We start from the raw sequence: 57,671 nt of genomic DNA, 5'->3' as shown, positions 1-57,671 counted from the left end.
TTGACACCAAAAACGTGTGCTAACATAGACTCACTCACCACCTCTTTAGGCGTGCCATGAATAACAAGCTCTCCATGATTTAAAACTAACATTGCGTCACAGAGGGCTGAGGCTAAATTTAAGTCATGAAAAGAGGCGAGCACAGTGATCCCTAATGATTTAGCTAGCGCCATAATTTCGATTTGGTACTTCACGTCCAAATGGCTGGTAGGCTCATCCATTAAGAGTAAACTTGGGCGCTGGACAATAGCTCTGGCTATCATCACCCGCTGTTTTTCCCCCCCTGATAGAGACTCATAGGATTGCTTTTGTTTATGTGTTAATCCGACCTTTAATAGCGCTTCTTGGATTGCCTGTTTGTCACGTAGTGACACGCTGGAAAATAAACTTTTATGCGGTGTGAGGCCCATGGCAACAACATCAAAAACAGCGAGATTAAATTGACTTGGGATCTCCTGGAGCACTGCAGCGACTTTTCGAGCATAACTTTGTCTGTCATACTCACTTACATCTTTACCATTAATACTGATAGTACCGGATGTTGGACTTTGAAAACGGTATAAACATCGTAGTAAAGAGGATTTTCCAGCCCCGTTAGGTCCGATGAGACCAACACACTGACCCTCTGCAACTGAAAAGCTGATATTGGATAAAATTGATTTATTATTGATAACTAGATGTAAGCTATCGACTGATATTGGTGTTGCCGCCATAATTCCTCTAGATGGGGCACACATCAAAATACCACTGAATCATAAATATGACTTGGTAAAATGACATGACCCAAGTGCGCCCGCTTAAGTCTTTATTCCAACCTTGGTATCTGGCTTTAAATGAGTAGTCATGCAATCATTTTTACAGTTGCGGGGACAGCTGAGGGTTCACACCTCATTCCCAAGTGATGTCGAAATAATTTTGTGTATTATGAAGTCTAGATGGCTAAAACACAACTTTAGGCCATGCACTCCCCTGTTCATCATAGAAAACTGAAACCTGAATGACCTTGCCATATCCAACTTCAAAGCAGTTTAAATGATTTACCGCGCCTTCAGGCAATGCAAGCCAGTGTGCCAGTAGCTGCTTCATAACCCCACCATGGGTTACAATAACGATTGTGTCATCACTGCTTTGAGATGTGAAAGTACGCCACCAAGCTTTAATACGTGAATTAAAACAGGCCATACTCTCACCTTGCGGCGGTGTTACTGACCAAGGGTTTTGCCAAAAGTCGCCAACACTCGGGGAGCGAGTATGCTGCCAAAGCCACTCATAGCTTTTACCATCCCACTCGCCAAAATGCATTTCTTGTAGTGCATTGACGACTGTAAACTCTACATCCAGCTTTTCTGAAAATGCTTTTGCTACAACCTGACATCGCAGTCTTGGCGAGCTGAGCACACGTTTTGGCTTGGGTAAACTATGGAGTGTTTTGAGTAATTGGTTTTGACTTTGTTCAGTTAAAGGAGGATCGGTTTGCCCTAATAACTTACCGGATAATGTCGTTTCAGTATGACGAACAAAGTAAAGAGTTTGCAGCATATACTTGGAGATAATAAAAACGCAGGCTAGCCTGCGTTTTTATCTAATTATAGAATTTGGTTTTCGCGCCAAGATTGCTCTTTGGCTAAACGCTTTTTACGCTTATCACATGGGTCATCACAATCACAGATTTTATCGATACCCATTGAGCCTAAACCACCACAGCTACTTGCCATTGATTTTTTCTGAACGATTACACCCACAGCCATAGCTGCAGCGATCAAGATAAGTAACCCAAAGGTAAGAATAAATAGTGACATAGGCAAAGGCCCCTCAATAAACTAGCTTGGTCAAGTTCCAAGCAACTGACGGTGTATTGACAATATTATATATCTAAATCCGTCAAAGTTGAATGAATTTACCACACTAAAAGCAATGATATTTAACCGAATCCACTGATTACTTTTTTACATCTAAATACGGCTTAAACGCAGTGCTTGAGAATGTCTCTAGGCCAGCGTCTGTCTTACTGATCAAGTACACTGGTAGGTCATGCTCTTCTGCATAAGCTCTTGCTCGTTGCGTTCCCATCACGGTAAGCGCTGTTGCCAAGCCATCAGCTGTCATTGCTGAAGGATGTAACACCGTCACAGACACCAAGTCATGGCGCACAGGTCTGCCGGTACCCGGGTCAATTAGGTGTGTAAATACCTCGCCATCCATTTCGTAAAAAATACGATAGTCCCCTGACGTGGCAATGGCATTATTGCCCGGCTCTACAACTCGGTGAATTTGACGCTGTCCTGCCGGTGCATCTGGTTTTTCAATCGCTATTCGCCAAGGTGAATCATCTGGCTTATTACCAGAGATACGAAGTTCTCCGCCAATCTCTACCATATAATTAGATAAGCCTTTTTTCTCAATCAACTCTGCAACTTTGTCAATGCCGTAACCTTTCGCCGTCGCTGAAAAAGATAATTCAAGATGTGGCAGTGATTTCGCCAGCCCTTCATCTGTCAGCGCTAACTTATTTACACCGATATTTGCTTGCATGGCTTCAATGTCAGATTGCGAAGGTCTTTTGGTCGGTCTTTTATCTGGACCAAAGCCCCATAAATCAATCAGCGGTCCCATCGTCACATCTAAGGTTTTAGTCGACTCACCTAAGCGAATAGACTCTGCGATCACGGCACGAAAATCGCCACTAATCGGCATTACTGTATTAGCCTCAAGGCGATTAAAGCGATTGATTTCTGAGTCGGGAATGTAGGTAGACATGGATTGGTTAACTGCCACAAGCGCTTCATCCACTTCTTGCTTAAAACGCTGCGCTTCTAAGCTCACCGGACCAGGAAATACTTTAATGTTATAGGTAGTTCCCATGGTTTTGCCGTTAATTTCAACCGGCTTTTGTTGAGTTTGCTGTTGTCCACAAGCGGACAAAAAAAACATCAAAAAAATAACAGAGAATAAATAGCTGAGTTTTTGCATCTACTTTTTAGTCCTTAGAGCATATAAAAAAACCCCTAGGGAATGCCCTAGGGGTTTAATCTTATTAAATACGATTTATCATCATATCTAAGTTCCTAATTAACCACCGAAGTCATCAAGTAGGATGTTTTCGTCTTCAACACCTAGATCTTTCAGCATGTTGATAACAGCCGCGTTCATCATCGGTGGACCACACATGTAGAACTCACAATCTTCAGGCGCTTCATGGTCCTTCAGATAGTTTTCTAATAATACGTTGTGGATGAAGCCTGTATAACCTTCCCAGTTATCCTCTGGTTGAGGATCTGAAAGTGCTACATGCCACTGGAAGTTTTCGTTGTCAGCTGCTAGGCCGTCAAAGTCTTCTACGTAGAACATCTCACGCTTAGAACGTGCACCGTACCAGAAAGACATCTTACGGTCTGAGTTAAGACGCTTAAGCTGGTCGAAGATGTGTGAACGCATTGGTGCCATACCTGCACCACCACCAACGAATACCATTTCTGCATCAGTTTCTTTCGCGAAGAATTCACCGAATGGACCAGAGATAGTGACTTTATCACCTTCTTTTAGTGACCAGATGTACGATGACATCTTACCACAAGGTAGGCTTAGGTTATTTGGCGGCGGAGTCGCAATACGTACGTTAAGCATGATGATGCCAAACTCTTCTGGGTAGTTCGCCATTGAGTATGCACGGATTGTTTCGTCATCAACCTTAGACTCAAGGTTAAAGAAGCCGAAACGCTCCCAGTCGCCACGATACTCGTCAGGAATATCAAAGTCAGCGTATTTAACGTGGTGAGCTGGCGCTTCAATCTGGATATAACCACCTGCACGGAAAGGTACAACCTCACCTTCAGGGATACCAAGCTTAAGCTCTTTAATGAATGTCGCTTTGTTATCGTTTGAGATAACTGTACATTCCCACTTTTTAACACCGAAGATAGACTCTTCTACTTCGATTTCCATGTCAGTTTTAACTGCAACCTGACACGCTAGACGACAACCTTCACGTGCTTCACCTTTAGTAATGTGGTCAAGCTCAGTTGGAAGGATATCACCACCACCAGAATGAACATGTACGCGACACTGGCCACAAGAACCACCACCACCACATGCTGATGAAATGAAGATACCTGCATCAGCTAGTGAGCCTAGTAGCTTACCACCTGGTGCTGAAGTAATTGCTTTATCTGCATCGCCATTGATGCCGATTGTGATGTCACCGCTTGGTACAAGCTTCGATTTCGCTGCGATGATGACTAGCACCAAGATCACAACGATAGCGATGAACATACTTACACCTAATACAATAGTTTCCATCGTATAGTTTCCTCGCTAATTAAAGTGAAATACCAGAGAATGACAAGAAGCCAAAGCCCATAAGACCTACAGTGATAAAGGTAATACCTAAACCACGAAGACCGTCAGGGATATCAGCATACTTCATCTTCTCACGAAGACCTGCTAGCAATACAATTGCAAGCGCCCAACCCACACCAGAACCGACGCCGAATACGACTGATTCTGTTAGGTTGTAGTTACGCTCAACCATGAATGCTACCGCACCGAAAATCGCACAGTTTACTGTGATCAGTGGCAAGAAAATACCAAGTGCGTTGTATAGCGCTGGGAAAAACTTGTCCAAAGTCATTTCAAGGATCTGTACCAGTGCTGCAATTACACCGATGAAAGTCAAGAATTTCAAGAAGCTTAAGTCAGCCTCTGGGAAACCAAGCCACTCTAGTGCACCTGGTGCTAATACTGCGTGATAAACGATGTTGTTTACCGGTACAGCCACACCTAGTACGAAGATAACAGCAACACCAAGACCAAACGAGGTAGTTACTTTCTTAGATACCGCAAGGAATGTACACATACCTAAGAAGAAAGATAGCGCTAAGTTTTCAATGAAAACAGCTTTTACAAATAAGCTAAGATAATGTTCCATCTTTCTCCCCTTATGCCTTCGCTTCTACTTGGTCTTTCTTATAAGTACGAAGTACCCAAATGAAGAAACCAACTAAGAAGAATGAACTGAATGGCATAATTAATAGACCCATTGGCTGGTACCAACCACCGTCAGCAACAAGTGGAAGAATTTCAACACCAAATAGTGCACCTGCACCGAATAGTTCACGTACAAAACCAATTGTAATTAGAACTACTGAGTAACCAAGACCGTTACCGATACCGTCTAAGAAAGACATAAGCGGTGGCGACTTCATTGCATATGCTTCTGCACGACCCATTACGATACAGTTAGTAATGATCAGACCAACGAATACCGTTAGTTCTTTAGCCGTAGCATAGACAAATGCTTGAAGTGTTTGGTCAACAACGATTACCAATGATGCGATAATCGTCATTTGAACGATGATACGTACACTTGACGGAATGTGGTTACGGATCAACGAGATAAATAAGCTTGAGAACGCAGTTACCACAGTCAAAGCAAGTGACATGATAAGTGCATTTTTAAGGCTTGAAGTAACCGCTAGCGCAGAACAAATACCCAGTACTTGCAGAGCAATTGGGTTGTTTGCGAAGACTGGTCCTAACAAGACTTCCTTCATTTCTTTTGCATTAGCCATTAGTTCAATGCCCCTTCACGTACTTTCGCTAGGAATGGACCAAACGCTTTATCGCCTGTCCAGAACTTGAATGTGTTATCAACACCGTTCGAAGTTAGTGTTGCGCCAGATAGACCATCAACTTTGTGAATATCGTTGCCAGCTGTGCCTTTTACAATATCAACAGGTAGTTGCTTGCCTTCCCAAGTAGCTGTCCACTTAGGGTTCTGTATTTCACCACCAAGACCAGCGGTTTCGTTATGCTGATAGAAGTTGATAGCTTTAATCGTTTTCGTATCAAGCTCAAGTGCGATGAAACCATACATGATGCCCCAAAGACCGTAACCTTGCACAGGCAGGATCACAGACTCAACCTGACCGTTGCTGCCTTTAGCAAGGTATACAGGCGATTCGTGCGTCATACGAAGAACACCAGCAAGGTCATCTTCTTTTGGTACTGCGAAGCTGCGCTCTGCATCGAACTTAGTCATTGTGAAATCGAACGAGTTAGGATCTGTGTCAACAAACTCACCAGATTTTAAGTCAACAACGCGTGCATCGATAACTTGGCTGTACTTTTGTGAAACGTTCTCAACGTCTTTAAAACCAGCTGCTGCTAGAATGTTACGCTGAACGTCTTCAATTTTGTTTGCCTGTTGTAAAGGGCGCAATTGAACAGCCGCAAAAGATACGACGATTGCACACACTAAACATAAACCAACAACAACGCCTAACGTTTTGCCGATAGTTTCATTGTTACTAGACACGTGCCAATCTCCTCTTCACATTTGACTGCACTACAAGGTGGTCGAATAGCGGTGCGAATAGGTTAGCAAATAGGATTGCTAACATCATACCTTCTGGGTATGCCGGGTTAACAACACGGATAAGAACTACCATAACACCAATTAATGCACCGTATGCCCATTTACCTTTATCAGTGAAAGACGCAGAAACTGGGTCAGTCGCCATAAAGAACATACCAAATGCAAAACCACCAAGTACTAAGTGCCAATGCCAAGGCATAGCAAATGTCGCGTTCGTGTCAGAACCGATCATGTTCAGTAGCGTAGACATCACAACCATACCTAGGAATGTACCTAGTACGATGCGCCATGACGCGATACGAACATACATCAAGAACAAACCACCAATTGCAAGTGCTAGCGTTGACGTTTCACCCATTGAACCTTGGATAAAGCCGTAGAATGCATCCCACCACAACTGCATGTTGTTGTAATCTAATGAACCGATCGCTGCTTGACCTAGGTATGTAGCACCAGAGAATGAATCTACTGCTGTCCATACTGTGTCACCTGAGATATCACCTGGGTATGCGAAGAAAAGGAACGCACGACCAGCAAGTGCAGGGTTAAGGAAGTTACGGCCTGTACCACCGAATACTTCTTTAGCTACCACAACACCAAACGTGATACCTAGTGCAACTTGCCATAAAGGAATGGTTGCAGGCAGGATCAATGCAAATAATACTGAAGTTACGAAGAAACCTTCGTTTACTTCGTGCTTACGCACTGATGCGAATAATACTTCCCAGAAACCACCTACGATAAACACCGTACCATAAATAGGTAAGAAGAAGCACGCACCATAAAACATTTTCGCTGCCCAGCCAGAATCTGCTGTCAGCTCACCACCTAACGCTTGGAAAATACCAGCTTGCCAAGTAGATGCGATGTCAAAACCACTACCAATCGCTAATGCCGCTTGGTGACCGATGTTGAACATACCAAAGAACATAGCCGGGAACGTCGCCATCCATACCAAAATCATGATACGTTTCAGGTCGATGTTATCACGCACGTGCGTGCCGCCTTTGTTTACATAACCAGGAGTATAGAAAACCGTCGCGATAGCTTCATAAAGCGCATACCACTTCTCGTGTTTTCCACCTGGTTCAAAGTGAGGTTCAATGTCTTCTAAAAATTTCTTTAAGGCCATTTTTAACCTTCCTTCTCGATAGTAGTCAGGCAATCACGTAGGATTAAGCCAAAGTCATACTTGCCTGGACATACGAAGGTACACAATGCTAAATCTTCTTCGTCAAGCTCAAGCGCACCTAAAGAGATAGCGCTATCTAGATCGCCTGCGATCAGATCACGAAGTAATAGCGTTGGTAGGATATCCAGAGGCATAACACGCTCATAGTTGCCGATTGGCACCATTGCACGCTTAGAACCACCAGTAGACGTTGTAAACTTGAACAAACGGCTAGGTGCTAAGTGTGAAATGAATGTACGTGTCACAGAGAATTTTTTACTACCTGGCGCAATCCAACCAAATAGTTCTTTCTCACGACCTTCAAGAAGAACTGAAACCTGTACGTGGTAACGACCTAGGAAACCATGAGGGCCGGCTGCTGTTTTACCAGCTAACACAGAGCCAGAAATGACTCGGTTATCACCGTCTTCAAGTTCACCAGATACTAAATCTGTTAACGACGCACCAACTTGAGTTTTAACTAAACGAGGATTCTTTACGCGAGGACCTGCTAAAGAAACAACTCGATCAGTGTAGATCTCGCCAGTTAGGAACAGCTTACCAAACGCGATAACGTCCTGGTAACCTAAGTGCCAAACTTGCTTGTCTGCACCAACTGCATCTAGATGATGGATATGAGTACCCACTAAGCCTGCTGGGTGAACACCCGCGAACTCATGTACTTCTACTTGTGATAGCGAAGAGCTTGGTACTTTACTACCAGACTGCTTACACACAAATACTTTACCATCAGTTAGACGTGAAACCACAGCAAGACCCGCTTCAAACGCTTCAACGTTTTCAGCAATGATCACTGCAGGATCTGCGGCTAATGGGTTAGTATCTATGGCTGTCACGAAGATTGAGCTCGGCGTTGCACTTGGAACAGCAACACGGCTAAATGGACGTGCACGTAGCGCTGGCCACTGACCAGATTCAATAAGCACTTCTTTAACTTTCTCACGATCTAAGTTGCTTAAATCAGCAGCTGCGACCTTGTCGAAAGTGATTTGCTCATTGCCTTGCACTTCAATCACGACAGACTGAAGAACACGCTTAGCACCACGGTTGATTTCTTTAACTACACCAGAGGCTGGCGCAGTAAACTTGACGCCAGGATTCTTTTTGTCTTCAAAAAGAATTTGGCCTTTTTTGACTTGGTCATCCACACGAACATGCATGGTTGGACGCATACCAATAAACTCTTCACCAAGCACAGCTACGCGTTTGATGGCAGCGCCATCATGAATAGCTTGCTGTGGTGCGCCCTCTATGGGTAAGTCCAGACCTTTTTTTATGTTGATCATACGCACTTGCATTACATTAACGGAAAGAAATTGAAAAATCTTTAGTTATCACGGCCGCTATCTCATCGTGTTTTCAGTATCAAAGAACTCGCCTAATCAAAAGAGACTTGACAAAAGTCAAATCAACCAAAAACAAGCGTCGTGATATATAGTCCTCACATATTTCCGCAATTTTAACATTAATCGCCCTGACTATGCGAGTAGAATTATCAAATTAATACGACTTAACAATGGTTTTAGCTCAGTTCAGCTAATTGCGATTAATTCAATATAGACCAAAGTGGTATTGAATGAGAAAAAGATAGGTGTGTTTAGCGGGATAAATATATGATGGTGAAGCAAGCACGCTTCACCATCCGTTCAATAATTAAACTAAATTATTGATTTCAGCAATAGTATTTACGTCAGCATCATAATCGACACCATCAATACCAAAGCCAAATAATTTTAGGAATTCGTTGTGATAACCTTCGTAGTCAGTCAATGCATCAATCGTATCCGTATCTACTGTATCCCAAATATGCTGAATACGTGCTTGCACACCCTCTTCTAGCTCTTTGTAGTTTTGGAACAGGTGACCACCGTCATCAAAACGCGGGCTATCACTGTACAGACTTTCATTAAATAGACCGTGGATCTGCTCAATAGTCCCTTCATATGTGCCGTCTTCTTTGGTTACTTTAAATAAAGCGGAGATATAAAGTGGCATGATTGGAATTGCAGAGCTCGCTTGTGTCACAACTGCATTTAGAGAAGACACATAAGCTTCACCATTTAGCGCAGCTGTAGATGCTTTAATTGCCGCTGCAGCTCTATCTAAATCTTCTTTCGCTTTACCGATTGTTGCATGACCATAAATTGGCCATGTTAGCTCTTTACCAATATAAGTATAAGCAGTCGTCTTAAAGTTATCTGCTAGCACACCTGCTTGCTTAAGCGCATCTAGCCAAAGCTCCCAGTCTTCACCGCCCATCACTTTAACTGTATTAGCGATTTCTTCTTCATTCGCCGCTTCAACACTCACTTCGTCGATTACGCGCTTAGACGTATTTAAGTTTTTAGTTGTGATTGCTTCGCCAATTGGCTTAAGTACTGAGCTGTGTGTCTCACCTGTTTTAGGATCAGTACGACGCGGCGAAGCTAGGCTGTAAATAATTAAATCAACTTTACCCATATCCGCTTTAATCGCTTCAATGGCTTTTTCTTTTAGTTCAGTTGAAAACGCATCGCCATTAATGTTTTTAGACCAAAGGCCTGCTTTGTCAGCTGCGTTTTGGAAAGCCGCGGTGTTGTACCAACCAGCAGATGCTGTTTTTTTCTCTGTACCTTCTTTCTCAAAAAAGATACCCAGTGTTTTTGCACCAGAACCAAATGCGGCGGTAATACGAGACGCTAGGCCATAGCCAGTAGAAGCACCGATCACAAGTACATTTTTTGGACCATCTTTTAACTCGCCCTGTTGCTTAACATAAGCGATTTGCTCTTCAACATGTGCAGCACAACCTGCTGGATGAGCATTTGTACAGATAAAACCACGGATCTTCGGCTTAATTACCATTATATTTCCTACTAAATTTTGAATTTGTCTCAAGTATTTAGGCCCATCATTTACCACAAACAACTGAGGGGTTAGAAAGATGGTGCCAGAAAAATTGCGTATAGTGTAATCTCTGATGACCTAAATACAGGTCTGATCAGATGTTAGTCGAACTTAGACCCACCTAAACAGTTTGGTGACGCTGGTACTTGCCCAGACTGCTCACTAAATTCTTCAGGTGTATGGGCATGAATAGCCAGCGCATGAATATCATTGGCTAATTCAGACTTTAGTACCTCATTTATGCGCCTGTGGCGAGGCAATAAACGTAAACCAGAAAACTCTTCACTGACAACAATCACTTTAAAGTGCGAATCACTCCCGCGACTGTGCATATGGCTTTCATTGATCACCTCAAGGTGCGTGCAATCAATTGCGTCACTGAGTTTGGTGTGTATTTGTTGCTGCATAGACATGGGCATACTCTTTACTATCATATTGTTAAACATCGCATACTATACGCCCTAAACTAGGATTAACCAACCGTTCTAAATGTCAGATTAATTCGCCCCTGATTGACTTTTGTTTGTTTAGACAGACTGTGCTCATAATCGTGCTGACTGTCTCCTGACATAATCAACATGCTGCCCGTTTCAAGCACAAAAGAAGTGACTTCCCGAGTTTGTCGATGACGTATTTTGAACATTCTTGGTGCCCCCAAAGAAACCGAGGCAATTAATGGCCTATTGCCCAGCTCTTTTTCATCGTCACTGTGCCACCCCATGGTATCCATGCCATCACGATACCAATTAACCAGCAGTGCATTAAAAGCTTTATCATATTGATTTTTTAAGCGCTGGCGCATGGCATCCAATGCGGGCAGCCATGGAACATTATCCAATGACTTACCTGAGTAGCCATAACGTACACCCGGGTCGGCAACGAAACACTGCAACCTCGGAATAAGATGATATTTACCATAGACCTGAATTTTTGGCTGTTGCCAAGGCAAACTCGTACTTAAATGCTCATACAAAGCCAAGCTTTTATCAAAAGAGATAACCTGTGGAAAATACTTAAAGCCTTCAGGCAAACATTCTTTGTTCAGCTGTGACATGATATTATGCACTCACATTGTTAGTGAAAAATATAGACCTATGACAACCGACGCGGTATTGGCTAATCGCCCATTTACTTTACATCGATTTCCTCTAGAACAAAAAAATCGCAGTTTACAGGCTTGGGATGCCGCAGACGAGTATCTACTTGAACACATCAGCGAAGACTACCCAGATGTGCGTAAAATATTAGTGTTAAATGACAGCTTTGGCGCACTTAGTTGCGCACTATCCGTTATTTACCAACATGATGATCAGCTCCCTGCCATTCATTTTGTCAACGACTCTTTTGTGAGCACCGCATCGTGTAAATACAATCTGAGCGAAAACCAGCTACCAGATACCCATATCTCATTTTTAGATAGCTTGGATGCGCTGCCCCATGACATCGATTTAGTGATACTAAAAATACCTAAAAATGCAGGTTATTTACAGCACCAGTTAGCAAAATTGAGTCACTTACCCGCAGACATCCCTGTTGTTGCCGCGGGTAAAGCAAAAGAGATCCATACCTCGACACTAAAGTCGTTTAACCATTTTATCTACGAACCAAAAACCAGTTTGGCCGTTAAAAAGTCTCGATTAATTTTTTCTAAAACAACCAACAAGCCCGTTGCTTGCAAGTTTCCAGTATCTTGGTCATTAGAAAACACAGAGATGACCATCACCAATCACGCCAATGTCTTTTCACGTGATTCCTTAGATATTGGCGCACGGTTTTTCTTTAACTACCTACCTGCAGGTAAAAAGGCACTCAACATCATTGATTTGGGTTGTGGTAATGGCGTGATTGGACTGCAAACATTAAACCGTATGCCCAATGCAAAAGTCACCTTTGTGGATGAGTCTGCGATGGCTGTCGCAAGTGCTCGCCAGAACGTAGCAGACAATCTACCTACCAGACTGAGCGATAGCCAATTTGTACAAAACGACTGTTTAACCGACTTTACTCCGAACAGTGCCGATTTAGTGCTGTGTAATCCGCCATTCCACCAAGCACAAGCCATCACAGACCACATTGCTTGGCAAATGTTTTTACAGGCTAAATATACACTGCGCAATGGCGGCGAGCTCAGGATCATTGGAAATCGTCATTTGGATTATCAAGATAAGTTGCAGCGCCTTTTTGGTAATTGTAAGGTGCTGGGCAATAATAAAAAGTTTACCGTATTAAGCGTAATAAAAAGGAGCTAATCATGGCCAAAATTATCTACTCTCTCGCAACTGCAGGCATGTTGGCTGTATTGTCTGGCTGCACAGCCGCGCCAAAGTCGGTGATCATGAATCCACAATATTCCGAAGGCCAAGTTGTCCAGCTTAACATGCCTATCAATGTCAATGTCAATGTGATGGATTTAAGAACATCCAAGTTTACTGTCAAGGTGCTTAATACAGAGCCCGCGGTGTACTTACCTGATGCAAACTTGCCGGTCACTATTTCTAATGTATTTAAACAGGCCTTAGTGGCGAATAACGCAAACATTACTTCAGAAGCAAAAACAACGATTACACTGGAGATAAATAAGTTCTTAGCGCAAGTGACTGAAACATACAGCAAGCATGAAAGTAATGCCGAAGCTGAATTTAAAGTGACGGTCAATAAACCAAGTGGTACTTTTAGTAAGTCATACACAGGGACTCGCACGCTATCGGGATCTTTAAAGCACGACCAAGCCAAGGTGGAAGGTCAGCTTAATATGCTCGCACAGCAACTTGTTACTCATATAATTAAAGACAAAGAGTTAATTGATTTCATCGCACAACAATAATAAGAGGCAGTCAACATGATCCGCATATTGGTTTTTGCTTTCGTAATTTTAACAGCAAGCTTTGCACAAGCAGCTAATAAAGAAGGACGCTTCGTCCAAAAAGACAATCTGTTCCCTAAAGTTCAGATCAATACATCGCTGGGTAAAATCACCGTGGAGCTAGACCGCTCACGCGCACCATTGACGGTAAATAACTTTTTAACCTATGTTGTCAATGGTGATTATAAAGGCTCTGTTTTTCATCGAGTTGAACGTGATGAAGCCAACGAAAAAGACTTTGTGATCCAAGGTGGCGGCTACGACAAAGACTACGATGGCATGTTCGAGCGCAAACCCATTTTCAATGAAAGTGGTAACGGACTAAAAAATGAAATGTATTCGGTCGCGATGGCCTACCAAGACAGTAAGCCGCATTCGGGTACTCGTCAGTTCTTCTTTAATATGGATGACAATGACCACTTAAACCCAGGTAGAGGTTGGGGATTTGCGGTATTTGGTAACGTCACTGATGGTTATGAAACTTTGGACAAGATAATGCAAGTGGAAACTGGCTACAATCAAAAGCTAGGTTACTCATTTATCCCAAAGACTGCGGTTATCATTCATAGCGTCGATATCTTGCCAGCTGAAGAGTTTTAACTAAACAATGATGACATCAGCCAGTATTTCCCAATACCTGAGTTATTATAAAGACAAACGACTGCTGACTGTATTTGCATTTGGTATGAGCCAGGGTTTCCCTTGGGTGCTGATCGGCTCAGTCATGTCTGCGTGGTTAAAAGATGAAGGCCTTAGCCGCAGCCTCATTGGATTGTTTGGTATTGTTTTTAGCGCCTATACCATCAATTTTCTGTGGTCTCCCTTGGTCGATAGACTAAAGCTCCCCGTGCTTGGTAGCATGCTGGGTCAGCGTAGGAGTTGGATTTTACTCGGGCAAGTCGTTATTACGGCAAGCGCCGTATGTTTAGCATTTATTGATTTAAAAACGAGTTTGTTTTATGCGGCTCTACTGTGCTTTTTAATTGCTTTATTCGCTGCGACACACGATATTGCCATCGATGGTTATCGTATTGATGTGCTGCCCCAATCAGAAAGTGAAAAGTCTACGGCAGCGGCTGCAATGGCAACATCAGGTTGGTGGAGCGGCTATGCCCTCCTTGGTGCCATTCCTTTTTTCGCAGCCGATCTGCCAAATATATCTTGGTCTGATGTTTATTTGCTACTCGCCGTGATAATGGCATTACTTTGTGTTGTTACCTTGATAGCAAAAGAGCCAGAGTCTCATCGTGATACAGCACAAGCGCAAATACAAAAAGCATACGAAGAAAAACTCTCTCAACTTGGCCACTCCAAAGCCAATAAGTTACTCGCTTGGTTGGGTGTTACGCTGGTCGCGCCCTTTGTCAGCTTTTTTAATAAAAATGGCGTCAAAACAGCACTTGCGCTCTTAACCTTTATCTTTTTATTTAAGATTGGCGAAGCGTTTTTAGCACGCATGTCCATCGTATTTTATAAAGAAATTGGATTTACAAATACGCAAATAGCACAGTACTCAAAGCTAGGCACCGGGCTCATTACCATTGTATTTGCTTTCCTTGGCAGCATTTTCAACCACAAATATGGCATAGTCAAAGGCCTGTTTATCAGTGGTGTCGCAATGGCAGCCTCTAATTTGATTTTTTCTTGGATAGCAGTTGCGGGACCAAAAGAGTCACTTTATGCTCTGGCCATTGTTGTTGATGGCTTTACTCAGGCATGGTCATTGGTTGCTATGGTCGCTTTCATTTCTATGCTCTGCGATAGAACCTTTAGCGCAACACATTATGCACTACTGGCATCATTGGGCAGTTTAGGTAGAACTGTGTTATCTAGTTACAGTGGTGTAGTCATTGACGACTGGTTAGGTGGCAATTGGGCAGTATTTTTTGTCATCACTGCGTTGATGGTGCTCCCTTCCTTGCTATTTCTCTATTTCATTCGCCATAAGCTCTATGCGATAGAGGCGGACTATAAGAAACAAGACTAAGGTGCACTTCCCTGCACCTTGTATTCTTAATCCCGTAAAGGGTTATAGCTCTTCTTTATTAATTAAAGATAGGCCTTCATACGGGTCAACTTCTAGCGCTTCACAATAGCGCAAAAACTCGATCACATCTAAACGGCGCTCTTGGTTTTCAATCTTTCCGATGAAAGAATGCGGCGTACCTAAAACTTGAGCAAGGCTACGCATTGTATGACCTTTCTCATGACGCTTTGATTTCAACCATTTTGTTAACTTTCCGTTTTCTTCCGAAGAAACCGTTTTACCCATCATAAATAAACATCTCCTACTTGATGATTAATCTCAACTGGCCTCGTGAAATTTGCCCGTCTCACTCAGCTGGCTATTGTATTTAAAAAAATAATACCTCTGTAGGCCCTATAGGCCTTGCACATTTCCTGTATCAACAACAGGTGTGTTCCTATGTACCCAATTAGGTATAGACTATCTTACCGCTAAAACCTAATAAATTTTTGAAAAACTATATTCGTTTTTTTCATGTAGGGTACATACTACACTTTAACAAAAATTTTATATCTTGTACCAGTATTTGAAATAATTTATTTTTCTTTTAAAAATAAGCATTTACAGCTAATCTTAAAATTAACTTAAAAAAAGGGCTCAAAAATGTTCCGGATTTTATTTTTATTACCACTGATTTTGTGCGCTGGATGGTATTACTTTTTACGCGTAAACAATGTACCTATCAAACAAGGAAAGCGCGGTTTCATCTATATTCTTCTGTTTTCCGCATTGGTTTTAGGCTTTTTTGTTTTAATGATGCATGTGACTAACCCGGCATAAAAAAGCCATGCGATTGCATGGCTCTTTTACAGTGATTTGAGACCACTTCGATTACACGCTGAAACTTGCACCACACCCGCATGTAGTCGTCGCATTTGGGTTATTGACGAAGAAACGTGCGCCTTCAAGCCCTTCAGTGTAATCAACAATGCCGTCCATTAAGTACTGAATACTCATTGGGTCAACCACCATAATCACACCATTTTTTTCTATTTCCAAGTCGCCTGGGTTTACCTTTTCATCAAACGTAAATCCATATTGAAACCCAGAGCATCCTCCACCAGTTACGTATACACGAAGCTTTAGTTCAGGATTTTCCTCTTCGGAAATCAATTCTTTTACGCGCGCAGCAGCTGCATCGCTAAACTTAATCGGTAACTCTTCTGACATGTGCATTCGACCCTTGTACATTAATTAACGGAATTATCTAATACCCGACTATTTTAATCAAGTATGGTCGTGTACCTGAATTATGCGCAAACCAACCTGTACCTGTAATGAATAAACACCTCAGAAATACGCACAAAGCTAGGTTATGTCAGGGACTTAATATTATTCTTTTGGTAAAATATAACTGTACTTCCACTCTCAAGCTTTGAACTATGACTCTTGACCAAGTTAGGCGACGCCTTGCACAACCGCGAACTTCAGCACAGCTCTGTTTACTGGGCGTATGCGCTGGATTGATTGCGGCTATTTTAATCATTCTTTTTCGATTAATGATAGAGCTTGTTCAATCAACTTTTCTCGACAGTCACGACGACTTCACATCTTTAGCGGAGCACCAAAGGTTATTACTGCCTGTTGGGGCAGCATTGATTATCGCCTTATTTGCCAACTTAACTGGCTTTAAGCATTATCGACTCGGCATTCCATTTGTGATTAACCGGATCAAGCATCATTATGGACATATGCCCATTTGGAATTCAGTCAATCAATTTTTTGGTGGCGGTATCGCCCTTATCTGTGGTTTTTCAGTAGGTCGTGAAGGGCCATCTGTGCATATGGGCGCGACAGGCGCCAGTGTCCTCACTGAAAGGCTACATTTGCCACATAATGCTGCTAGAACACTTGCCGGGTGCGGTGTTGCAGCAGGGATAGCAGCTTCATTCAACACGCCTTTAGCCGCTGTTATTTTCGTGATGGAAGTCGTGCTTAGGGAATACAAGATCCATATCTTTGTTCCCATCATGTTGGCAGCCGTTACTGGCGCTTTAGCAACACAGTTTGTATTTGGTAATGTCTCAGAGCTTTCATTGATCCAGATAGAAATGCTCAGTTTTTGGCACTACCCCTATCTCATCATATGCGGATTTGCACTGGGAGCCGTCGCCTTTGCATTCAATCAAAACTTGATGTTAATTATCAAAACCTTTAAACCAATTAGCATGTTCCCACGTTTATTACTTGCAGGTTTAATTGCTGGACTGATTGGGTATATGGTGCCTGAAGCTATGGGATCTGGCATGAGCGCTATTAAACTTGCCGTTGAAACCCCAGACAATATGCAATTACTCACGACTATTTTCATCGCAAAGCTCCTTGCAACCTTGTTTGCTATCGGACTCGGAATCCCTGGTGGTTTAATAGGACCAGTTATAGGGCTTGGCGTTATCATGGGCACTCTCATGGCATTTTTCGCACAATTTATTTCACCAGAAGTCAATGTTGCTGGCACCTATGGAGTACTTGGTATGGCAGGCCTCTTAGCGGCGACTTTGCATGCCCCATTAGCTGCGTTGACGGCAGTCATGGAGCTGACCTCGAATCCACAAATCGTCGTACCTGCCATGTTGGTGATCTCTACCGCCTATGTGACCGCACTACAAGTTTTTGGTAATCGCTCTATTTTTATTCAACAACTCGATTTTCAAGGGTTGCCTTATCAAGTCTCGCCCGCCAAAGAAGCACTACAAAAAGTCGGGGTCGTCGAAGAAATGGAAGAAGATTTCAAATTACTGTACTCAAATGATCCAGAGCAAATCAAAGCAACACTCGGTGCAGTGGATAGCCAAACCCCCTTGATCACCTATGATGAAGAAAATGGCTACCGTCTGGCAGAGTATGATTTAACCTTAGTATCAGATGACAGTGCCACCATTAAGTATGTGCCTCTGCAAGGTCTCAGTACCCAAGCAACGCTTGCTGAAGCATTTGAAATCTTAAAAGATAAGCGCTCTGGCGCAGTCTATGTTTACAACCAAAAAGACAGCTTACAAATAATGGGGGTGGTGCGCTGGGACAAATTACGCCACATACTCACAATGAGAAACAGTTTACTTTAATCAATAACAATAAGGGGCATTATGAGCGCTTTGCTGATTTATAAGGCTTTGCACATATTTTTTATGGTCGCATGGTTCGCTGGTATTTTTTATTTGCCAAGATTATTCATCTATCACACTATGACAGAAGAAAAAGCCTGCACAGCCATGCTAAAAATTATGGAGCGAAGACTGCTCTACTTTGTCACGCCATTTGCGGTTTTAACCACTGTCTTTGGCGTACTGACTATCATGGAATACGGCAGAGAGTGGTTCAAGTACAATATGTGGCTGCACTATAAACTCGTATTTGTGATTATTCTTTACATCTATCATGCATATTGCTTCAAGCTCCTCGCCGATTTCAAACATGATAGAAATATTCGCAGCACTCGATTTTATCGCTTCTTCAATGAGTTCCCTGTGTTCTTATTACTGCCGATCATCTTACTCGCAGTCTTAAAGCCACTTTTTTAATATAAATATGACGGTATCCTGCCGTCATGCTCTCCTGTTAGCGTGCAATTATGCTATCATATCGTTCCAGTAACCTGCGTTGCCAAGGTTATCTCGGTTAGGAGCGCACCCAGCCTCCTGTTGTCAATCTGTGATTAGGAATCGCCGCATGCTAAGTTTCCAAGGTGAAAACATCCTTTCTGTCAATCAACTCGATAGAGAAGCCATTGAATTAATTTTTGACGTTGCTAAGCGCATGGAGCCTTATGCTAAAAAGCATAAGCGCACGCAAGTGCTAGAAGGTGCTGTACTGGCAAATTTATTCTTTGAACCAAGCACTCGTACTCGTGTCAGTTTTGGTACTGCATTTAACTTATTAGGTGGTTTAGTAAGAGAAACCACAGGTATGCAAAGTTCTGCATTGGCTAAGGGCGAGTCTTTGTATGATACAGCGCGTGTTATTTCTGCTTATGCTGATGCTGTTGCTATGCGCCACCCAGATGCTGGCAGTGTGGCTGAGTTTGCAACAGGTTCAGATGTGCCTGTTTTGAACGGTGGTGATGGGCCAAACGAGCACCCAACTCAAGCACTGTTAGATTTATTAACGATTGACCGAGAGCTTAGCCGCTTCGATCGTACTGTTGATGGCATGCATATCGCGTTAGTGGGCGATCTAAAGTACGGCAGAACCGTGCATTCGCTCTCAAAGCTTCTTTGTCATTATAAAAATATCAAGTTTTCAATGGTGGCACCAGGCGGCTTGCAAATGCCGGATTATGTCTTAGATGCAGTCTCAAATGCTGGACACCAAATCGAGCTCGTATCACAAATGGAAGGTAATCTAGCTGCTGATATCGTTTACCAAACGCGTATTCAAGAAGAGCGCTTCCCGTCTCAAGAAGAAGCAAACAAGTACCGCGGCGGCTTCAGAATAAGCCAAGCAATCTACGACGCACACTGTAAGCCTGAATCAGTATTAATGCACCCACTCCCTAGAGATAGCCGCAGTGATGCGAATGAACTAGACAACGATTTAAATAGTAATGATAACTTGGCAATCTTCAGACAAGTGCAAAACGGTGTATTGATCCGTATGGCGCTTTTCGCACTGACGCTCGGTGTAGAAAACAAAGTACAGCAATACGAAACCAACGTACCTTGGTTCAGCAGAAAGCGCCAAAGTTAATCAAAAAGGATACATTATGACAATTAGCCAAGACTTATTTGAGCGTGCACAAACCTCTATCCCGGGAGGCGTTAACTCGCCAGTAAGGGCATTTAATGGTGTGGGTGGCACACCGTTATTCATCACAAAAGCAGAAGGTCCATTTACCTTTGACGCTGACAATAATCGTTACATCGACTATGTTGGCTCTTGGGGACCGATGATCCTTGGCCACAACCACCCAGAAATTAAACAAGCGGTATTAGGCGCTGTGGAGAACGGCCTAAGCTACGGTGCGCCTACCGAAACTGAAATATTAATGGCAGAAAAAGTTAAAGCACTTGTTCCGTCGATTGAAAAAGTTCGTATGGTGAGCTCTGGTACCGAAGCGACAATGAGTGCAATCCGCCTTGCCCGAGGCTACACTGGCAGAGATAAGATTTTAAAATTCGAAGGCTGCTACCATGGTCATGCCGACTCTCTACTGGTAAAAGCGGGCTCTGGTGCATTAACAATGGGCGTACCAAACTCTCCGGGCATTCCTGCTGATTTTGCAAAACACACACTTACGGTGTCATTTAATAATTTAGATGAAGTCAAAGCGATTTTTGAAGAATATAAAGACGAAATCGCCTGTATCATCGTTGAACCCGTTGCAGGCAATATGAACTGCATCCCGCCTGTTAAAGGCTTTTTAGAGGGTCTTCGTGCGGTATGTGATGAGCACAAATCAGTACTTATCTTCGATGAAGTGATGACTGGCTTCCGTGTCGCCCTTGGTGGTGCACAAGCTTATTACAATATCGAGCCAGATCTGACTTGCTTAGGCAAAGTGATCGGTGGCGGTATGCCAGTTGGTGCCTTTGGTGGTAAGCGTGAAATCATGGATTACATCGCACCGGTAGGACCTGTTTATCAAGCTGGTACACTCTCTGGTAACCCAATTGCGATGGCAGCCGGCCTTAAAGCACTTGAATTACTTTCTAAGCCGAATTTACATGACGACCTAGAAGCAAAGAGCCAAGCACTATGTACTGGTTTTCAGGCTGCAGCGGATAAACACGGTATTCCACTGACGACTAACTTTGCCGGTGGCATGTTTGGCTTCTTTTTCACTTCGGCCGAGCGCGTTGACACCTACCAACAGGCGACTGAATGTGACCTAGAAAGGTTTAAGCGCTTCTTCCATTTGATGCTAGAAGAAGGTGTGTACCTTGCACCATCTGCATTTGAAGCCGGGTTTGTCAGCACCATGCACAGCGATGAGGACATCAACAATACCATCGCAGCAGCTGACCGCGCTTTTGCTAAATTAATTGCTTAATCTAAAGCTCATTATTTAGCATATAGCTATTTTGAAATAAAAAAGGCACCTTTCGGTGCCTTTCATTATTTAACCTGCCCAGGGATAGGACCTTGAGGCACTTCGACATGCGGGTTTTGTCCACGCTGTCTAAGTAGGTGATCCATAATTGTAATGGCCATCATTGCTTCCGCTATTGGGATTGCACGAATGCCCACGCATGGGTCGTGACGTCCTTTAGTAACCATCTCTACCGACTCATTAGCAGTATTAATGCTCTGTCCAGGTACTGTAATGCTTGAAGTTGGTTTCAACGCGATCGACGCGATAATATCTTGTCCTGTAGAGATCCCGGCAAGTACGCCACCAGCATGATTGCTAACAAACCCATTGGGTGTTAACTCGTCTCTATGCTCTGAGCCCTTCTGCTCAACCACATCAAAGCCATCACCAATCTCAACGCCTTTCACTGCATTGATGCTCATCAGAGAGTGCGCAAGCTCAGCATCGAGTCTATCAAATACTGGCTCACCTAAACCCACAGGCACGTTTTTAGCGACTACTTTCACTTTGGCGCCAATTGAGTCACCTTGCTTTTTAAGGTCTCTCATATACTCATCCAAAGCGTCTAATTTACTTTCATCTGGGAAGAAAAATGCATTTTTCTCCACCGCATCCCAGTTGAACACCTCAGCTCTAATTGGCCCAAGCTGCGATAGACAAGCGCGAACGTCAATACCATGGACTTGCTTGAGATATTTTTTAGCGATGCCACCGGCTGCAACACGAATGGCGGTTTCGCGTGCAGATGAACGTCCGCCACCACGATAGTCACGATGACCATATTTATGCCAATAGGTATAGTCACCGTGCCCTGGACGAAAAACGTCCATAATTTTACTGTAATCTTTAGAGCGTTGATCGGTATTTTCAATCAGCAACCCAATACTTGTACCGGTCGTTTTGCCTTCAAATACACCTGATAAAATCTTAATTTCATCCCCTTCACGACGCTGTGTCGTGTAGCGGCTTTGACCTGGCTTTCTTCTATCTAGGTCTACCTGTAAGTCAGCCTCGCTGATTTCAAGCCCTGCCGGAACACCATCTACAACACCACCCAGTGCTGTACCATGGCTTTCACCGAAGGTTGTCACTCGAAACAGCTGGCCTATGCTATTGCCTGCCATTAACTTTCCTCATTCCTCGTTACGGTTTTGGCTTAAAGCCTCAATGGGGCTATGCCCCAAGTTGTGACAATGTTCACCACTGTCATACTTTGCCGTATCAAGCTGCCAATGAATAGGTTTCATTTGCAGGCAATATACAGCAAAGCTTAATCGTTAAAGTATGCTACCAATTCTTTTTTACTGATCATGAACACACCTAAACCGCCGTGCTCAAACTCAAGCCAAGTAAATGGCGCACCTGGATACAATGCATCCATATGTACCATAGAATTACCCACCTCGACAAATAGAATACCGTTCTCTGTGAGATGCTCCGCCGCATCTTGAAGCAGTACTCGAGTCACATCTAAGCCATCGTCACCAGACGCGAGGCCTAATTCAGGCTCATGATGAAACTCATCAGGCAGATCGGCCATATCTTCAGCATCAACATAAGGTGGATTTGCGACGATTAAATCGTACTTTTGACCCGGCACACCACTAAAGACGTCTGACTGAATCGCAAATACACGTTCGTCCATCATATAGTCGTGAATATTCATTTCGGCTACGGCCAAAGCATCAAATGAAATATCCACGGCATCCACTTGTGCATTTTCAAAATGCTTAGCCAGTGCAATCGCAATACATGCAGAGCCCGTACACATATCTAAAATACGAGTCACTTCTTCTGGCGCTTGAACCCAAGGCTGAAACTGTTGGGTGATCAACTCTGCAAATGGAGAGCGCGGCACCAATACGCGTTCATCAACATAAAAAGGCATACCTGCAAACCACGCTTGATTAGTAAGGTAAGGCACAGGCATACGCTGCTCAATACGCAGCTTGATAACTTCAATTAAACGCTTTTTTTCTGTCCTAGTCAGCCTAGCTTGCATTAAGTCTTTTGGCGCATCTATCGGTAGGTTTAGCGTTGGCAAGAGTAAATTTACCGCCTCATCCCAAGGGTTGTCGGTACCATGGCCATAAAAAAGCCCATTTGCAACAAACTGACTTGTCGTCCAACGCAGCCAATCTTGCATGGTTACCAGATCTTCATAAGCCTCTTGGGCGATTTCATTGGTTATTGCTAATTCACTCATGATTATTCTCACACTTTGTAGATAGCCGCATTGTAGCGGTTTTTAGACTAGGTTTTTATGCTTTTTTTATTTAAAATGCACGAATGACTAGAGAATACCCTGAAGTAGCTATGGCCTCTGATGACTTTGATTTATTCCGTGATGCAATTTCCGGAACACAGCCCCTTAAGCAAGATACTGTGGTGCACGAACGTAAAGCCACCCGCTTCAAAGGCGAAGTGATTGCTGAGCAAAAGAAACAACATCAAGCTGAGTTTTATTTTTCAGATGAATACGTACCAGATATTGATACTCATGGCACCATCAACTTTGTCAGACCGGGTGCCGATAAATACCTTGCAAAGCAGTTAAGGCGCGGTGACTATGCACCAGAGCTGATTTTAGATATGCATGGTATGAATAAAGAAACGGCCAAAGATGAGCTTGCTGCGCTTATTCACGCCTGTAAAAAACAGCATATAAGTTGCGCATGCATCGTACATGGTATTGGTGAACGTATTTTGAAGCACAAGGTGCCCCATTACTTAGTACAACACCCTGATATTCTTGCTATGCACCAAGCGCCTCTTGAGTATGGTGGTAAAGGCGCCATTTTGATATTGGTTGATTTACCCCAAAACCCTGAGTTTCGCAGATAAAAGTTAACAAGCATTAACGCAACCATTATCCAAACTAGCCTGCCGTTTACAAATACGCTATATTAGCCTGAATCATGCGCAGCCAGTTGATGAAAAAAGCCTACGTTAGGTAAATAAATTGTACTGGCTGAAGACATTTAGCTTCTGTTTCTATCCTCAGGTTTAAAATGAACGATTTACTCAGTACGGATCTGACGATTTTACTCGTCGAACCCTCAGTGACCCAACGTAAGATTATCGCCAAAGAGCTCAAAGATGAAGGCGTGCAAAATATTGACTTTGCCGATTCAGTCAGTAGCGCCATAGATGCACTCAATCAGAATTTACCGGATCTCATAATCTGTACTCTTTACTTGGCAGATGGAGATGCACTTGCTCTATTGGACCATGTTCACGAGCACTTCAGTGAACATCAATTACCCTTTATGCTAGTCTCCAGTGAAACTCGCCGGCAACAGCTTGAAGCTTATAAGCAATCAGGGGTTGTTGCGATTTTGCCAAAGCCATTTACCAAAGAGCACTTAGGCAAAGCCATTAACGCCACCTTGGATTTACTGTCGCCACAAGAGCTTGAGCTTGATTTATACGACATTCAAGATTTGCGAATTTTGGTCGTTGACGACTCCATGCTGGCCCGTAACCACATTCAACGTGTTCTGCAAAATCTTGGCGCAACACGTATCAGTGAAGCTGAAAATGGCGCTCAGGCTTTAAGCATATTAAATGAGAGCATGTTCGATTTAATCGTCACCGATTTCAACATGCCAGAAGTCAACGGACAAGAACTAACAGAAGCAATTCGTCGCTCAGATGAACATGCCCATGTGCCGGTATTAATGGTAACGTCTGAGGCCAATGAAACACATTTAGCAAATGTTGCGCAATCAGGTGTCAATGCAATGTGTGATAAACCGTTTGAACCCAATATCGTAAAACAGCTCATCTATCAAATGTTAGAGCAAAATTAACCATAAATTAGTTAATTAAACGATTAACCTTGGCCAAATCGACCACCCCTCTGTTTTGGCCAACTTCCCAAAAATAAAAAAATCATAAATATCAATACCTTAAAAATATAATCTAAGCTGGCACAACCTTTGTAATAGTTATTACGTCTAAACATTCAAAGGGAACAACAGCATGAACTTATTTACTAAAGTACTTACAACTAGCCTTTTTATTGGTCTGTCAGCTTCAGCTAACGCGAATACGATTAGCAGTGATTTGTTAAGTGATGTGCAAAGTCGAGTGAGTGAAAACATTCAATCGAGTTTAGTGGAATTAAAAATAAACACTAAAAAGGCACTAGTAGATAGTTTGATCCGTACCAATAAGGACATCGAAATCGACCAACCTGAAACAACACAGGCTAAAAAGGATAACTAATATGTTTAGTGAAGTAACATTGATTAGCTTATTAGCGATGCCAGTAGTGAGCTTATTGCTGGCATATTTTTCGATAGAAACCATCAAGATGATCAGTCAAAAGTGGTTTGAAGAGAGTACCTCATGATGTGGCGATTTATGACAATAAAAAACCCGCACAAGGCGGGTTTTTAAAACAAGTCGAAGCTGCTAATTATAGCTCGCCTTCGTTTTCAGATAGGAACTTAGCAACACCTTCTGGGCTTGCGTCCATACCTGATTTACCTTCAGTCCAACCTGCTGGACATACTTCACCGTGCTCTTCGTGGAACGCTAGTGCGTCAACCATGCGAAGCATTTCGTCGATGTTACGACCTAGAGGTAGATCGTTAACTACTTGGTGACGTACGTTACCTTCAGAATCGATTAGGAAAGAACCACGGAAAGCAACGCCAGCTTCTGGGTGCTCAACGTCGTATGCTTGACAGATTTCGTGTTTAACGTCAGCAACTAGGTCATATTTAACTGGACCGATACCGCCTTCGTTAACTGGCGTGTTACGCCATGCATTGTGTGAGAATTGAGAATCGATAGAAACACCGATCACTTCAACGCCACGCTTTTGGAATTCTTCGAAACGCTTGTCAAAAGCGATAAGCTCTGAAGGACAAACAAAAGTGAAGTCTAGTGGGTAAAAGAATACAACTGCTTTTTTACCTTTGATACGCTCATGTAGATTATAGCTATCTACGATTTCACCATTACCTAGTACTGCTGCTGCTGTAAAGTCAGGAGCCTGACGGCCAACTAATACACCCATTGTTTTCTCCAAATAGTTAGGTTTAGTTCCAATATACAAATCGTTTTGTAATTTGATTCTAATTATTGAGGCGCTGTTTACGAAAAACAACCCCTTGAAAAAATTTGCCTAAGTTTATTCAGCTCTGAGGAAAAATAACAATCGAATTAACCGATAGGTACAATCTAAAAATTCGATGGGGCCAATATTTAGACACAAAAAAGCCCCTTACGGGGCTCATTTAAATTATTAATCCATAATGTCATTTGGCATGTCGGCACGAATACCCTGCCATAGCTCGCTTGACTGATGACCATATTTACGGATAAGCGCAATCGCTCTGTCGAAGTCGCCTTGCTCAGCCAATGCCGTTAAATCACGGTAGAATTCTCTGGTCAATTTACGAATTTTCGGCTCAGAGAAGTAATGGCAGCCGATTTTCGAATAAAGGCCTCTAAAGCCATTTAAAATCAATACGTAAATTTTATTGCCACCTGCAATGGCAAGCTGATGATGTACTTGATAATCATAATCTGCAAATGCTTCAGCCGTATCAGGTAGCTCCTGGTATTGCGCCAGAATCTCAATCACTTTTTCAGCGTTTAACTTAATCGCAGCACGAGTATAAATTGCACTAATATTTGTTCTTGCAGACAATAATTGATCTGTTAGTTCAGGGACTTTATCTTCATCAAGACGCGCAAGTGCTTCTAAAATATTTAGACCCGATGTCTCCCAGAAATTGTTCACACGTGTCGGCTTGCCATGCTGAATAGTTAACCATCCATCACGCGCTAATCTCTGTAATACTTCCCTTAAGGTTGTACGAGTCACACCGATAAGTTCTGACAGTTCACGCTCAGCTGGCAATATCGACCCCGGCGGAAACTCTCCATTCCAAATCGATTCTACTATATATTCCTCAGCAAATCCCGCTGGGCTCTTGGCTTTAAAAATTCTCATTTTGCACCACTTAAATTACAACCAAAGGCAAGATACATTCAGCGCAAGCAACACTCGGTAGCAGGCGCAGCATGATACTGCAACTCGTTAATCTACTGATTGTACCAGATGGATATAAAGTAACAAGCGCAACAGTGATATGAAGACAGAGTAATTCGTGTTTAGATAGCATATAGGAACAAATTGCTTAGTTTCCTTCATAGCAGAGTGCAATTTGCTTAATACATCAAACCAACAATCTTGTGGATAGCCTCACTTAATCTTAGATAGTCACTAGCAGGTGGCAACAACCGAACAATAGAGTACAAAGTGGGAACTAAATGAAAAACGAATAGACTAACAATCTGTTTACTAAACGAATTGATAACTTACAAAGCATGATAAAAGTAATTTACTCTCTTTAATGTGACCTACATTAAGGTGCAAATAGCTTGATGCATTGACACTAGATAGCCATAATAGCGGGCAAAAAAGGAGACAGACATGTTTGATAGACTCGCGAGTTTTTCTCGTACCACCACAGCTTGGGGCTTATTGTTTTTAAGTGCGCTTACTTTCGAAATCGTTGCACTATACTTTCAGTACGCCATGGGTCTAGAGCCCTGTGTGATGTGTATCTATCAACGTACAGCAATGTTAGGGGTTTTAATCGCAGCCTTTGTCGGGCTTTGCGGTAAGAATAATTACCTTGTTCGATTAATTGCAACTGCTGGATGGGGTGTATCAGCTATATGGGGGTGGCTACTTGCGCGTCAGCACCTTGATATGCAAACCACTACAGATCCTTTTGCTTTTACCTGTTCTTTTGAACCTAACTTCCCTGTTCCTTTGCATGAATGGATCCCATCTTTTTTTGCCGTAACAGGTAGCTGCTCAAACATAGACTGGTCATTTGCAGGACTATCTATGCCAGGCTGGATGGAAGTAATTTTTGCAATTTATGCCATTGGCTTTTTGATTTTTGCGCCTATGGTTATTTTTAAGAAGTAAATTAGAGAGATATATGATTTTTAGACTAAGCCAAATTCCTGCACTTGCGTCGCTATCTTTACGTGAAAAGCAGCAAGTTAAAGCAATAGCGATCTCCATGCTATCGGCAAAAAGTAAGGTCATATTGGCTGTATGCAAACTCGCTCTGTTGACCCCCTTATTCATGGCACTTGCCTACTTTGAAGGCTGGTCACTTTTACCTGTGTTGCTTATCACTGGTATTGCATATCCGCTTTTAACAGCGCCCATTGAAGTACAGTTTGCTTTAAAAAACTTAGATAAAGCTTTGTCTGAATTTAAGCAGAGCCAAAATTAGGCTCTGCTTTCTCTATTTATTCCAATACGACATGGGCTTCTATTTTATCTATTAGCCCTGTCCCTATACCTTTCACTCTTGCCAGCTCTTGTATATTAAAAAATAATCCTTCTCGCTCCCTTGAGTCCACAATTGCTTGCGCCTTTGATTTGCCTATGCCAGGTAATTTCATTAGCTCATCAACTGCAGCTGTATTCACATTGACCTGTAGGGTCGACGTTTCAATATTCTCTACCGCTTGCGCCAGAACCACATTGTTAAAAGTTAGCAAAAGTACTAAAAAACCAATATTCCATAATTGCCTTAACATTTAATTTCTCCTTAAACAGTTTGTGAGTTTCATCATGCTTAAAAAAGTGATTAAGCAATCTAACCATAGGATTTATCACTGACTTTTGTAAAATGCCTAAGAATATTTTCATTGTGTTTTTTTCATATGGATCGTCTAATTGGCAGCGATTGAGTTGCAAAAAAATCAAATACAGTTTACTGTATAAAAAAACAGTGTTTTATGGAGGGTGATCATGGCTGTTATAGTAAAGTATGTGGTTGAAAGAAATGGAGTAGAGCGAATGACATTTACTAGCAAAAAAGAGGCAGATGCCTACGATAAAATGCTGGATGTGGCAGAGGCGCTTGAAGGGATGCTAGATAAGGTAGATGTGCCACTGAGCGAGCAACAAGTAGAGTCTCTTGCGCTAGAAATGGCAAAATACAAAGATGACTTTATCTCTGTACTAAAAGGCAGTAAGCCAACAGTAGAAAAAGAGCCGAAAAAAACGACTAAAAAAGCCGACGTTGAAGATGATAAGGTGACTGCTATTAAACAAGCATAATACTGCCTTAAGCTATACTTGCTTATTCGTTCCAAAAACGCAAAAACGCCGACCTATCAATATAGCTCGGCGTTTTAATATACTTGAAATATCTTGTGAGATTACTTCAATACTGACGCTACAGCATCTGCAAAGTAATCAATATTACTGTGGCTAATACCAGCAACATTTACACGGCTAGAACCCACAATGTAAATTGAATACTCTTCACGAAGACGATCGATTTGCGCTTTATTAATACCTAAGAAAGAGAACATACCGTGCTGACGCTCAATGAATGAGAAGTCATGTCCTGTATTTCTTTGCTCAAGACTGTCTTTAACCAAGCTGCGAAGGCCATTAATTCTGTCACGCATTTCAGCCAGTTCTTGATGCCATTGCTGTGTTAATTCGTCGCTCGATAAAATCGTATTTACAATATCAGCACCGTGTGCTGGCGGCATTGAATAAATGCTACGAACAACGCTTAACAATACTGAATTTGCAACATCCGCATTCGCCGCGTCTTTTGAAATGATTGAACATGCGCCAATTCGCTCGCGATACAGGCCAAAGTTTTTAGAGCAAGAAGAACAGATAATCATTTCTTCTACTGTCTGAGCTAATAAACGAAGACCGTTTGCATCTTCATCTAAGCTAGTGCCGAAGCCCTGATATGCAATATCAACTAATGGCGTGAAACCTACTTCTTTAGCAAGATCTGCAAAAATTTGCCATTGCTCTGCATTTAAGTCCATACCACTTGGGTTATGACAACACGCGTGCACTAAAACAACATCACCTTTTGGTACTTGCTTAAGCGTGTCGATCATCTCGTCAAAAAGCAGACCTTTGTTTTCATAATCGTAGTACGGATACTCTTTTACCGTTAAGCCAGCCGCTTCAAACAAGCTAATGTGGTTTGCCCATGTTGGCGTAGTTACCCATACTGTCGCATCTTTGTTACAACGCTTGATGAACTCAGCTGCAACACGTAATGAACCTGTACCACCTGGTGTTTGTGCGGTACGAACGCGATTGGCAAGTAAAGTTGTATGGCTATCGCTTAATAGCAATTGTTCCATCTTTGTACAGAAATCTAAATTACCTGCTAATCCAATATACGATTTAGTTGTTTCGTTTTCTAAACGAAATGCTTCTGCTTTTTTAACCGCTTTTAAAACTGGTGTAGCACCCTGCTCATCTTTGTATACACCAACACCTAAATCGATCTTGTTAGGGTTATCGTCTTGCTTATAAGCTGCCATTAGGCCCAAAATAGGATCTGTTGGTAATGGTTTTAGTTCTGAAAACATGTGTATTTTATTCCTATTAAAACTGATACGCACAAAATTCAAAAGAGACGAAAAATCGCTCACACCTTTGCAAGCTCGCCTCTATTTATATAAGTATTTAACTCGATATTACGTAACAATTGTGGGGGTTATAGTTGCCATAATACTACCACAATTTAACAAGAACACGAGCCTTGTTACTTTGGAAGGTAATGCGTTATTTTCATGCAAGCCGCGACAAGTACAGATAAATTGTCAGCAGTAAAAAAGTCTTTACTAAAAGCCTCTGCGTCGATGATCCCGATACAATCAAGCTTGTCATTTAACAGCGGTAGGCAAACCTCCGCCTGTACTTTTGGGTCACAGGTATAATACTCGCCACCCTGCGCAATATATTCAGGAATATTATTGATAATGCGAGACTTTTCAGAAAGTACTGTTTGGATATTATTGGATGTTGCTGCAAACTGCTCATTGATAGGAAATAGTGGTCGGCTTGGTGCACCATTATACGCGAGCTTAAGTAATTGTTGCTCATCGTCAACTTGTCTTGACTGATAAATACCGAACCACTCTACGCCAGTTTTTTTAGTCACAAACTCGACGATTGTTTGAAGCTTAGACAATAAAACGTCATTTTCTTGCGTTCGCTCTATGATCGTTTCCAATTCAAATGGCGCTTCTTGTAAGTGACCAAACAAACTACAACTTCCCCCCTCACCGAGTTCTGGTATTTGAAAAGACCAGATCGTTTGAGTTTGATGTGACGCCAAATAAGCATCCAGTGCATCAAGCTCTGATTGGACAAGTGTATGGTCAAGGGAAGTTTGTGTTTTATCTAAGTATGCAGAAATCATTTAGCCATCCAAACATCTATATATCTAAACGCAATTTAACACGCAAATGCGCCTTTGCCTATAGGCACAAGCATGTTTTTTATCATTGGGAGTAAAAAGAAAGGGGATATCGTAAAAAAATTTCAATTCTAATAAATAGATAGGTGGAGCTGCTTAATCCAACGAATAGACCAATTTAACTTCATTTCCAATTCGATTGTAACTGACACTATCAGCAATTTCTGAGAGTAACTGAACCCCCCTTCCATGCTCATTGGATAATGTACTATCGCTTGGTAATTCAGGTTGAGAAAAGCCTCTGCCTGAGTCTTTGATATCAAAAGTGACTGACCTTTTTTCGGGGCTATAAGAAGCTGCAATTTCAATAGTAGCTTCGGTGAGCTTAGAAAGCGCATCAGCGCGTTGTGTGTAGTACTCTAAAAATCCATCTTCTTGGTTTTTTAACTCTGAACTGATCCCCAAAACCCCGTGATCCAAAGAATTATTATATGCCTCAGACAATAGCAAGAATATGTTCGAACGGTGTGCATCCACACCTTCAACATTACTAAGCACATTAACCACTTCCAATACAGGATCAGTCACTTTCATTTGCTCAGCATCCAAGGAGACATTAACCTCAAAAGGCAGTGATGAATAATGCGTTTCACCTGAATGCTCTAATTCCGCTGGCAAACAATTGATAATCGCAATGCTCAAATCATCTTGCTGCTCAGCATGCTGCGCATAGTTACGTACTTTATCAATGACCTCTTGTGTGGTGATTGCGGGCGTACTTTGCAACGTATCTATGAAACGCCCTTCTCCAAACATCTCTCCATCAGGCCCTTCACTCTCAATAATGCCGTCAGTTGCCATAACGAGCCGAGTTCCCTTATCGACTTCAAAGTGCAGTATGGTCCTCTCGAATTCATCATCGTCGAGTATCCCTAACGCCATATGTTGAGATTCAACCGTTTTTAAAACACGACCTTGTTCATTGACTAGGTAAACGTCGGGTAACCCGCCAAGCCACGCTGAGATATTTTTACCTGAACTACTGAGCTCAATAATTGCAGCTGCACAAAACATATGGCCGGGTAATAGGGTATATAATGAGCTGTTTAACTCTGTGGCGATGTCACCCACTGCCATCCCTTTTTGCACCATAGTGTAAAAAATGCGTGAGGCTGGCAAAGCACCAACAGCCGCAGCTAAGCCGTGACCAGTAAAGTCCCCTAATAGACAGTAAAACCCGCCAATTGGACTTTTTGCCATAAGGAACATATCTCCGTTAAACATGGATGCGGGAGAGAGGTGAAAATCACACAAACTATCAAACTTCTCTTGCCCTGATAGCGCATTGCGAAAAATGTGCTCTACGATTTCATGTTCGCGTTCGGTCTGATTGTAGTGATACTCCAGTAATTTTTTCTGCTCGTTCGCTTCTTTACTGAGTTTTCTGGTGCGCGCATGCGCTCTAATCTTGGCGGACAGAATAATTCTATCAAACGGCTTGTGAATGAAGTCATCTCCGCCAACTCGGAGGCACTTCTCAAAGCTAGCATGATCTTCAAGTGCGGTAATAAAAATGATAGGGAGGTACACATCTCCTGCGTATTCTTTTATTTTTGGCGCTGTCTCAAAACCATTCATCACTGGCATCATGACATCCAACAGCACAATATCAACTTCGTGTTGATGTAACAAAGTCAAAGCCTCTTGACCGTTATTCGCTACCAGAACGTCATAATGCTGCTGCTCAAGCATAGCTGTGAGCAGTCTACAGTTAAGGGGTTGATCATCAACCACTAAAATAAGCATGCTAAATTAAGCTCTGCTAGTCTATTTCAAACTTTTTATCGAATCTTGAAATTTGCAATATCTTTTTTAACTGTGGTCGGCAATTGCTGATCTGAATACTACCAACTGAATCACCGAGCGTTTTTTTCATATTTAACAACATGCCCAATGCTGAACTATCCATGTAGTCTGTATCTCGCAAATCAACAACGACTTTTTCAGTTTCATCGTTCACTTCGGCATATGCTTGGCGAAATGATTGCACTAAATTAAAGTCAAACTTCCCTTTAATCTGAATTGTTAAGGTCTTTCCGTCAGCTGAAGCATTTTTGCTCAGGCTCATTGCAAGCTCCTACTCTAAATTTGGTTTTGTTATCCATCTTTATGTTTTAAATATAATCGTATTACGTAATTTCGCCAAAAAAATATAACGACACAAAACACTTTTTGTTAGTATCCAAAATAAGATAACTAGTTTGGAGTAAGCAATGTCAGATGGTCGTTTAGTATATTCTACCGAGCTGGGTCGAATTAAACCAGAAGACGAGCAGCCACAACAAGACGTTAAGCTGTTTAAAGATGGTCATATTCGTATCGAGCGTCAAACCAAAGGACGAAAGGGTAAAGGTGTTATGTTAGTCGTCGGCATAGACCCAAGCGAACATGACTTGAAAAAGCTGGCTAAATCATTAAAAAGTAAAATGGGACAAGGCGGTGCCGTCAAAGAAGGCATTATTGAAATTCAGGGTGACGACAGAGAAAAGCTTAAAGGCTTACTGGTTGCACAAGGGTTTAAAGTAAAAATAGCAGGGGGTTAATTCCCTGCTACCTTCATTATATCTGGGTTTTGCGCAAATACCCCCTGCTCTGTCAGTGGCGCACTATAGTAGTAACCTTGCACAATGTGGCAATTATTACGCTGCAAAAAAGCGACCTGCTCAGCAGTTTCCACACCTTCGGCTACGACTTTCATACTGAGCTTCTGCGCCATCGCAATGATAGCCGCTGTAATTTCCATATCATTCGTATCCTGCGGTATATCTTTCACAAATGACCTGTCCACTTTAAGCACATCAACAGGGAAACGTTTTAAATAACTCAATGAGGAATAACCCGTCCCAAAATCATCTATGGACAAGGATACACCTAGCTTTTTCATTTCTTTCAATTGCTCGATTGCAGCTTCTACATCCCCCATGAGCATACTTTCAGTTAGCTCTAAGTGCAGCATTGACGGAGGAAGACCCACTTCGCTTAAAGTTTGAGAAATAGTCTCTATTAAGTTTGAATCTTTAAATTGTCGAGCAGACAGGTTAATTGAAATATCTGCCGTATAGCCTTTGGACTTGAGTACCGCGGAAAAGCGACATGCTTCTTTTAGCACCCATGTGCCAATTTCAACAATCAAACCAGTTGCCTCAGCTATAGGGATAAACTTCGTAGGTGGAATATTGCCTTCAGTGGGATGGTTCCATCTGATCAACGCTTCATAGCCCACTATTTTTCCTGTACGGCTGTCAATTTGAGGCTGGTATTGCAGCGAAAACTGCTGACTTTTTATGGCTTGTCGGAGCTCGTTTTCTATATGTAGACGTTCGTTTGCCGCCGCATTCAACTCCTTCGAGTAGAAGTGGAACGTATTTCGTCCTTTAGCTTTTGCTTCATACATAGCCAAATCTGCATGTTTCAACAGCTGCTCTTCTTCTTGACTATCAAATGGTGCAAGCGTAATACCGATACTCGCACTCACTATCACCTCATTATTACCCAGTAATATTGGCTGACCTAACGTCTTTTGGATAGTGTGGGCAACATCCATTGCATTATCTCGCGTGCTTATTCCGCTGAGTAAAACAGCAAACTCGTCACCGCCTAGACGGGCAATGGTATCTTCCGCTCTGAGCCGTTGCTTCAGTCTGTCTGCAACTTCTACTAACAACCTATCTCCAGCATCATGGCCCAGTGTATCGTTAATGCGTTTGAACTCGTCCAAATCAAAGTAAAACAGCGCAAATGCATAATGTCCGCGAGACGCCAGCGCCATAGACTTTCGCAATTGCATACGGAAAAAGGTGCGATTAGCGAGTCCAGTCAACGTATCAAAATAAGCCAGCTCCTCCATTTTTCTTTGGCTTTCTTTGACAAAAGAGATATCTTGCGCCGATGCAACATAGCTTGAAATACGTCCCCCATTTTCTCTGATTGGAGAAATACTCAAACTGACCCAAATTTGCTCATTGTCACTGCTTTGCAACAGCGTATCACCGCGCCAGTAATTTCGACTTTTCAAATCAAAGTCGATGTCATCGATTAAAATCGCCATTTCATTGGAAATGATACCAAGCAGTGGCGAGTCCAAAAAGTGAGACTCAGGAAACCCTGTCATCTCTACCATTTTTGGATTCACATATTCGATTTTAAAACGTTCATTGGTTATCACCACACCTGTTCCAGAGAAAGCAACCGCTTTAGAGAGACGATTTGCAGCTTTTTCAGCAATTTCTTTTTCACTAATACGTTGGTTTAACCCATTTACTAATTTTTTAATGTCATCACTCATATCATTGAATGACGCATTAAGGAGTCCAATCTCATCATCACTATCTGTGAGTTTAGGGTGGTCCCACTGACCGCGACCAAAGCTGATCAACACCTTAACGAGCTGGTTTATGCGCTTCAAAATCAGGTGGTAAATTACTTGATGTAGCAACATAGCGACAAAGGCGGCATATAAAACAAATAACCCAAAAAACTTAACCTTTAGCTCTTCAAGTGCATATAAAGCAGTATCTCTGCGCTTATACATACCAACGTACCAATCTAGCTCGCCAAGATGCATTACATTAGCGATATGACCAGCCTTATCATGAATAAATTCATCTTGATAGCTTGGCAACCTCACCTTAAGCGCTGTATCAATGACCCGTTGGATCGCTTTTGGCAACGCTTCTTTTGTCTGTAATTCAGGGTTGTCTGTGGCATCAATTAAATTAGGTGCAGAGACAATTCGCCCCTGTTTATCAAAAATTATATAACTTTGATCTGAAGTTGGCTTTGGCAAGTGAGAGAGTAATGTTTCAAGCTCTAAATCGCTGCCTGTAAACCCTCTATACTCATCGCCTTCATAAAGTGGTACCAAAATGCTCACAACCCATTTATTCCAAACAGGATCATGATGTACGTCAGACCACACAGCCTCTCTAGTAGGGTTTAATTCTTCGCGTAAAAGCGGCTGGGCGTGAATATTCGCTTGCCGATTCTGTGCACTGTCCAATAGCACGGAGTTGGGTGGTGCTATGCGAACAAAGTCTTCTGTGGTGTAAATATAAAAGTTGAAAAAGTCTTGCAGCAATATCGGAGACAACGTATTCCAAAGCGTTTCGGATTTTTGAAACAACGCTTTGTCAGTATCGGATAGTGTTTCTTTTAATATGTACGCAGCAGACATGCCATTTGCAGCAACACTGTGTACCTTGCCATCAAGAGTGTTGACTGGCACTTCAACATCAATGGGCAAACTGGTAACGGGGAGCAACTTTTTTGTCACAACGACATTTGTTTGCTGAGCCAAGTTTTTTTTAAGCTCTAAGTACTGCACAAATTGTTGCAGCATTTGCTCGCTTAAATCATGCAGTTGGACAAACTCAGCCTCTATCAGGTGCTTCTCTTCAGACTTTAACATCAAAGCAGCAGCAAATACCCCCGCTATAACACATACGGCGGAAATCAAAATTGATAATTTCACACTTAGAGAATTAGCACCAAAACGCGAAGGAGGACGACGGTTGCCCACGATAAACTCTTTACCTAGTTATGTTTTTTTTCATATATTGTCTTGAATATATCAGATCACACAAACCGTAGCCAATGCATTTCTGGTATAATTTAAAATACCTTGTTGTAATTGCCTTAATATCTGTGTTAATAATAATGATAACACTGTAAATATGAAAACGAACAAATTATGAACTATTTTACGCGCCGCTATTTTTTCTTTTTTAGCTTCTTTAGGTGAAGAGGCTTAACTGTTTGCGCGTGAAAACGAATAGCTAAGCCTCCCAACATCTGGGAGGCTTTTTTTTTGGCAAAATGGGAGTGAGGACCATGACGCAAGATACATTAAATGCATTGAGAACAGAGATTAACGAAATAGACTCTGAGCTATTAGTGCTGCTGGCTAAGCGCAGAAGAATAAGCCACGGAGTGCTGGAGTATAAGATTAACAACAATAAGCCAATTCGAGATGAAGAGCGAGAGCTGGCACTACTTGAAAAGCTCATCAGTTACGGAAAGTCTTTAGGTCTTGACCCTTTTTATATCAACAACGTTTTCCAAGTTATCTTAGAAGATTCGGTTCTTAATCAGCAGGCACTATTACAAAAGAGTTTAAACCCAGATGCAGTCAATGATACCCACCGCGTAGCTTATCTCGGTGGACAGGGCTCTTATAGCCAGCTGGCATGCCACAAGTATTTTAGTCGTCGCCCAGGTAAAGTCGTCGAACTTGGTTGCCAATCTTTTGAAGAGATCACCTCCTCTGTTGAACATGGTAAAGCTGACTTCGGTATATTACCAATTGAAAATACCAGCTCAGGCAGTATCAACGAAGTCTTTGATCTAATGCAGCACGCACAAGTATCTATCGTTGGAGAAGTGACACACAGCGTAGAGCATTGCCTGCTCGCACAACCAGGCACTGAGCTTAAAGATGTGAAAAAAATATTTGCTCACCCTCAGCCATTTGCCCAGTGCAGTCGATTCCTTCAAAGCTTGGCGGATGTCATTCATGAAACCTGTGATTCAACCTCTAGTGCTATTAAATTTGCTGGAGAATGCGAGCAAAGCGCCGCAATTGGTTCTGCACAGTCTGGTCGAGCCCAAGGTTTAGAAGTCATTAAAAGCGAATTGGCTAACCAAGCTGAAAATCATAGTCGCTTTATTGTTGTGGCGAGAAAACCACTACAAGTTTCTACCCAAATACCTACTAAAACAAGCCTTATTATGGCAACCAAACAGCATGTGGGCTCACTGGCCGATGCATTGATGGTGTTTAAAGAGAATAGTATCAACATGACGAAACTTGAATCTCGCCCAGTACCAGGCAACCCTTGGGAAGAAGTTTTTTATGTTGACCTTCAAGCAAACATTGCTGATCCAATTGTACAAAAAGCACTTGAAGCCCTTAAAGCACACACACAAACGGTAAGAATACTCGGCTGTTATCAAAGTGAGTCGCTCAAAGCGGTAGACCCAATTTAATCATCAACCGTAGGTTTTTGTGAACGGGTAATAGAATAAAACAGTGGAAAAAGCGCTATATACATAGCGCTTTTTTAATTTAAGAAGCAAGCTCATCTAACACTTTCGCATCATTGGCTTTATTTAAAATCCCGCGACTTTGCGCTAAAAAGGTATGCGCACTGTCTGAGAAATAAGTTTGTGCTTTGTCAAAGCCATCAATCAAGGCTTGCTTATCACCTTGTTTTAACCTCTGAAGTGTTTGTTCAAAGGTGTCTTGATAACTTGCAAGTAGCCCTTCGACATCTTCAAACTGGGCTAGCATAATATCCGCATACAATTCAGGAGATTGCGCAAATAATCGACCAACCATCATCAGCTCTAATTGATAAATAGGTGAGGAACAACTGCGCAGCTCCTCTAACGTATGACATTGCTTCGCTAAAAACTGTCCATATACAAATGTTGTTAAGTGGCGCATAACCTGAATAATCTGCATTGCTTGATCGTGCTTTTTCGCTTCCATTGGCACAATATGGCATCCCCATATTTGCAGCTGTTTTAATAATCCACTGCATGCGTTCTCATCACGGCCATGACAAGCAACAACTGTCTGTTTAACCCAATGTGAAATATCAGGTCCAAACATAGGGTGTAACCCAACCACTGGGCCTGCGTGTTTATTGAGTAAACTTTTTAAAGGGCTTTGCTTAACAGAGGTAATATCTGCCAAAATGCATTCAGGATCTAATGGCGGCAGGTCCGCTATCACTTGATCTAAACTATTTATCGGCACACTCACCAGCACGAGTTTAGCGCCTGCTAACACTGAGCTGGCATCCGCTTGTTGCGATTTATCGAGTATCTTTACCTCATATCCTGAACGTTTAAACTGTTTTGCAAACAGTTGGCCCATCGCACCTTGACCACCGACAATAACAATAGGTGAAAGTTGTGGCGCTGCACATGCCAATTTACTCTGTTGGTTTTCATAAGCTTCACGCATCATACGACGCAAAATATCTTCTACCAACTCCGGGTTGACACCTTTCTCTTCAGCTTGCTGACGGCGAGCAGCGATCAATGCCGCCTCTCGGTCTGGAGCATGTAACGCAGCGCCCTTTTGTTGTTTGATCTGACCTACCTGTTCGGTCAGCCTTCTTCGCTCAGCAAGTAAGCTCACCAGTTCACTGTCACAACGGTCTATCTGTATGCGCAGCTCATCTAGGCTTAAGTTCTCTCTCATTCCCATACCGTAAACCTTAATTTACACCAGTAAATAATAAATTACACCCAGTCTAACAGGACGAATTTTATTAAGAAAGCGTCAATTTGTTTCTTCATACTATTGTAGGGTACAAACGCAGGAGTTTTATACTAAGTAGAAAATAAGAAAGTGTTTTGAAGTGAGTTTGGTGGCTAATATTGAAAAAGTGAGAGCCTGAAACCAAACAGACCGCATAAAGCGGTCTGTTTGTTAAGCATAGGTAGTATGCGCGTATTAGTTAAGTTTCTCTTTAATACGTGCAGATTTACCAGAACGCTCGCGTAAGTAGTAAAGCTTAGCACGACGAACCGCACCACGACGCTTAACTGTAACGCTATCAACCACTGGGCTGTGTGTTTGGAAAACACGCTCAACACCTTCACCGCTTGAAATCTTACGAACAGTGAAAGATGAATGAAGGCCACGGTTGCGCTTAGCGATTACAACACCTTCAAAGGCCTGTAGACGCTCTTTGTTACCTTCTTTTACACGTACCTGTACAACTACTGTATCACCAGCGCCGAACACTGGTACGTCTTTTTTAAGCTGCTCTTCTTCAAGCGCTTTAATAATATTTTGGTTTACTTTTGCCATTTTATTTCTCACATTCCTAGGAGTAACTGTCTTCTAGCCACAAGCTTCATGTTCTTGCTGAAATTCAGCGAGAAGCCTTGCTTGCTCCTCAGTCAGAGCTAGGTTACGCAACAAGTCCGGACGGCGTAGCCAAGTCCTGCCTAATGACTGCTTTAAGCGCCATTTTGCAATTTCTTTATGGTTCCCACTGAGTAATACAGCAGGGACCTGCTTTCCATCCAATGTTTCAGGCCGAGTATAGTGAGGGCAATCTAACAGGCCATCCGAAAATGAATCCTGCTCAGCAGACTGATTGTGACCAAGCACACCTGGCACTAATCGCGCAACTGCGTCAATAAGTGTCATGGCGGGCAATTCGCCACCACTGAGAATAAAATCACCGATGGACCACTCTTCGTCTACATGAGACTCGATGATCCGTTCATCTATACCTTCATATCGACCCGCAACTAAAATCAACTTTTCAGACGTTGCCAATTCAGCAGCGCCTTGTTGGTCTAGTTTGCGCCCTTGTGGAGACATGTAAATTACTTTTGCACCATGACCAGCTGCAGCTTTTGCATCTAGAATGGCTTTTTCAAGCGGCTCTACCATCATCAACATACCTGGACCACCGCCATAAGGGCGATCATCTACAGTACGATGCTTGTCAGTCGCATACTCTCTTGGGTTCCAACAACTGAACTCAATCAAACCGTTTTTCACAGCTCGACCAGTTACACCTTGCTGAGTAACTGCATCAAACATTTCAGGGAACAACGAGACAACGCCGACCCAAAGTTTTTGCTGTTCACTCATTAAAATGCTGGATCCCAATCAACCGTAATTTCACGTTCTTCATGCTTAATTTCAACAATGACAGAATCTGTCAAAAATGGAATTAAGCGTTCAGCCTGACCAAATGCATCTTTTTTGTTTGCTTTCACAACCAAAACGTCATTTGAGCCAGTCTCCATAAGGTCATCGACATGACCTAAGTTATAACCTTTATTGGTTACAACCGTCATACCAATTAAGTCTCGCCAATAAAACTCCCCTTCAGGTAATTCAGGAAGCTGCTCACTATTAACGGCGATTTCAGCATTGGTATAAGCCATTGCTTCATCTCGGTCGTTAATGTTCGCAAATTTAGCGATGAAACCCTTGTTGTGGCGACGCCAGTCGCTCACTTCAAGTGCTTGCCATTTACCTTGTTGCCCTATCAACCATGGGCTGAAATCGAAGATCCCTTGGGGATCATCAGTAAATGAATGCACCTTAAGCCAACCCTTAATACCATAAGGGGCACCTAATTTGCCGACAACAAGTGTCGAGGTGTTATCTTGACTCATGGTTACACTTACGCCTATTAAGCCGCTTTACGAGCGTCTTTAACTAACTTAGCTACGCGATCTGAAAGAGATGCGCCCTGACCTACCCAGTGATCAACACGAGCAAGATCTAGACGAATTTTTTCTTCCTGACCAGAAGCGATTGGGTTAAAGAAACCTACTTTCTCGATGAAACGACCGTCACGCGAGAAACGGCTATCCGCAACCACGATTTGATAGAATGGACGCTTTTTAGCGCCGCCACGTTGCAAACGAATAGTTACCATACCGTCCTCTACATAGATTGACTGTTTTCATTAATAAGATATAACTTCCCACTACGGGAAGCTGGGGAATTGTACGAGTTTTTCTCAACAATGCAAGTATGTTTTAGATTTAATTCTCAATCTTGACATACCTAATTTATTTTAGGCCTAAGCCCATGCCATTTAACTACATGATTCATGCCGTAAATAACATAAAAAAGGGCATAACTAGGTTACACCCTTTTTAAACAATGCCACTCAGGATCAACCCACATGGCATCAGGGAGAGTGTTTACGTTTAAAAAGTAAATCGAGCGTTGGCTGCAAAATAACGACCTGATTGAGTATACTCAGACAGATCTGTGGTATTTTTTAGTCCCGCAACACTTTCATAAGGTATATATTCCTTATCTAGCAAATTAAAAATACCGGCATTAAGTTTCCATTTACCTAAATCATAATCAGCAAATATATCAACAGTGCCCCAACCAGACGTCTTGGCACTTGTCTCATTCGGTACCTTTGTCATTCGCTTAGCCGCTTTAAATGCGGTTGTGACAGACCAAGTATCCGCCTCATAGCGCGCCTTTATAAAGCCATTAAGCGGACTAATCGAAGATTCATACTCATTAGTCTCTTTATTTTTGCCTTGAATATAAGTCAAACCAGTATCAAAAGAGAGGTTGTCATTTATCCAAACTGATAAGTTAGTCTCAAACCCCTTAAGCTCTACCTCAGCCACATTCTGATATTGCATAATAGGCACAGGTCGCGAGGTAGGGCTTGGGCCCGGCTCCATTCGAACGACAGTAGTACCTATAAAGTCGTCGATCACAGACTGGAAGAACGTTGCAGAAAACTGCTTGTCTTCAAAGTGCCCTTTCATACCAAATTCAAAGCTGTCACTGGTTTCAGATTCTAGATCTGCATTAGGTATAATCTGATATCGTGTAGGTACACCATGACTTTGGTAGGCCAAGTCATGCGGTGGGATCTTAAAACCACGCGCATATTGCGCAACAAGGTTTAGGTTATCATTAAAGGAGTAAATTAGACCCAGTTTTGGTGATAATGCAGATTCACTGTAATCGCCAAACTCACTGCCTTGATATAAATCATCATGCTTGGCCTTCATATCATAATTATCAAATCTTAATCCAGCATTCAGAGTCAAAGCATCTGGGATCAGAGTAATATTATCCTGTAAAAAGATACCTAGCATTGTGGTGTCTGCACCAGGAAATGTCGGCTTAAACACATCAGCGCTGATAATATTGCCTTGCAAGTCTTTAACCGTGCTTACTCGAGGCCTTGCAGTTTCGTAGCTATCATAGTCAATGCCATATACTATTTGATGTGCAATATTACCTGTTTGTAATTGCTTATCTAAAACTAATCGAGTGCCAAAAATTGTCTGCTCGAAACCATAATCATTGTGAGATACTGACGTGCCTGTATAGCCCATTCTTATTTGGTCGCTCTGCTGATCAAAGTCACTCACATATAATTGTGCATTCAAATTATCATAAAATGCGGTACCAGCATTGGTATCAAATTGAAGTGAAAAAGAGACATTTTCATTATTATCTACCGTTTCATACATACTTGGTGTGATCACTTGCTTATACTCTTGTTCAAACAAGTCAATCGTAGCTAACAAAGATGAAGTATCTGATAACGTGAACTCTGATTTTATAATCGCCGCGTTAGATAAGTATTCATAAGCATCTAATGAATCATTGAAGTTTTGGACTTCTTCACCATCTCGGCGAGTGATCTGTATTGAAGAAGCATTATTTTCGCTTAATTGAGCTGCAAAAGTTCCGCTCAAACTCGTTTCATCACTTACGCCATTAAAACCAAGCCCGACTTGAGCAAAGGTATTCTCACCAGCTAAATAATCAGATGGGTTTTTAGTCGTTATGACAATAATACCGCCCAGCGCATCCGAGCCATATAGAGATGAGGCTGCACCTTTGGCAACTTCAATTTGTTTTACATTGTCGACGTCTAAATACCCTCGACCAACAATTAGACTACCACCACCAGAATAAGCATCATTCAAGCGGCGTCCGTCTTTGACGTAAACAACACGATTTCCACCAATACCACGAATATTGAGCGCTTGGGCTTCACCAGTTGAGCCCGTAGTTGTGATCCCTGTTTGATACTTAAATGCACTATTTAAGTCCACTGCTAACTCACGTTCAATTTCTTGTTCGGTGACAACATTCACAGAGCCCGCAACATCCTCAAGCTTTTGCTCAATACGTGACCCTGATACTACGATAACCTCGCTGTCTTTCTCAAATTGCTCCGCAACTGAACTTGGCGCAGTAAAGACCGCAGCTGCAATACTTAGCGAAATAGTAGTTTGTTTAAACATTATCTTTTAACCTCAAACAGGAAGAACGAATAAATTTCGCTGTGCACTATAAAGGTATTTTTAAACTATCGCAAACGATAATTATTTGCATTTCTATAATCATGTAGATTTTAGTTCCTTGAGAATGTATTATTACCGTCATTGGATACACAGACTCATAAGGGATTTATTAGTCGCTCAAACTGCCCTTCAAACGTGCAGTAACGAGTCAAAAACTCAAGTAATTAACACGTGAGAGAACAATGAAACATACCCTTTATATTGGTATTTTACTGATGCTGAGTAGCTTCGCTGCAAACGCAGAACGCTTGGTCGTCGCAGGTGGCACCATTACAGATATCGTCTATGCGCTCAATGCAGGTGAATCTGTCGTTGCAGTAGACACCTCAAGTACATGGCCACCAAAAGCAACAACCCTGCCAAAGGTTGGCTATTATCGTGATTTGGCCGCAGAAGGTATTTTATCGCAAAAGCCAACTATGATTTTGACCCTAGAAGGCGCTGGCCGCCCTGAAGTACTCACGCAAATTAAAAGCACTGGAGTGCCACTCAAGTTGTATGAAAAGCCAAAGCATGTTCAAGGGCTTTTTTCTCTTATCACCGAAGTTGCAACCGATCTCAACAAAAAGCCTCAAGCAGAACAGCTAATCAACTCTTTAAAAAAGCAATTGCCAAGTAAATCTAAACGCTCAGGTACGAAGGCATTATTTATTCTCTCTGCTGGTGAAAGAGGTGTGATGGTCGCAGGAAAAGAGACTGTACCAGATGTCTTATTTGATTATACAGGCATTGAAAATATCGCGGTACATAATGGTTTTAAGCCCTTTAACCGTGAATCTCTATTAGTCAGCAACCCTGACTTTATCGTCGCCCCCAGTCATGTTGTCTATGGTGCAGGCGGCCCAGAAAAGTTTTGTCAGCAAGCATCCCTTGCTTTAATCCCAGCTGCGAAGGAATGTCGTCTATTAGTTATGGATTCTCTAATGGCACTCGGTATGACTACACGATTACCTGAAGCCATTGCCAAACTAGACGCATTTCATCGTAAGCAGGCATTATGAGCAACACCGCACTTCCCCTTTTAAACTCAAATCAACATTTAAAGTGGTATTGGTTGAGCGGCTTATTGCTGTTTGGCCTTGCTTGGCTCTCTCTCAGTAGCGGTCCTGTTGGGTGGGATTGGAAAATGCCCATCGCTTGGTTATTACCCGATGCCATGACAATGGATATTAATGAGCTGCAAATGAGTGTCGTATCACAAATTAGGTTACCTCGATTGCTACTCGCCATTTTAGTTGGCTCCGTGCTCGCTTGCAGCGGCGCTGCAACGCAGGCGCTATGTCGCAACCCGCTAGCCGACCCCAGTTTAATGGGCGTCACAGGTGGCGCAGCGGTCGCTGCCATTGCCGTTATCGCACTCGCGCCCAAAGTCAGCTTTATTAATGAAGCAATGGTTGCACCTGCCGCATTTGTAGGTGCATTAACCATCACTTCTGTCATTTACCGTCTAGCCAATCATCAAGGTCAGGTTCAAATCACGACATTATTATTGGCAGGCGTCGCCATTAATGCAATTGCCATGGCCATAATCGGCTTATTCAGCTTTTTTGCTGACGACAGTTCATTGCGTTTGATGACTTATTGGCAGATGGGATCTTTAGGCGGCGCGAGTTGGTCAGCAATGATTTACGGCGCTCCTCTTATCATCATCAGCACCATCATGTTGATTTTGAAGAAACGCCAAATAAACGCACTGATGCTTGGCGAAAGAGATGCAAGACATCTAGGTGTGAATGTGAAACGCCTAAAAACCGAAGTTGTCTTTCTCGTTGCGCTCGGTGTCGGTGGTGCCGTTGCTATGGCGGGTATGATTGGCTTTGTTGGATTGGTTGTTCCCCATATCGCGCGCTTATTAGTGGGTCCAGATCTAAGAAAAATGCTCCCTCTGAGCATGCTTTTAGGGTGCTTATTAATGTTACTTGCTGATTGGATAGCACGCCTGATTGTCGCCCCCTCTGAGTTACCGATAGGTATTGTCACAGCGCTATTTGGCGCGCCATTTTTTATCTATCAATTAGTGAAGCAAAAGCGAGGTGCTCATGCTTGAGTGCAACAATATCTCGATTACGCGCGGCAACAAGCGCATTATTCACGACGTGTCTTTTACTGCGCAGCAAGGTCAATTTATTGTCTTACTTGGAGAGAATGGCGCGGGTAAATCGACCTTATTGAGCGCAATATGTGATGATCTGACCTACTCAGGTGATGTGTTATTCCACGGTCAGCGGATCCATCAACTTGACCCACAGCAACTGGCGACCAAACGCGCCATGCTGCTGCAAAACAACCGCGTCAATTTTGCTTTTAGTGCTGCAGAATTGATTGCAATGGGGCGCTACCCCTATCACGAGACTAGATCAGCACAGGCTAAAGTGGTCAATGAGGTTATCCTGCAAATGTCTCTAGAAGCGTTAGCTGACAGAGATGTTACCGTACTATCAGGCGGTGAGTTTCAACGTGTGCAATTTGCACGTTGCATTGCGCAGCTTGATGCACATAAACCAGGAACATCAGGTAAGTTGATGTTACTGGACGAACCAACCTCGGCATTGGATCTGCATCATCAACATATGGCCTTAAGCAAAGCGAAATCGTTTGCAGAGCAAGGTAATACCGTCATTGCTGTATTACACGACTTAAACTTAGCATCATTATATGCTGACAGAATTTTACTGCTACACCATGGCGTCATCTATCACGACGGCAAGCCACAGGATGTCTTACGCCCTGAGGTGTTGCAACCAATATACCGTGCTGGCATGCAAATTAACTTGCACCCCAGCTTTGAAATCCCTATGATTTTTTCAGAACCGCTAACAGGAGCCTCCAATGCGTGAACAAGCCGCTTTTGAAGCACGCACCTTAGTAAGACAGTCATCTGTCTGTGTGATCTCAACTATTTCTAAAAACCTACAGGGCTACCCTTTTGGATCTGTGTCTCCTTTTATGACGGACAATCAAGGTAGGCTGATTTTTTATATTGCAGGGATAGCACAACATTCAAGAAACCTTACTGAAGATAGCCGCATGTGTGCGACCGTATTCGATGCTGCTGATCAAGGTGACCAAAATGCACACGCACGAGTCACTGTCGTTGGCGATGCAGCGCCGGTGCCAGCTGAAGAGTCAGAAGCATTACTTGAGCGCTATGAGCGTCAATACCCTGAAGCCATATCTTACCGCCAAGCCCATGACTTTCAGTTATGGCGCATGGAAGTAAAACGCGTTCGTTATATCGGTGGATTTGGTCATATTTTTTGGATAGAAGAAAACGAATGGCATGCACAAGCGCCAGAATGGACACTAGAAGATGAAAAGCGCATGGTTGAGCATATGAATGATGACCATGCTGATGCCAACCAACTTATGCTGAATCTGATCCACCAAGTACAAGCTGACGATGTCACCATGACAACCATTGTCCCTGATGGATGCTATCTTCGCGCCAACGACAAAAACTACTATGTTCAGTTTGAAAACGTGTGTATGGATAGTAAAGCAGTGAGAATGGAACTTGTTAGACTGACCAAGGCAGCACGCAAAGCGCTTAGCTCTGAGGCTGAGCAAGATTAGGGCCTGATAAAGTAAAAAGGGAAATGACATCACTTCCCTTTTTTGATTCAGTTAATTAAAACTTAGGACCGCCGCCGCCAAACATACCTGGAGGCATCATGCCTTTCATGCCGCGCATCATTTTCATCATGCCGCCCTTGCCTTTCATCTTCTTCATCATCTTCTGCATTTGAGTAAATTGCTTAAGCAGCTTATTGATATCTTGTACTTGAGTACCAGAACCAGCAGCAATACGCTTCTTGCGAGAACCTTTGATGATTTCAGGACGCGCACGCTCTTTTGGTGTCATTGAGCTGATAATCGCTTCCATCTGATTAAAGGTTTTATCATTGACTTGACCTTTCACAGCATCAGGTAGGTTATTCATACCAGGCAACTTTTCTAACATAGACATCATGCCGCCCATGTTTTTCATTTGCTTTAATTGCTCAGCAAAATCTTCTAGCGTGAAGCCGTCACCTTTAAAGACTTTTTCCGCCACTTTTGCAGCTTTGTCTTTGTCAACTTTTGCTTCTACTTCTTCGATAAGTGATAACACATCACCCATGCCAAGAATACGCGAAGCGATACGATCTGGGTGGAATGGTTCAAGGGCATCTGTTCGCTCACCCACACCCATAAATTTAATCGGCTTACCTGTGATATGGCGGATAGATAACGCTGCACCACCACGTGCATCACCATCTGTTTTCGTTAAAATTACACCAGTTAAAGGCAAAGCCTCATCGAATGCTTTTGCCGTATTGGCGGCATCCTGACCTGTCATTGAGTCAACAACAAATAGCGTTTCAATCGGCTTGATCGCTGCGTTTAACTCCTTGATCTCGTCCATCATGTCACTGTCAACATGAAGACGACCCGCGGTATCCACCAGCACTACGTCAATGAATTTCTTTTTCGCATGACTAACAGCGTTATTGGCAATATCAACTGGTTTTTGAGAAATGTCACTTGGGAAGAATTCAACATCTACTTCCTGTGCTAACGTTTCAAGCTGCTTGATTGCCGCCGGACGATATACGTCGGCACTCACAACCAAAACAGATTTTTTCTTTTTCTCTTTTAAGAATTTTGCAAGTTTACCCACACTGGTCGTTTTACCAGCACCTTGCAAACCCGCCATCATCACAACAGCTGGAGGCTGAGCGTTAAGGTTTAGCTCTTCATTCGCTTCACCCATCGCCTTTTCAAGTTCTTCACGAACAATTTTAATGAAAACCTGACCAGGACTTAGACTCTTGGTGACTTCAACACCAACAGCACGCTCTTTCACTTTTTTTACAAACTCACGCACTACAGGCAGTGCAACGTCTGCTTCAAGCAAGGCCATGCGCACTTCGCGCAGTGTTTCTTTAATATTATCTTCGGTCAGTCGGCCCCTGCCGCTGATGTTTTTAAGCGTTTTTCCTAAGCGTTCTTGGAGGTTCTCAAACATGTATCGCTTCCACTATCTCGTAATTACGCAACATTATACTGATATGCGCGCAACTAATACAGTATTCAAGTTATACAAAGATTCTTTTTACAAAGTCTATGCAAGCGGCGAGGCTTAAAATACAATAGCCTATAAAAGGACCACGAAAGTAGACACAAAGTTCATGATCATCATTTTGTCATTATTGGCGAGCCTGTTTTACATACTAGCAACTGGACACGTGCTTTCACGTTTATTCCATAGAGAAGGCCCAAGTCAAAAGTTGACCGTTATTTTAAGTACGGTGGCGATATTGAGCCATATGCTGGTATTGGTGAACTCAGTGTTTACTCAGTACGGTCAAGACTTGAGTACCATTAATATTGCTCTGTTGACTTGCTGGGTTATTGTCGTCTCTGTTACAACGGTCTCATTAAAATTCCCTGCAACTTTATTGTTACCCGTGGTTTATGGGTTTGCAGCGATTTTGCTTATTGCCAGTTTATTTATCCCCCACCATATTATTATGGATGACATCAATGTAGATATTGGCTTAGTCACACATATCTCGTTATCACTGCTGGCTTACTGTATTCTAATTATCGCTACTTTGTACGCTGTGCAGTTTTACTTTATTGATAAGCGTTTAAAAAGCAAAGATCTTGCAATCATGAATAGTCATTTGCCTCCGCTGATGCAAGTGGAATCTCAGTTATATCAGCTCCTCACCGTCGGCACCGGACTACTCACATTAGCACTCATTGCTGGGTTTGTATTTTTAGATGGTATGTTCGATAAAGCCTCTATCCACAAAACAGTATTATCCCTCATAGCTTGGACGATTTTTTCATCCGTGACATTGGGCCACCACCAATTTGGTTGGCGTGGAAAACCTGTCGTTTTTGCCATTATCGGCGCATCCGGCATTGTTACCTTGGCTTATTTTGGCAGCCGATTTATCCAAGAAGTCATCTTAGACAAATTTTAATACAAAAAAATGAGCGTCACGCTTGACTCTATCCGTGTGCTGACGCTTAATAACCTTTCGAAAGTAAAAAAGGGATCCTCTGTTGGACGACATATCTACCAGCGCCTTGTTTATCATACTTGGCGTACTGATACTTATATCAGGTTATTTCTCAAGCTCTGAGACTGGCATCATGTCCATTAATCGCTATAGGCTCAGACATTTAGTTAAAGAGAATAACAAATCTGCCAAACGCGTTGATAAACTACTCAAAAGGCCAGATCGCCTTATTGGACTTATTCTTATCGGTAACAACCTCGTTAATATCGCTGCCTCAGCGGTTGCCACCGTAATTGGTATGAGATTATTAGGTGATGCAGGTATAGTTGTCGCGACATTTGCACTGACCTTGGTTATTTTGATTTTTGCTGAAGTCACGCCTAAAACACTTGCTGCACTGTACCCTGAAAAAGTAGCTTTCCCAAGCTCTGTGATACTTAAAATACTCTTAAAAGTATTATTCCCTGTCGTGGTTACCGTCAACTGGATCACCAATGGCATGCTCAAGCTTTTTGGTGTATCACCAGAGCAAATAGAAGAACATAGCTTAAGTAAAGAAGAACTCAAGACGGTCGTAAATGAATCCAGTGCTATGCTACCCACCAATCATGGTAATATGCTGACCTCAATTTTAGACCTAGAGCAGGTCACCGTTGAAGATATCATGATCCCCCGCAATGAGATCAATGCCATTGATATTAACGATGACTGGAAAGATATTTCTCGTCGGCTAACAAATGCTCAGCACACTCGAGTGCTGCTATACCGTGATCAAATCGATGACGCTGTTGGCTTTATTCATTCAAGAGATGCACTGCGCTTATTAACTAAAGAGCAGTTTGATAAGCCTTCATTACTGCGTGCTGTAAGAGAAATATACTTTATTCCTGAAGGCACATCACTAAACACCCAGCTTCTTAAGTTTCAACAAAACAAAGAGCGTATTGGCTTGGTAGTTGATGAATACGGTGACATTCAGGGCTTGGTGACGCTAGAAGATATTTTAGAAGAAGTGGTCGGTGACTTTACGACAACCCAAACACCAACACCAAGCGATGAAGTGACAGTGCAAAGTGACGGCTCCGTTTTAGTTGATGGCAGTGCTAACATCAGAGACTTAAATAAAGAAATGGGCTGGGAGCTCCCCACTGAAGGGCCTAAAACACTCAGCGGCTTAATTGTTGAGTACCTTGAAGATATTCCAGAGAGTCAACTAAGCTTAAAAATCGCTAACTATCCAATGGAAGTCATGGAAGTCAAAGAAAACATGATTAAAATAGTGAAGATTTTTCCACTGCAACAAGCACAAAAACAAGCTTAAAAAAAGGGTTAGCACATGCTAACCCTTTTTTCTTTTCATTCGGTCTAAGCTCGTTTACTCGACACAGATTGCTACGAAAACAGCCTCTCAAACCAGTTTTTATCCAGATCATCCTCACATCGTTTCAGCTGTGCACCGTAACGAGATGCTCTGTGCTTAACCTTATTAGCAACTTTCATCAGCCATTTTTTCTGTTTATAAGTGCCACGGCGGTATCCACCCCAGCCTTCATGATAGTTTAGGTACTGCGCATAGGCATCCCACTTTGAAACACCATTTACCTTATGTGTTTTATAAACAAACCAGCCCATAAAGTCTATCGCATCTTCAAAGTCATCTCTATCGGCCCCTGAATTGCCAGTCTCGCGAATATAATCACTCCAAGTCATTGTTTTTGCTTGGGAGTAACCATATGCTGAACTTGCACGACCAATTGGAATAAAGCCTAAGAAGTACTCCATCGGCGGCGCGGCATCATGCCTAAATGAACTTTCTTGATACATCATGCTCATCAGCACATGTTTTGGCGAACCCCACTTTTCCTGTGCATCACGCGCGTCGTAATACCAGTCCTCTTTCTCCTGAAAAATCTTACAAATATCATTAGGTTGCTTCGGAGGGGCTGTTGCACAACCAGTCAGAGTTAGAAGTAGAGGTAAAAATATTATTTTTTTTCTCATTTTTTTTGAACTCACCTGAACTTTTCTATTTTGCTAGGGTCATACTACTTGAATGCAGCAGTTTAGCATTGTTTCATCCCTGATATATTTTGACGCAGCCTCATGGGCTGCGTTTTTTTATGCCTTTTCGAAATACTCTTGTAAAAATGCAGTCAGTGATAACTCATCTGCATCACACACCTTTTTTTCATCCGCAAATGACTGCGCTGTTTTAGCATCCAACTCTGACTCATTATAAAACTGATAGTCACTTTGCAAATGAGATTGCTTATATTGACTGGCCAGCTCCAAAGCCTGCACAGCAGAATCGGTACTATTTTCTTTTAAAGCACTCACTAATTGACCTGAAAACGTCTCATCCGGGTTATCTACCCAGGTAGCTAAGCTTGCGATCGTGTCTGAGTAAGTCTGATCACCATGCGCGTCATCAAACAGCTTGGCAACTTTCGTCAAGTCATGGAAAATAGATTCAGCCCACGCCGCAATAGAAACTTGCGTATCGCCTTGCTGTAAATACGTTTCTGTATCTCGGCCTGTGCTGATCACACTTTGTAAGTTTCTGTCTGAAACCTGCTGCTCATCCCAGTCCATCTCTGGTGAGTCTTTTAACAAACAGTAAGTTAAAAACACGTCTAAGAATCTGATTTGCTCTAAGCTAATGCCTGTACCTGAGAATGGGTTAACATCTAAGGCACGGATCTCAATATACTCGATACCACCGCGTGCTAATGCCTGTGTTGGTGTCTCTTGCGAATTGGCATTGCGCTTTGGTCGGATTGGTGAGTAGAACTCGTTCTCTATCTGAAGAATATTCTTGTTCAGCTGCTTAGGCACATTCGCGTGATAATCGTCAATATTTTCGTATAAATCAGAACGACAGCGGATTGCTGTTTGCAAGCCTTTCACATATTCAGGCAAGCTGTTGTACATCACTTTAAGTGAAGACTGAGCACTGTTGGTATACCCTAAATCGCCCAAACGTAACGCTGTACCTTTATCTAAATACAAAGTCCCTTTACCTGACTCTTGAAATGGCAAATCGCTTTGCTTACCTTGTAAAAACGAGCGACATAACGCAGGGGAAGCGCCAAACAAATAGCTTATCAGCCATAGTTCACGTTTAAAATTGCGAATTAGGCCAAGGTATTTATCAGAAATAAAATCTTGTACTGACCCTGTATTTTGCTCGCTCGCCTTTAATGCGCTCCAGAAGTCATTTGGGAATGACATATTAAAATGCACACCAGCAATAGCCTGCATCATGCTGCCATAGCGATTTTTTAACCCTTCGCGATACAGGGTTTTCATTTTCCCAATATTTGACTCACCAAATTGTGCCAGAACAATATCGTCTTGATCTTCGATAAAGCACGGCATGCTCATAGGCCAAAGCATTTCATCGCCCATATTCGCTAAAGTATATTTTTGTAGGTCTCTAAGCTGAGATAACGTTTGTTCTGCAGAGGTGCTAACAGGGGTAATAAACTCAAGCAGTGACTCTGAAAAGTCAGTTGTAATTGAGTTATGTGTCAATGGGTGTCCAACACCTGCTGGATGAGGTGTTTTAGCGATTTTGCCGGATGGCTGGATCCGTAAAGCTTCTCGTTCAATACCGCGCTGAATACCCGCTAATGAAGAGATAAGCGCAGTGTTGGCAAGTGTTTCTAACTTGCTATCTAAATTCGTGTGTTTCAAAAAAATACCTCGAGGCCCGGATCAAGCTTAAGTTATGCCCCTTCAATGGGGGCTAATTTAAAATACTCAAGCCACAATAATAACTTTGCCAAAGTGCTCGCCTTGCTCAACATATTTGTGAGCCAAAGCAACCTCATCTAGCTTAAATTTTTTACTTGCAACAAGCTTTACTCGCTGTGTCGCGACAGCTTTATACAGTTCATTTAGGTGTTTTGGATTAGCTTGGACTAAAATTCCATCTCCTTGAGCGCCAAAAGAGGCACCGTGTTCAATGACTGCGTCTTTGGTAATTGAAGGCACAGTCACAAACGAAGTACCAGCTCCCATGTTTGACAGCATTTTACAAGCAAGCTCGCCACCGACCAAATCCAAAAGCTGACCCGACTGGGGTTGGTCAAAAAACTCCTCATAAGACATAGTCGCCACATCAAAGTTCAATGACTCAATTAATGCCTTACGTGTTGTTACGGCAACCACATCAAATCCGTTAAGTACCGCTAGCTGTATAGCTAAATGGCCAACACCACCTGTCGGTGCGTTAATAAACAAGGTCCCTGCGTTCGCATTTAATTTATCTAACGATTGTAGCGCAGTGAGTCCTGCTAAACTCAGACCCGCTAATTCGTCAGAAACTTTCGAGTCAACAACAATAAGTTCTTCACTTTCAACAATGGCATGGGACGCATAGCATCCAGGCGTCGAGGGAAAGCCCACCATACCCAATACAGTGTCACCGACTGTTACGTTATTAACGCCTTCACTTACCTCTTCAACGATGCCTAATACATCGTAGCCTAAAGGTAAAAATGCACCATCCTGCTTTGACTGTGCAACATAGCCTAAACCTGCGCGCGTTTTAACATCAATGGGATTTATCGAAGATGAGGTAATACGAATAAAAACTTGACCCCGTTCAAGTGTTGGCTGTGGAAGGCTTCGTATCTGAAGTCTATCTGCGGTGCCAAAATTTACGACTCCTGCCTGTTTGTAATTTTTATTCATGTTATGTCATCAAGCCAGACTAAATAGTCGTTAAATTTACCATATAAAAGCAAAACCCCCCAAATAACTTCATCGTGATCTTTAGGGGGTTCATAACAAATATTTTTAATTATATTTGAGCTGTAGTACGAGATTACTCGCCACTAAACAATATATTGCCTTCGTCAACATCTACCTTAATGCGTGCGTACCCATTAAAGTCACCTTGCAACAAACTTTGCGCCAATGGGTTTTCAATATATTGCTGTATAGCACGCTTAAGTGGTCGCGCCCCAAACACTGGGTCAAAACCGCTCTGTGCGATTTTCTCAAGTGCGCCTTCGCTCACTTCGAACCCATAACCATTATCTTTAAGACGACTTGACAGCTTATCAAGTTGGATCCTTGCAATTTGCTTGATGTGTTCGGTGACCAGTGGATGGAATACCACAGTTTCATCGATACGGTTTATAAACTCAGGTCTAAACTGAGTCGTCAGTACGTCCATCAGTTTATTTTTCAGGCCTGTATAATCATTACTGCTCGCCTGCTCTTGAATAACGTCTGACCCTAAATTTGATGTCATGATGATAACAGTATTTTTAAAATCAACCGTTCGACCTTGGCCATCGGTTAAACGGCCATCATCTAACACCTGTAGAAGAATATTAAAGACATCCGGGTGCGCTTTTTCTACTTCATCCAGCAACACAACAGAATAAGGTCTGCGACGTACCGCTTCCGTTAAATAGCCACCTTCTTCATAGCCGACATAACCGGGAGGGGCGCCGACTAAACGAGCGACTGAGTGCTTTTCCATGAATTCAGACATGTCGATCCGCACCATGGCATCTTCAGTATCAAACATAAAATTAGCCAGCGCTTTTGTCAGCTCCGTTTTACCCACCCCAGTAGGCCCTAAAAATAAGAAGGAGCCAATTGGGCGATTAGGATCCGCAAGCCCTGCGCGCGAGCGACGGATAGCGTTAGCTATCGCATTAACCGCTTCGTCCTGCCCGATGACTTTCTGATGTAACTCATCTTCCATATGTAAGAGCTTTTCACGCTCCCCTTGCAGCATTTTCGCCACAGGAATACCTGTCCAACGAGAAAGGATCTCCGCTATTTCATCTTCAGACACTTGGTTTTTAAGCAAGCTCATTTCTTGCATTTCAGCTTGAGATGCCAAGTCTAGTTTTCGCTCAAGCGCAGGAATACGGCCATATTGCAATTCAGACATGCGCTGCAAATCACTTGCTCTTCGAGCCACTTCAAGGTCAAGGCGCGCTTGTTCAAGCTCAGCTTTAATTACTTGCGTGCCCTGTAAAGAGGCTTTTTCAGCATTCCAAACTTCATCTAATTCTGTGTATTCAGTCTCTAACTGTGCGATCAGTGATTGCATTTCAGTGCGGCGTTTTTGACTGGCTTCGTCTTTTTCTTTCGCCAAAGCATTGTCTTCTAATTTCAGCTGAATAATGCGCCTTTCGAGCTTGTCTAGTTGCTCTGGCTTAGAGTCGATTTGCAAACGAATAGATGAGCCAGCCTCATCAATTAAGTCAATGGCTTTATCGGGTAGTTGACGGTCACTAATATAACGATGTGATAAATTTGCCGCAGCAACAATGGCAGGATCAGTAATGTCTACAGAATGGTGCAATTCGTAGCGTTCTTTTAAGCCACGTAAAATCGCAATGGTATCTTCAACTGTAGGCTCTGAGACAAAGACTTTTTGAAAACGCCTTTCAAGTGCAGCGTCTTTCTCAATATATTGACGATACTCATCCAGTGTCGTTGCACCAACGCAATGCAACTCACCGCGTGCGAGAGCAGGTTTAAGCATATTCCCCGCATCCATCGCACCATCGGTTTTGCCTGCACCAACCATAGTATGGATCTCATCAATGAATAAGATCACACTGCCTTCTTCTTTGGCTAGCTCATTTAACACAGATTTTAAGCGCTCTTCGAATTCGCCTCGATACTTAGCGCCCGCAACAAGTGCCCCTAAATCTAGGGACAAAACACGTTTATGCTTGAGCCCTTCAGGTACTTCTCCGTTGATAATACGCTGCGCTAACCCCTCGACAATCGCTGTCTTTCCGACCCCAGGTTCACCGATCAGCACCGGATTATTTTTAGTTCGACGCTGCAGGACCTGAATCGTGCGCCTAATTTCATCATCGCGACCTATCACAGGGTCTAATTTTCCCTGCTCAGCACGCTCAGTTAAATCTATTGTAAATTTTTCAAGCGCCTGACGTGTTTCTTCGGCATTAGGATCATCTACTTTTTGTCCGCCTCGAATGGCTTTGATGGCCTTTTCAACCTTGTCTTGGGTAATATTGAGGGCGCGAAAAATATCTCCTAGCTCGCCTTTATCCTCACATGCTGAGAACACAAACACTTCGCTAGAAATATATTTATCTTTGCGCTTTTGCGCATATTTATCACAGAGATTGATA

59 protein-coding genes and 1 riboswitch (2 of these 60 running past the window's edge) are annotated in these 57,671 nt (G+C 42.6%); of the genes, 23 read left to right on the top strand and 36 right to left on the bottom strand.

All coding sequences use genetic code 11. The features are described from left to right. From L1077_RS02670 to L1077_RS02610, 13 genes are all read right to left on the bottom strand, one after another. A protein-coding gene (locus tag L1077_RS02670) for an ABC transporter ATP-binding protein (protein WP_237135480.1) crosses the window boundary here: on the bottom strand, window positions 1–713 show its 5' portion. Its footprint begins 112 nt before the window's first position; the window shows 713 of its 825 coding nt (coding positions 1–713); its start codon is at window positions 711–713; the stop codon falls past the left edge of the window. An 84-nt stretch (window positions 714–797) separates the two neighbouring features. Then, window positions 798–922: riboswitch (cobalamin riboswitch) on the bottom strand. Window positions 923–939: 17 nt separating this feature from the next. Beyond that, window positions 940–1,539 (bottom strand): histidine phosphatase family protein, encoded by a 600-nt coding sequence (locus L1077_RS02665; RefSeq protein WP_237135479.1) that lies wholly within the window; start codon window positions 1,537–1,539, stop codon window positions 940–942. 47 nt (window positions 1,540–1,586) lie between these two features. Continuing rightward, a complete protein-coding gene (gene nqrM / locus L1077_RS02660; RefSeq protein WP_039611686.1) occupies window positions 1,587–1,799 on the bottom strand; it encodes a (Na+)-NQR maturation NqrM in 213 nt (70 codons plus the stop codon). A gap of 139 nt (window positions 1,800–1,938) precedes the next feature. After that, window positions 1,939–2,970 carry an FAD:protein FMN transferase gene (locus L1077_RS02655; protein ID WP_237135478.1) on the bottom strand — a complete coding sequence of 344 codons (1,032 nt, stop codon included), beginning with the start codon at window positions 2,968–2,970 and terminating at the stop codon, window positions 1,939–1,941. Between the two features lie 99 nt (window positions 2,971–3,069). Continuing rightward, the gene (gene nqrF, locus L1077_RS02650; RefSeq protein ID WP_046354406.1) at window positions 3,070–4,296 is read right to left on the bottom strand and encodes an NADH:ubiquinone reductase (Na(+)-transporting) subunit F; all 1,227 of its coding nucleotides are present in this window, start codon (window positions 4,294–4,296) and stop codon (window positions 3,070–3,072) included. Between the two features lie 19 nt (window positions 4,297–4,315). Continuing rightward, on the bottom strand, window positions 4,316–4,924 hold the full coding sequence (gene nqrE, locus L1077_RS02645; protein ID WP_039611689.1) for an NADH:ubiquinone reductase (Na(+)-transporting) subunit E: 609 nt from the start codon (window positions 4,922–4,924) through the stop codon (window positions 4,316–4,318). 10 nt (window positions 4,925–4,934) lie between these two features. Next, window positions 4,935–5,567 (bottom strand): NADH:ubiquinone reductase (Na(+)-transporting) subunit D, encoded by a 633-nt coding sequence (locus tag L1077_RS02640; RefSeq protein WP_039611690.1) that lies wholly within the window; start codon window positions 5,565–5,567, stop codon window positions 4,935–4,937. Beyond that, window positions 5,567–6,313, bottom strand: coding sequence for a Na(+)-translocating NADH-quinone reductase subunit C (locus L1077_RS02635; RefSeq protein ID WP_237135477.1), 747 nt, complete (start codon window positions 6,311–6,313; stop codon window positions 5,567–5,569). Before L1077_RS02635 ends, L1077_RS02640 begins: the two co-directional genes overlap by 1 nt. After that, window positions 6,306–7,505, bottom strand: a complete 1,200-nt coding sequence (locus L1077_RS02630; protein WP_039611692.1) for an NADH:ubiquinone reductase (Na(+)-transporting) subunit B — start codon at window positions 7,503–7,505, stop codon at window positions 6,306–6,308. Before L1077_RS02630 ends, L1077_RS02635 begins: the two co-directional genes overlap by 8 nt. 2 nt (window positions 7,506–7,507) lie before the next feature. Next, the gene (locus tag L1077_RS02625) at window positions 7,508–8,851 is read right to left on the bottom strand and encodes a Na(+)-translocating NADH-quinone reductase subunit A (protein WP_063360311.1); all 1,344 of its coding nucleotides are present in this window, start codon (window positions 8,849–8,851) and stop codon (window positions 7,508–7,510) included. A 367-nt stretch (window positions 8,852–9,218) separates the two neighbouring features. After that, the gene (fabV, locus tag L1077_RS02620) at window positions 9,219–10,409 is read right to left on the bottom strand and encodes an enoyl-ACP reductase FabV (RefSeq protein ID WP_237135476.1); all 1,191 of its coding nucleotides are present in this window, start codon (window positions 10,407–10,409) and stop codon (window positions 9,219–9,221) included. Window positions 10,410–10,552: 143 nt separating this feature from the next. Further along, on the bottom strand, window positions 10,553–10,864 hold the full coding sequence (locus L1077_RS02615) for a BolA family protein (RefSeq protein WP_063369092.1): 312 nt from the start codon (window positions 10,862–10,864) through the stop codon (window positions 10,553–10,555). Between the two features lie 59 nt (window positions 10,865–10,923). Then, window positions 10,924–11,505, bottom strand: coding sequence for an alpha-ketoglutarate-dependent dioxygenase AlkB family protein (locus L1077_RS02610; RefSeq protein ID WP_237135475.1), 582 nt, complete (start codon window positions 11,503–11,505; stop codon window positions 10,924–10,926). Between the two features lie 40 nt (window positions 11,506–11,545). Between L1077_RS02610 and L1077_RS02605 the strand changes: the two genes are divergently transcribed. Genes L1077_RS02605 through L1077_RS02590 form a run of 4 tightly spaced genes read left to right on the top strand, consistent with a single transcriptional unit; the run spans window position 11,546 to window position 15,301 of the window. After that, window positions 11,546–12,700: a methyltransferase gene (locus L1077_RS02605; RefSeq protein WP_237135474.1), complete on the top strand. Its 1,155-nt coding sequence runs from the start codon at window positions 11,546–11,548 to the stop codon at window positions 12,698–12,700. A 2-nt stretch (window positions 12,701–12,702) separates the two neighbouring features. After that, complete coding sequence (locus L1077_RS02600) at window positions 12,703–13,275, top strand: YajG family lipoprotein (protein WP_237135473.1); 573 nt, start codon at window positions 12,703–12,705, stop codon at window positions 13,273–13,275. A 15-nt stretch (window positions 13,276–13,290) separates the two neighbouring features. Next, window positions 13,291–13,914, top strand: a complete 624-nt coding sequence (locus L1077_RS02595; RefSeq protein WP_237135472.1) for a peptidylprolyl isomerase — start codon at window positions 13,291–13,293, stop codon at window positions 13,912–13,914. A gap of 7 nt (window positions 13,915–13,921) precedes the next feature. After that, window positions 13,922–15,301 carry an AmpG family muropeptide MFS transporter gene (locus L1077_RS02590; RefSeq protein WP_237135471.1) on the top strand — a complete coding sequence of 460 codons (1,380 nt, stop codon included), beginning with the start codon at window positions 13,922–13,924 and terminating at the stop codon, window positions 15,299–15,301. 42 nt (window positions 15,302–15,343) lie between these two features. Here the strand turns inward: L1077_RS02590 and L1077_RS02585 are convergent, their stop codons facing one another. Next, complete coding sequence (locus L1077_RS02585; protein ID WP_023399554.1) at window positions 15,344–15,589, bottom strand: helix-turn-helix domain-containing protein; 246 nt, start codon at window positions 15,587–15,589, stop codon at window positions 15,344–15,346. A 582-nt stretch (window positions 15,590–16,171) separates the two neighbouring features. Then, window positions 16,172–16,510, bottom strand: a complete 339-nt coding sequence (erpA, locus tag L1077_RS02580; RefSeq protein ID WP_237135470.1) for an iron-sulfur cluster insertion protein ErpA — start codon at window positions 16,508–16,510, stop codon at window positions 16,172–16,174. Between the two features lie 212 nt (window positions 16,511–16,722). Between erpA and L1077_RS02575 the strand changes: the two genes are divergently transcribed. The 4 genes from L1077_RS02575 to hemL all read left to right on the top strand — a co-directional run bounded on the left by L1077_RS02575 (window position 16,723) and on the right by hemL (window position 21,329). After that, the gene (locus L1077_RS02575) at window positions 16,723–18,405 is read left to right on the top strand and encodes a chloride channel protein (protein ID WP_237135469.1); all 1,683 of its coding nucleotides are present in this window, start codon (window positions 16,723–16,725) and stop codon (window positions 18,403–18,405) included. A 21-nt stretch (window positions 18,406–18,426) separates the two neighbouring features. Beyond that, window positions 18,427–18,861, top strand: a complete 435-nt coding sequence (locus L1077_RS02570; protein ID WP_063360209.1) for a CopD family protein — start codon at window positions 18,427–18,429, stop codon at window positions 18,859–18,861. 148 nt (window positions 18,862–19,009) lie between these two features. After that, window positions 19,010–20,026, top strand: coding sequence for an aspartate carbamoyltransferase (locus L1077_RS02565; protein WP_237135468.1), 1,017 nt, complete (start codon window positions 19,010–19,012; stop codon window positions 20,024–20,026). A 16-nt stretch (window positions 20,027–20,042) separates the two neighbouring features. Next, the gene (gene hemL / locus L1077_RS02560; RefSeq protein ID WP_237135467.1) at window positions 20,043–21,329 is read left to right on the top strand and encodes a glutamate-1-semialdehyde 2,1-aminomutase; all 1,287 of its coding nucleotides are present in this window, start codon (window positions 20,043–20,045) and stop codon (window positions 21,327–21,329) included. Between the two features lie 65 nt (window positions 21,330–21,394). On the opposite strand, the gene aroC is transcribed toward hemL, so the two are convergent. Continuing rightward, on the bottom strand, window positions 21,395–22,495 hold the full coding sequence (gene aroC, locus L1077_RS02555; RefSeq protein ID WP_237135466.1) for a chorismate synthase: 1,101 nt from the start codon (window positions 22,493–22,495) through the stop codon (window positions 21,395–21,397). Between the two features lie 146 nt (window positions 22,496–22,641). Beyond that, the gene (gene prmB / locus L1077_RS02550; protein ID WP_237135465.1) at window positions 22,642–23,577 is read right to left on the bottom strand and encodes a 50S ribosomal protein L3 N(5)-glutamine methyltransferase; all 936 of its coding nucleotides are present in this window, start codon (window positions 23,575–23,577) and stop codon (window positions 22,642–22,644) included. A gap of 83 nt (window positions 23,578–23,660) precedes the next feature. Here prmB and smrB point away from each other — a divergent pair, with 83 nt between their 5' ends. The 4 genes from smrB (at window position 23,661) to L1077_RS27415 (ending at window position 25,728) form a co-directional block, all read left to right on the top strand. Further along, window positions 23,661–24,215 (top strand): endonuclease SmrB, encoded by a 555-nt coding sequence (gene smrB / locus L1077_RS02545; RefSeq protein WP_237135464.1) that lies wholly within the window; start codon window positions 23,661–23,663, stop codon window positions 24,213–24,215. Window positions 24,216–24,382: 167 nt separating this feature from the next. Then, window positions 24,383–25,183, top strand: coding sequence for a response regulator (locus L1077_RS02540; protein WP_063360214.1), 801 nt, complete (start codon window positions 24,383–24,385; stop codon window positions 25,181–25,183). A gap of 172 nt (window positions 25,184–25,355) precedes the next feature. Further along, window positions 25,356–25,601 carry a hypothetical protein gene (locus L1077_RS02535; protein WP_237135463.1) on the top strand — a complete coding sequence of 82 codons (246 nt, stop codon included), beginning with the start codon at window positions 25,356–25,358 and terminating at the stop codon, window positions 25,599–25,601. 1 nt (window position 25,602) lies between these two features. Continuing rightward, complete coding sequence (locus L1077_RS27415) at window positions 25,603–25,728, top strand: hypothetical protein (protein WP_269199990.1); 126 nt, start codon at window positions 25,603–25,605, stop codon at window positions 25,726–25,728. Window positions 25,729–25,794: 66 nt separating this feature from the next. Here L1077_RS27415 and L1077_RS02530 read toward each other — a convergent pair whose 3' ends face one another. Together L1077_RS02530 and fadR are read right to left on the bottom strand one after the other, a co-directional pair. Continuing rightward, the gene (locus L1077_RS02530; RefSeq protein WP_023398641.1) at window positions 25,795–26,400 is read right to left on the bottom strand and encodes a peroxiredoxin C; all 606 of its coding nucleotides are present in this window, start codon (window positions 26,398–26,400) and stop codon (window positions 25,795–25,797) included. Between the two features lie 228 nt (window positions 26,401–26,628). Beyond that, window positions 26,629–27,342: a fatty acid metabolism transcriptional regulator FadR gene (gene fadR / locus L1077_RS02525; protein ID WP_063360216.1), complete on the bottom strand. Its 714-nt coding sequence runs from the start codon at window positions 27,340–27,342 to the stop codon at window positions 26,629–26,631. 483 nt (window positions 27,343–27,825) lie between these two features. Here fadR and dsbB point away from each other — a divergent pair, with 483 nt between their 5' ends. Beyond that, on the top strand, window positions 27,826–28,332 hold the full coding sequence (gene dsbB, locus L1077_RS02520) for a disulfide bond formation protein DsbB (RefSeq protein ID WP_237135462.1): 507 nt from the start codon (window positions 27,826–27,828) through the stop codon (window positions 28,330–28,332). 13 nt (window positions 28,333–28,345) lie between these two features. Beyond that, window positions 28,346–28,648, top strand: a complete 303-nt coding sequence (locus L1077_RS02515) for a hypothetical protein (protein ID WP_063360218.1) — start codon at window positions 28,346–28,348, stop codon at window positions 28,646–28,648. Between the two features lie 16 nt (window positions 28,649–28,664). Here L1077_RS02515 and L1077_RS02510 read toward each other — a convergent pair whose 3' ends face one another. Next, window positions 28,665–28,958: a ComEA family DNA-binding protein gene (locus L1077_RS02510; protein WP_237135461.1), complete on the bottom strand. Its 294-nt coding sequence runs from the start codon at window positions 28,956–28,958 to the stop codon at window positions 28,665–28,667. 214 nt (window positions 28,959–29,172) lie between these two features. Between L1077_RS02510 and L1077_RS02505 the strand changes: the two genes are divergently transcribed. Continuing rightward, the gene (locus L1077_RS02505; protein ID WP_237135460.1) at window positions 29,173–29,484 is read left to right on the top strand and encodes a YebG family protein; all 312 of its coding nucleotides are present in this window, start codon (window positions 29,173–29,175) and stop codon (window positions 29,482–29,484) included. Between the two features lie 101 nt (window positions 29,485–29,585). Here the strand turns inward: L1077_RS02505 and L1077_RS02500 are convergent, their stop codons facing one another. The 4 genes from L1077_RS02500 to L1077_RS02485 form a co-directional block, all read right to left on the bottom strand. Beyond that, on the bottom strand, window positions 29,586–30,779 hold the full coding sequence (locus L1077_RS02500) for an amino acid aminotransferase (RefSeq protein ID WP_063360221.1): 1,194 nt from the start codon (window positions 30,777–30,779) through the stop codon (window positions 29,586–29,588). A 176-nt stretch (window positions 30,780–30,955) separates the two neighbouring features. Next, a complete protein-coding gene (locus L1077_RS02495; protein WP_237135459.1) occupies window positions 30,956–31,615 on the bottom strand; it encodes a GAF domain-containing protein in 660 nt (219 codons plus the stop codon). A gap of 153 nt (window positions 31,616–31,768) precedes the next feature. Further along, on the bottom strand, window positions 31,769–33,418 hold the full coding sequence (locus L1077_RS02490) for a SpoIIE family protein phosphatase (RefSeq protein ID WP_237135458.1): 1,650 nt from the start codon (window positions 33,416–33,418) through the stop codon (window positions 31,769–31,771). Between the two features lie 16 nt (window positions 33,419–33,434). Next, window positions 33,435–33,740, bottom strand: coding sequence for an STAS domain-containing protein (locus L1077_RS02485; RefSeq protein ID WP_039608683.1), 306 nt, complete (start codon window positions 33,738–33,740; stop codon window positions 33,435–33,437). A gap of 145 nt (window positions 33,741–33,885) precedes the next feature. On the opposite strand from L1077_RS02485, the gene yciH reads away from it, so the two are divergent. Then, window positions 33,886–34,215, top strand: coding sequence for a stress response translation initiation inhibitor YciH (gene yciH / locus L1077_RS02480; protein WP_237135457.1), 330 nt, complete (start codon window positions 33,886–33,888; stop codon window positions 34,213–34,215). On the opposite strand, the gene L1077_RS02475 is transcribed toward yciH, so the two are convergent. Beyond that, window positions 34,212–37,190: a bifunctional diguanylate cyclase/phosphodiesterase gene (locus tag L1077_RS02475; RefSeq protein ID WP_237135456.1), complete on the bottom strand. Its 2,979-nt coding sequence runs from the start codon at window positions 37,188–37,190 to the stop codon at window positions 34,212–34,214. The two genes, yciH and L1077_RS02475, sit on opposite strands and share 4 nt — an antisense overlap. A gap of 311 nt (window positions 37,191–37,501) precedes the next feature. On the opposite strand from L1077_RS02475, the gene L1077_RS02470 reads away from it, so the two are divergent. Next, entirely contained in the window at window positions 37,502–38,656 is a 1,155-nt protein-coding gene (locus L1077_RS02470) for a chorismate mutase (protein WP_237135455.1), read from the top strand. A gap of 79 nt (window positions 38,657–38,735) precedes the next feature. On the opposite strand, the gene tyrA is transcribed toward L1077_RS02470, so the two are convergent. The 6 genes from tyrA to L1077_RS02440 form a co-directional block, all read right to left on the bottom strand. Further along, entirely contained in the window at window positions 38,736–39,881 is a 1,146-nt protein-coding gene (tyrA, locus tag L1077_RS02465; protein WP_237135454.1) for a bifunctional chorismate mutase/prephenate dehydrogenase, read from the bottom strand. Between the two features lie 255 nt (window positions 39,882–40,136). After that, the gene (gene rplS / locus L1077_RS02460; protein ID WP_039608679.1) at window positions 40,137–40,496 is read right to left on the bottom strand and encodes a 50S ribosomal protein L19; all 360 of its coding nucleotides are present in this window, start codon (window positions 40,494–40,496) and stop codon (window positions 40,137–40,139) included. A gap of 33 nt (window positions 40,497–40,529) precedes the next feature. Beyond that, entirely contained in the window at window positions 40,530–41,294 is a 765-nt protein-coding gene (trmD, locus tag L1077_RS02455; protein ID WP_237135453.1) for a tRNA (guanosine(37)-N1)-methyltransferase TrmD, read from the bottom strand. Beyond that, the gene (rimM, locus tag L1077_RS02450; RefSeq protein WP_237135452.1) at window positions 41,294–41,827 is read right to left on the bottom strand and encodes a ribosome maturation factor RimM; all 534 of its coding nucleotides are present in this window, start codon (window positions 41,825–41,827) and stop codon (window positions 41,294–41,296) included. Before rimM ends, trmD begins: the two co-directional genes overlap by 1 nt. 17 nt (window positions 41,828–41,844) lie before the next feature. Further along, on the bottom strand, window positions 41,845–42,093 hold the full coding sequence (gene rpsP, locus L1077_RS02445; protein ID WP_023398624.1) for a 30S ribosomal protein S16: 249 nt from the start codon (window positions 42,091–42,093) through the stop codon (window positions 41,845–41,847). A gap of 277 nt (window positions 42,094–42,370) precedes the next feature. After that, complete coding sequence (locus L1077_RS02440) at window positions 42,371–44,458, bottom strand: TonB-dependent hemoglobin/transferrin/lactoferrin family receptor (protein ID WP_237135451.1); 2,088 nt, start codon at window positions 44,456–44,458, stop codon at window positions 42,371–42,373. A gap of 242 nt (window positions 44,459–44,700) precedes the next feature. On the opposite strand from L1077_RS02440, the gene L1077_RS02435 reads away from it, so the two are divergent. Genes L1077_RS02435 through L1077_RS02420 form a run of 4 tightly spaced genes read left to right on the top strand, consistent with a single transcriptional unit; the run spans window position 44,701 to window position 48,091 of the window. Then, window positions 44,701–45,519, top strand: a complete 819-nt coding sequence (locus L1077_RS02435; protein ID WP_237135450.1) for a heme/hemin ABC transporter substrate-binding protein — start codon at window positions 44,701–44,703, stop codon at window positions 45,517–45,519. After that, window positions 45,516–46,565, top strand: coding sequence for a FecCD family ABC transporter permease (locus L1077_RS02430; RefSeq protein WP_237135449.1), 1,050 nt, complete (start codon window positions 45,516–45,518; stop codon window positions 46,563–46,565). Before L1077_RS02435 ends, L1077_RS02430 begins: the two co-directional genes overlap by 4 nt. Then, complete coding sequence (locus L1077_RS02425) at window positions 46,558–47,355, top strand: heme ABC transporter ATP-binding protein (protein WP_237135448.1); 798 nt, start codon at window positions 46,558–46,560, stop codon at window positions 47,353–47,355. Before L1077_RS02430 ends, L1077_RS02425 begins: the two co-directional genes overlap by 8 nt. Next, the gene (locus L1077_RS02420) at window positions 47,348–48,091 is read left to right on the top strand and encodes a HugZ family pyridoxamine 5'-phosphate oxidase (protein WP_237135446.1); all 744 of its coding nucleotides are present in this window, start codon (window positions 47,348–47,350) and stop codon (window positions 48,089–48,091) included. The genes L1077_RS02425 and L1077_RS02420 overlap by 8 nt, the downstream gene beginning before the upstream one ends. 55 nt (window positions 48,092–48,146) lie before the next feature. Here the strand turns inward: L1077_RS02420 and ffh are convergent, their stop codons facing one another. Beyond that, on the bottom strand, window positions 48,147–49,526 hold the full coding sequence (ffh, locus tag L1077_RS02415; RefSeq protein ID WP_237135445.1) for a signal recognition particle protein: 1,380 nt from the start codon (window positions 49,524–49,526) through the stop codon (window positions 48,147–48,149). A 163-nt stretch (window positions 49,527–49,689) separates the two neighbouring features. Here ffh and L1077_RS02410 point away from each other — a divergent pair, with 163 nt between their 5' ends. Together L1077_RS02410 and L1077_RS02405 are read left to right on the top strand one after the other, a co-directional pair. Next, window positions 49,690–50,493, top strand: coding sequence for a cytochrome C assembly family protein (locus L1077_RS02410; protein WP_063360234.1), 804 nt, complete (start codon window positions 49,690–49,692; stop codon window positions 50,491–50,493). An 82-nt stretch (window positions 50,494–50,575) separates the two neighbouring features. Beyond that, window positions 50,576–51,853: an HlyC/CorC family transporter gene (locus L1077_RS02405; RefSeq protein WP_237135444.1), complete on the top strand. Its 1,278-nt coding sequence runs from the start codon at window positions 50,576–50,578 to the stop codon at window positions 51,851–51,853. 71 nt (window positions 51,854–51,924) lie between these two features. Here the strand turns inward: L1077_RS02405 and L1077_RS02400 are convergent, their stop codons facing one another. The 4 genes from L1077_RS02400 to clpB all read right to left on the bottom strand — a co-directional run. Continuing rightward, window positions 51,925–52,533: a transglycosylase SLT domain-containing protein gene (locus L1077_RS02400; RefSeq protein WP_237135443.1), complete on the bottom strand. Its 609-nt coding sequence runs from the start codon at window positions 52,531–52,533 to the stop codon at window positions 51,925–51,927. 117 nt (window positions 52,534–52,650) lie between these two features. Beyond that, on the bottom strand, window positions 52,651–54,228 hold the full coding sequence (gene gshA / locus L1077_RS02395) for a glutamate--cysteine ligase (protein ID WP_237135441.1): 1,578 nt from the start codon (window positions 54,226–54,228) through the stop codon (window positions 52,651–52,653). Window positions 54,229–54,294: 66 nt separating this feature from the next. Continuing rightward, window positions 54,295–55,230, bottom strand: coding sequence for an NADP-dependent oxidoreductase (locus tag L1077_RS02390; protein ID WP_237135440.1), 936 nt, complete (start codon window positions 55,228–55,230; stop codon window positions 54,295–54,297). A gap of 133 nt (window positions 55,231–55,363) precedes the next feature. Continuing rightward, window positions 55,364–57,671, bottom strand: the 3' portion of a protein-coding gene (clpB, locus tag L1077_RS02385) for an ATP-dependent chaperone ClpB (RefSeq protein ID WP_237135439.1). The gene runs 269 nt beyond the window's last position; the window shows 2,308 of its 2,577 coding nt (coding positions 270–2,577); the start codon falls outside the window, past its right edge; its stop codon occupies window positions 55,364–55,366.

Origin of the sequence: Pseudoalteromonas luteoviolacea (assembly GCF_021654285.1) — a bacterium.
Classification (GTDB): Bacteria; Pseudomonadota; Gammaproteobacteria; order Enterobacterales; family Alteromonadaceae; genus Pseudoalteromonas; species Pseudoalteromonas luteoviolacea_J.
This window is presented reverse-complemented; position numbering and strand designations above follow the sequence as displayed.

Excerpts from the sequence above, each read along its gene's own strand:
- L1077_RS02665 (WP_237135479.1), bottom strand. The coding sequence starts at position 1,539 with ATGCTGCAAACTCTTTACTTTGTTCGTCATACTGAAACGACATTATCC.
- nqrM (WP_039611686.1), bottom strand. The coding sequence starts at position 1,799 with ATGTCACTATTTATTCTTACCTTTGGGTTACTTATCTTGATCGCTGCA.
- L1077_RS02655 (WP_237135478.1), bottom strand. The coding sequence starts at position 2,970 with ATGCAAAAACTCAGCTATTTATTCTCTGTTATTTTTTTGATGTTTTTT.
- nqrF (WP_046354406.1), bottom strand. The coding sequence starts at position 4,296 with ATGGAAACTATTGTATTAGGTGTAAGTATGTTCATCGCTATCGTTGTG.
- nqrE (WP_039611689.1), bottom strand. The coding sequence starts at position 4,924 with ATGGAACATTATCTTAGCTTATTTGTAAAAGCTGTTTTCATTGAAAAC.
- L1077_RS02640 (WP_039611690.1), bottom strand. The coding sequence starts at position 5,567 with ATGGCTAATGCAAAAGAAATGAAGGAAGTCTTGTTAGGACCAGTCTTC.
- L1077_RS02630 (WP_039611692.1), bottom strand. The coding sequence starts at position 7,505 with ATGGCCTTAAAGAAATTTTTAGAAGACATTGAACCTCACTTTGAACCA.
- L1077_RS02625 (WP_063360311.1), bottom strand. The coding sequence starts at position 8,851 with ATGATCAACATAAAAAAAGGTCTGGACTTACCCATAGAGGGCGCACCA.
- fabV (WP_237135476.1), bottom strand. The coding sequence starts at position 10,409 with ATGGTAATTAAGCCGAAGATCCGTGGTTTTATCTGTACAAATGCTCAT.
- L1077_RS02615 (WP_063369092.1), bottom strand. The coding sequence starts at position 10,864 with ATGTCTATGCAGCAACAAATACACACCAAACTCAGTGACGCAATTGAT.
- L1077_RS02610 (WP_237135475.1), bottom strand. The coding sequence starts at position 11,505 with ATGTCACAGCTGAACAAAGAATGTTTGCCTGAAGGCTTTAAGTATTTT.
- L1077_RS02605 (WP_237135474.1), top strand. The coding sequence starts at position 11,546 with ATGACAACCGACGCGGTATTGGCTAATCGCCCATTTACTTTACATCGA.
- L1077_RS02600 (WP_237135473.1), top strand. The coding sequence starts at position 12,703 with ATGGCCAAAATTATCTACTCTCTCGCAACTGCAGGCATGTTGGCTGTA.
- L1077_RS02595 (WP_237135472.1), top strand. The coding sequence starts at position 13,291 with ATGATCCGCATATTGGTTTTTGCTTTCGTAATTTTAACAGCAAGCTTT.
- L1077_RS02590 (WP_237135471.1), top strand. The coding sequence starts at position 13,922 with ATGATGACATCAGCCAGTATTTCCCAATACCTGAGTTATTATAAAGAC.
- L1077_RS02585 (WP_023399554.1), bottom strand. The coding sequence starts at position 15,589 with ATGATGGGTAAAACGGTTTCTTCGGAAGAAAACGGAAAGTTAACAAAA.
- erpA (WP_237135470.1), bottom strand. The coding sequence starts at position 16,510 with ATGTCAGAAGAGTTACCGATTAAGTTTAGCGATGCAGCTGCTGCGCGC.
- L1077_RS02575 (WP_237135469.1), top strand. The coding sequence starts at position 16,723 with ATGACTCTTGACCAAGTTAGGCGACGCCTTGCACAACCGCGAACTTCA.
- L1077_RS02570 (WP_063360209.1), top strand. The coding sequence starts at position 18,427 with ATGAGCGCTTTGCTGATTTATAAGGCTTTGCACATATTTTTTATGGTC.
- L1077_RS02565 (WP_237135468.1), top strand. The coding sequence starts at position 19,010 with ATGCTAAGTTTCCAAGGTGAAAACATCCTTTCTGTCAATCAACTCGAT.
- hemL (WP_237135467.1), top strand. The coding sequence starts at position 20,043 with ATGACAATTAGCCAAGACTTATTTGAGCGTGCACAAACCTCTATCCCG.
- aroC (WP_237135466.1), bottom strand. The coding sequence starts at position 22,495 with ATGGCAGGCAATAGCATAGGCCAGCTGTTTCGAGTGACAACCTTCGGT.
- prmB (WP_237135465.1), bottom strand. The coding sequence starts at position 23,577 with ATGAGTGAATTAGCAATAACCAATGAAATCGCCCAAGAGGCTTATGAA.
- smrB (WP_237135464.1), top strand. The coding sequence starts at position 23,661 with ATGACTAGAGAATACCCTGAAGTAGCTATGGCCTCTGATGACTTTGAT.
- L1077_RS02540 (WP_063360214.1), top strand. The coding sequence starts at position 24,383 with ATGAACGATTTACTCAGTACGGATCTGACGATTTTACTCGTCGAACCC.
- L1077_RS02535 (WP_237135463.1), top strand. The coding sequence starts at position 25,356 with ATGAACTTATTTACTAAAGTACTTACAACTAGCCTTTTTATTGGTCTG.
- L1077_RS27415 (WP_269199990.1), top strand. The coding sequence starts at position 25,603 with ATGTTTAGTGAAGTAACATTGATTAGCTTATTAGCGATGCCAGTAGTG.
- L1077_RS02530 (WP_023398641.1), bottom strand. The coding sequence starts at position 26,400 with ATGGGTGTATTAGTTGGCCGTCAGGCTCCTGACTTTACAGCAGCAGCA.
- fadR (WP_063360216.1), bottom strand. The coding sequence starts at position 27,342 with ATGAGAATTTTTAAAGCCAAGAGCCCAGCGGGATTTGCTGAGGAATAT.
- dsbB (WP_237135462.1), top strand. The coding sequence starts at position 27,826 with ATGTTTGATAGACTCGCGAGTTTTTCTCGTACCACCACAGCTTGGGGC.
- L1077_RS02515 (WP_063360218.1), top strand. The coding sequence starts at position 28,346 with ATGATTTTTAGACTAAGCCAAATTCCTGCACTTGCGTCGCTATCTTTA.
- L1077_RS02510 (WP_237135461.1), bottom strand. The coding sequence starts at position 28,958 with ATGTTAAGGCAATTATGGAATATTGGTTTTTTAGTACTTTTGCTAACT.
- L1077_RS02505 (WP_237135460.1), top strand. The coding sequence starts at position 29,173 with ATGGCTGTTATAGTAAAGTATGTGGTTGAAAGAAATGGAGTAGAGCGA.
- L1077_RS02500 (WP_063360221.1), bottom strand. The coding sequence starts at position 30,779 with ATGTTTTCAGAACTAAAACCATTACCAACAGATCCTATTTTGGGCCTA.
- L1077_RS02495 (WP_237135459.1), bottom strand. The coding sequence starts at position 31,615 with ATGATTTCTGCATACTTAGATAAAACACAAACTTCCCTTGACCATACA.
- L1077_RS02490 (WP_237135458.1), bottom strand. The coding sequence starts at position 33,418 with ATGCTTATTTTAGTGGTTGATGATCAACCCCTTAACTGTAGACTGCTC.
- L1077_RS02485 (WP_039608683.1), bottom strand. The coding sequence starts at position 33,740 with ATGAGCCTGAGCAAAAATGCTTCAGCTGACGGAAAGACCTTAACAATT.
- yciH (WP_237135457.1), top strand. The coding sequence starts at position 33,886 with ATGTCAGATGGTCGTTTAGTATATTCTACCGAGCTGGGTCGAATTAAA.
- L1077_RS02470 (WP_237135455.1), top strand. The coding sequence starts at position 37,502 with ATGACGCAAGATACATTAAATGCATTGAGAACAGAGATTAACGAAATA.
- tyrA (WP_237135454.1), bottom strand. The coding sequence starts at position 39,881 with ATGAGAGAGAACTTAAGCCTAGATGAGCTGCGCATACAGATAGACCGT.
- rplS (WP_039608679.1), bottom strand. The coding sequence starts at position 40,496 with ATGGCAAAAGTAAACCAAAATATTATTAAAGCGCTTGAAGAAGAGCAG.
- trmD (WP_237135453.1), bottom strand. The coding sequence starts at position 41,294 with ATGAGTGAACAGCAAAAACTTTGGGTCGGCGTTGTCTCGTTGTTCCCT.
- rimM (WP_237135452.1), bottom strand. The coding sequence starts at position 41,827 with ATGAGTCAAGATAACACCTCGACACTTGTTGTCGGCAAATTAGGTGCC.
- rpsP (WP_023398624.1), bottom strand. The coding sequence starts at position 42,093 with ATGGTAACTATTCGTTTGCAACGTGGCGGCGCTAAAAAGCGTCCATTC.
- L1077_RS02440 (WP_237135451.1), bottom strand. The coding sequence starts at position 44,458 with ATGTTTAAACAAACTACTATTTCGCTAAGTATTGCAGCTGCGGTCTTT.
- L1077_RS02435 (WP_237135450.1), top strand. The coding sequence starts at position 44,701 with ATGAAACATACCCTTTATATTGGTATTTTACTGATGCTGAGTAGCTTC.
- L1077_RS02430 (WP_237135449.1), top strand. The coding sequence starts at position 45,516 with ATGAGCAACACCGCACTTCCCCTTTTAAACTCAAATCAACATTTAAAG.
- L1077_RS02425 (WP_237135448.1), top strand. The coding sequence starts at position 46,558 with ATGCTTGAGTGCAACAATATCTCGATTACGCGCGGCAACAAGCGCATT.
- L1077_RS02420 (WP_237135446.1), top strand. The coding sequence starts at position 47,348 with ATGCGTGAACAAGCCGCTTTTGAAGCACGCACCTTAGTAAGACAGTCA.
- ffh (WP_237135445.1), bottom strand. The coding sequence starts at position 49,526 with ATGTTTGAGAACCTCCAAGAACGCTTAGGAAAAACGCTTAAAAACATC.
- L1077_RS02410 (WP_063360234.1), top strand. The coding sequence starts at position 49,690 with ATGATCATCATTTTGTCATTATTGGCGAGCCTGTTTTACATACTAGCA.
- L1077_RS02400 (WP_237135443.1), bottom strand. The coding sequence starts at position 52,533 with ATGAGAAAAAAAATAATATTTTTACCTCTACTTCTAACTCTGACTGGT.
- L1077_RS02390 (WP_237135440.1), bottom strand. The coding sequence starts at position 55,230 with ATGAATAAAAATTACAAACAGGCAGGAGTCGTAAATTTTGGCACCGCA.